The following is a 49,596-nucleotide window of genomic DNA, read 5'->3' on the forward strand; positions in this document are numbered from 1 at the left end:
TGAGGCCGAAGCGGTCGAAGCCGGGGCGGCCCTGGTCGTCCCACCAGCGGTAGGCGGCCTCCACCTCGTCCCAGAGGTTGCGGGGCCCGGACTGGTACACCTCGTACTCGGTGCGGCCGTGCTCGTAGTCTGCTGACGCCCAGGACCGCTTGTCGCGGCTGTAGATCCACAGCGTGTACGCGCCGTTGTCGTAGCGCTCGGCACGCCAGAACGCGCCGGGTACCCCGAGGCCGATGACGAACTGCTGGAACCACTCGCCGGTGTCCCACGGGGACAGCGTGGTGGTGCTCTTCACGCCGTCGGCCGGCCAGGGCACCCCGTGCAGGTACTCCTCGAACAGCGGCCGTTCGGTGCGCTGCTGACGCATCCTCATGAAGGCGGAGCCGCCGGTGAACGTGCCGACCGCGCGGGACCGGTCGTCGTTCACGATCAGGCGGACGATCTGCTCGCCGCCGTACTCGGTGCCGAACGGGGCCACGATCACCGCGCCGGGGGCCGACTGCTCCAGCCACGCCGCAGGGATCTCCAGCACGGAGCACGTGGCGATGATGCGATCGTAGGGAGCGCCCTGCGGCCACCCGGCCCGCCCGTCGCCCTCGACCACGGTCGGCGCGAGTCCGGCCCGGCCCAGGTTCTCCCGCGCCCCCCGGGCGACCTCCGGGTCGTACTCGACGCTCACCACGTTCGTGTCCCCGAGCCGCCGGGCCAGCAGGCCCGCGTTCCAGCCCGTACCCGTGCCGATCTCCAGCACCCGGTCACCCGCGTTCACGTCCAGCGTGCGGAGCATGGAAGCCACCATCGTCGGCATGGAGTTGGACGAACTCGGGGTCGTCCCGAGCCCGTCCCCCTCGTGGTCGCCGTCGTCCCACTGCGTCGTCAGTGGGATGTCCGAGTAGACCGCCCTGCGCCACGCCCCGGGGTCCTTCGACCGGTACACCACGGGGTTTTGTTTCGTGCCGTTCGCGATGCCGGGCCAGATACGGTCCGGGACGAACTGCTCGCGGGGTACGGCCTCGAAGGAGGGGAGCCAGTCCGAAGTGAGTGCGCCGCTGGCCACCAGCGCGGAGGCGAGCCCCTGAGGGCCTGCCTCCCTGTGCGTCTCGCCGGTCACTGGCTACTTACCGCCCGCCGGGTTCTGGCCGTCCGAGGTGTTGCCGCCCTCGTCCGAGCCGCCACCGCCGTGCCCGGAGCCCTTGTTGCTGTCGTCCTGCTGCTTGCCGCCGTTACCGGAACCGGTGCCGCCTCCGCGCTTGCCCATGCCGCTACCTCCGTGCTCGTCGTGTCCGGCGGACGGATGCCCGCCGGGTGGTGGTGCCCGTCCCGGCCGTTCTTCCCCAGGTCGGCCGGGACGGGGGTCTGTGGGTGCTACTTGGGGTTCGACGGCTGTTCGGCCCGGATGTTCTCCCCGTCGGAGTCCGTGATGATCAGGACGAGCGGTACGTCGTCGGGGATGAACAGTTCCCGGCGAACCGCGTCGGCGATGACCTGTTCGAAGTGCCTGTCGATGTCGTCCGCCGCGACGTACGGGTCGGACAGTGCCCCCGCGATTTCCAGCTGATAGCCCTCGGCCGGCACGACGCTCACGTTGACTTCACGCGGCACCGGCGGATCAGACGTGTGTACTCCATAGGGGGTGGATGGTGGTCGGCCACCGCCTGTCCGTCGTCCTCGGCGCTCTCCTGCGGGCGGCTCGACACGGGACCTACGCCGGGCGCTTGTCGAGCGCGGCCCGCAGCGCGGCGCGACGGTGGGGCGTCCGGGCACGGATGATGCAGTCGTTGCAGATCGGGTGACAGGTGCGCTGGGGGTCACCGGGGGCCTGGAGCGAGGTGCCCGCGCAGACCAGCGTCTCCCGGGAGCAGACCCAGCACGTCCCCTCGCGGTAGCCGTCGGGCCGGTCCACGACGCGCCCCTCGCCCGGAGGCCAGGAGGGCGGCAGCGTGTTCAATCCGCGGCCTCCAAGTCCACCAGCAGGACCATCTCCGGGTAGGGATCGCTGGAGCTGTCCCGGTTCACCCAGGCGTGGTTAGCGAGCCTGCTCGGGGTCTCCGCGACGGTGCCCGTCCATCCGTCCTTGCGGTGCCGGACCGGGTCGCCCTGGATCACACCGACTTTCACAGTTGCGCCTCTCCATCGGTGCTCATGCGGCGTTCCTGCGGGCGACGCAGGCGGGGCAGGTGCACCAGGACCACACGGCGGCGATCTGAAGCTCGCCAGCCCCGGACAGGGGGCGGCTGGCGGCGTTGGCCGTCCTGTAGTCGTCCGGCGGGCTCCAGCCGGGGGGAAGTCGGTTCGACTCACTCTTGCTCCGACCCACGTCGACCTCGCGGTACTCACGCTTGGGGTTGCGTCTCGCCATCGGTCTGTCCTCCTTCGCCGTGGCGGTGGGGGTGCGTGATAGACCGTAGGGAGGCAGCTACAGACGGTGCCACTATCTTGCACCGTCTTGCACGGATTCACCCGAGAGCGCGGATGGCCTGCTCAATTAGGGTCCGCGCTTCGCGGCCGTGTACCGCCATGCCCGAGAGAACCCTGAAGGCCTTCGAGTACGCGGCAATCTCGCTCGGCGTCGTGATCTTGACGACTGCGGTCAGCAACTCGGCGTCCACCTGCCGATCATCGAACATGTAGAAGGCTTCGAGCGGCCACATAGCTCGCGGCGCTCGGAAAGGAATCACCCCAAGGCTGACGCGGGGCAGGGCCATGATGTCCAGCAGGTGGCGCAGCTGATCCGCCATGGCTTCCTCGTCGCCCAGGGGGTAGTACAGGACCGTCTCCTCCAGGACGAAGGCGTAGGTGCAGCCCCCCTGATGGAGATAGCGCCCCCGTTGGAGGCGGCTCTCGACGGCGGCCTCAACATCATTCGGCGTGTTCTGGAAGGCCGTGATGGCTCCCATCAGCGCGCGAGCGTATTCACGGCGCTGGACGATCCCCGGCATAACGTTGGAGCAGTACATCCGGATCTGCCGGCTGTTCTCGAACAGGGGCAGGATGGCGTCCTGGGCGTGCTTCATGCCTGTTCGATGCAGGCGCTTCCACTCGACGTACATCTCGTCGGCGGCACGACTCGCGGCAACCAAATCGGCCGCCTCGCCCTCGGCACCACAGGCCACGCACCATCGCTGGATGTCATCTGCGGAGGGCGGCGTTTTGGCCCCTGCGATGCGAGAGACCTTGGACTCGCTGAAGCCCGTCCGTAGGGCCAGATGATGCCCCGTCAGGCCAGCTTCTTGCTGAAGGGCTTTCAACCTCTTGGCGATCGTCTCACGGGCGCCTTGCGCACTGGACGATGGGGACAGGGGCATGATCTGGCGGTCCTGCGTACTAACTCAGACGGCGAACTTCTCGTGCTCCACTCCGCGCTCCCAGACCGCTTCGAAGGCGTTGGCGCACAACTCGACGACCGCCGAGTCCTCGGAGTACTGCGGATCCAACGCCGCCCCGGGACCATCGAACAGGTTGAAGCGAACGGCACGGCCGTCTACAAGCCAGAAGTCGTTGCCCGGCAGGGCGAGATGCGACGCCTCGCTTCGGGGCAGCCATCGCACCTGTTCGCCGATGGCCAGGTTCACGCTCGTAATGTGGTGCTCGTACCGCACGTAGTCCGTCACCGGCACTGAGACGACGCGGGCCCGGCGCACCTGGACACCTCGGGCAACGGTACGGCGGACGAGGTCGCTCCACCCGCTCCAGTACTCCGAGTCGGGGTTAACGTCGACAGCTTCACCGCGGAGCCACTTGGCGAGTTCGGAGGCTTCCTCAGCGACGTTGTACTGGTCACGCAGCTCCAGGTGCACCGCCGTGCTCTTCGCCGAGTCCAGCATCTCCACGAAGCTGGGAACGCTCTGCCTCATCACACGCCCTCCTGAGAATCGGCACCATGCGGGCCGGAATCCGAAACACTCCCTCGTGCGCCGGGATCGTGTTCTCGTGGTCCGGACCGTGGCCGGCCGCGAGCGCGCCAGCGATCGACGCCTCATCGGCCATATAGGTCTGGACCAGTAAGTCCCCGATCCCCTCGTCCACCCAGATGGTCGGGCTGTTCCCCTGGCCGGTCTCCGGGTCGATACCAAAGAACCGTATCGTCATGGCTACCCCTCCTGTCACTTCACTTGCGCGATCTTGCATGGCCGTTAGTGCAGGAACCAGGATCGCGCGCGAGTATGAGGCCGTGTCAGGCGTATCGCTTTCTGACGAACCGCCAGCTCATCCTTGGGGTCCATCATGACGGCGACTGCCCACAGCTCCAAGAGGTAGAGAGCCCCGCCCTTCCTGATGGCGAGGAATGGCGGGGCCCAGCAGTAGCTAGTCACTCAGAGTGTCCGATTGGGGTGCAGCGTAGTGGCTACGACGAAGGGTCTACGACGGGGTGAGGCCTGGTGCCACCCGATACTTCTCGTCTTCCTCCGGCGGCGGGAGCGGGACGGTGATGGACAGCTCGATGGCCGCGACCCGGCGGGTGAGGTAGCCGCGTCGGCCGGCGGCTGCCCCGACCCAGGCTCCGGCGGTGTCCTTGGGCATCCAGACACCCCCGTGCTTCTCCACGGTGCCGATCTGTTCGCCGAGGCCCCGTACGACCCGGTAGTGGCCTCGGCGGCCCTCGTAGTCGAGTTCGAAGCACCGCGGATTCCATCGGCCCTCGGCCAGGACGTTGTCGGGGTGAATGCTCAGGGGTGGTGCCTTCCGTTCGGGTGGGTGGGGGTGGGGCCTGGTGCCATCGGCCGGTGGGGCCGTCGACGGCCGACTGGGTGGGCGAGGCGGGGGTGGGCTCTGGTGTCCGCTCCCCGATCTCGACGCCGTCGGCGAGCAGTTGTCGGACGGCGGCCTCGGCCTGGTGCTCGTAGCGGTGGCGGGAGATGAAGTAGCCGTTCTCCCGGATCTCGTACATCTCCGCCGCGAAGTCAGTGGTGTTGAGGGTGGCGTCCAGGCGGCGGTCATGGCCGGCACCGGTGACGCTCCAGCGGCCGGCACCCACCGCGGATCACGTCAGGTCGATGTCTGCTCCGGTGCGGGCCCGCTGGGCACGCTCGCGCTCGGCCTGCTCGTCGGCGCGGCGCTGGCGTTCGGCGGCGCGCTCGGCCTGGTGCTGCTGCTCTGCCTCCTCGCGACGCCGCAGGAACTCGGCGCGGCTCTGGGCGGCCTGGCGTTCCAGCTCCGCGAGGCGCTGGCGGGCGGCTTCCCGGTGGCGGGCGGCTTCGTGGCCGCCGGGCAGCGGGGGTAGGGCCTGGGGCTCCGCGCGGGCTGGCCAGGGCTCGGCGAGGTCGGTGCGGTGGTGCCGCCAGATGGTGAGCATGGCGCGGCCGTCCGCTGTGGCGACGACGTCGCCGTTCTCCTCCTGCTGGAGAAACCCGGCGGCGATGACCAGCTCGACCACCTTCCGCCGTACCCGGCGGCCCTTGGCGTCGAGCCGGGCCCCGGCGGGGACCTGCCCGACGGCGCGCGCCTGCGCGTCTTCGCCGACCACGGCGGCAACGACGGCTACAGCCTGGAGATCACCCGCGACGGCCAGACCGTCCGCTACGACGCCGGACACTCCGCCCGCGAAGTCCAGGCATTCCTGGCCCTGTTCACCTGACAAGAGAGAACCCCTATGACGACCGTAACTGAGACCGTCCACCCGGACGAGCAGCGCTTCCCCTGCAAGTACGACGGCCCCACCGACTTCGCCCGCCTGCACGTAGACGCCGAAGGCGACATCGGCGTACTTATCCGCGCTGGTGAGGCCATGGCCTCCATCTACCAGAACCCCGAAGTCGCCCAGCAGTTCGGCAACGCCCTGATCCAGGCCGCAGCGCAGTCCCGCACGCTCGCCCAGGAGATCGAGCGCGTCCGCCAGGAGGAAGCCGAGGCCGCCCGACGCCTGGGCGAGATGGAGGCCGCCCGCCAGGCCGAGCAGGACCGCCAGGCCGGACTGCCCTACATGGTGCCCGGCGGCTCGACCTCGCCCACCGCCTTCCCCCAGCCGGTCCTGGCCGACCAGCTGACCGCACCGCAGCCGGTCATCACCGCGATGCCGCCCGCACCGTCCCAGCCGCCCACCTTCGCCGACGTGATGCTCCCCGCGAACGACACCACCGCGGAGCGCGAGCGCGCGTTCCTGCGCGCCTCCGAACTGCTCGGCCCGGACGCAGGCGTCGCCAGCAAGATCGCCATGGCGAATTTCCTGCTCCAGGAGACGAGGCGAGCTGCGCCGTCGAACCGTCATCGCTAACGCGCCTGGGCCGGTGGGAACCCGCAGACCAGGCGCGTGGCGGGTGAGCGGGAAGCGGTTACGAGAGCTCGGTGAAGTGGAAGATGGATGCGTTCGACGCACTCTTGGTCGTCACGAGCCTGCCAGGGAAGGAGATGTCCGGGGTTACCTGCCAGAAGTAGGTTCCCACCAGGACCAGGTTGTTGACATGGCCCTCATCGTCCTGGGTCCAGTAGGAGGCGGGAAGGACGGGACAGAAGCCTTGTTCGCCGTCCACGTCGATGCACTTGCCGCTCTGCACGCTGCGAACGTGTCCGGTGAGGGTGTCGTGGGTCCACGCCTGGGCGGGGTCGGTGCCGCCGGTACTGCAAGCCGCGAAGACAACAGACGAGTCGGCGGGGATGGGGTTGATCTGGAGGCAGTAGGTGGTCCCGCTGATGGTGGTCTCGATCAGGAACCGGGTGCCCGGCGGGGGGAAGGCCGCGTGGGCGGGCAGCGCCGTGGCCAGGGGCAGCGCGAGGGTGGGGGCGGCGAGGGCGGCGATCCGGGCTATGCGCCGGACGGCGAGACGAACGTTCACGTCGAAACTCCTGGATGAGGGTGGGGAGGGGGGATCCACGACCCCTGAACGTGATCGTATGATTACTAAATGTTCTCCACATGTCGCGGGCCGGAGCACGCCCCCGGCATGCTGACGGCACAACCAGCGCACCTACCTGGGTAGGTTCAGGTTCTGAGCCAACAGGCCGCCCGTGCCTACGAGGCCCGCACCCCCACAGGCGAGCGTGTCATCGTCATCGAGACCGAGCACTCCACACCCGGCCGCCAGATCACCCGATCGGTCGTCCCCCTTCCGAAACGCGTGGCACTGGATCTGGCCATGAGCATCGAAGATTGCACTTGGTGACAGCCACGATGGTTGGATAGCGGCATGAGCGAGCCCGACCACCCCCGGGTGATCGCCGAGGTCGCCCTGCGCAGCCTCCAGGCCGACCGCTGCAACGGCGAGTACCTGTTGACCCAGTACCTCAGCAGCCCTGACGCGAGGGCACTGCTGGCCTCACCCGAGGTGCCTGACCACGCGGTAGAGCTGCTGGCCGAGATCGGCCGCACCCGCCGCCTTGCCCTGGCTCTGCTCCGCACCCTGTCCACCTGACCCACGTTAAGGCCCCCGGCCGGCACTGTTCGCACGGTGCTGACCGGGGGCCTTTTCTGCGTTTCAGACGGCAGTCCGTGGGGCGATGTCCGCTCCGAGGCGATAGCGCGCTTCCGGGTTATCCCCTGAACTGCACTGAGGAGATGGTGTCGTTCTGCCTGACATCGATCTTCGAAAAGTCGATCATGTTGGGGTACTCGCGGGTATCGCTCTGGAGGGGGAAGCTCGTACCGCCGTACCTGGTGTCGGTCCAAAGAATGATCCAACTACCCGGCATCTTCTGAACGACTGAGGAGGTCACATCATTGAAGTTGTGATCCTTGAGGTTCGGGATGGACTCGTCGGTGAGCAGAATCCGCCCGTCGCTCCACCCGTTGAAGTCGCTGTGCTCGTACAGCGCCAGGAAACCGTCCGGGCAGGCGTCCACGCCGTGTCCTCTGATCTCGCGAACAGTCATGTCGGTTCCTTCCGTGCCTTCGCTCCCACAGGAGCGGTCGTTGTATGCAGCCAGCCTCATGCCGCGGATGAGCCCAGCCGAAGCCGTTCGATGGACCCGTCCGGGGTTGGCGCCTCGGAGTCCTGCCCCGTGAGCGGACCGCCCAGAGGGTGCCAGCCCCACAACGCAGGACAAACCGGCAAAGTGGCGGCCGTCCGGCGGCGGCCTTGAGAGCACCGACTGTACGTAGATCCATGCGAGCACACTATGGAAGTGGATGACTACTTATAGCGGTCGGGGTGTCGTGGCCCAGGGCCACCCGCCCCGGGCTGCTCGCCCTCGTCCTTCGGCGGCTTCCACCCGCGCGGCTTCTTCCACACGATGTCCAGCCGGTCCGCCGTGAACCTGCCGCCCGAGTGAGGAGCCTTCAGCAGGTACACCCGCTCGATCGCCAACCGGAGCAACTGCCCCCGGTAGTGGTCGTCCGACGACTCCCACAGCTTCGCGGCGCGGACCGGATCGGTGAGCACGGAAATGTCCGCCATCGGCTGGGCGATCGATTCCCAGTCCTTGCGCGCGTTCTCTACGTCCTCCACCGCCGCCCGGCGCTGCTTGACGTACGTGGCCTCTCCGTCCCGGCCTGGGTATGCCCCGGCAGCCTCCAGGCGGTCGATGCGCGCCACCGCCTCCTCCGCGAGCTTGAGCTGCCCCCGGGCGTCGGCCTCCTTCTTGCTCTCCTCCGGCTGGGACAGGTCCACCCACCCTTCCGCGACGGCCAACAGGGTGGGGTCCAGCGGATTCGCCGTCGACAGCTTCTTGCGCCACTCCTCCGCCAGGACCCGCTCCACGGATGTCCGCATACCCGTTACCGGAGCGGGGCAGTCCAGCCCAAGGTTGACCCTGCCGCACCGGAACGACTGGCCGTGGATCGTCGCCATGTGACCCTTCTTCGGGTCCCGGCCTCCGCCATCGCACCACATGAGCCCCGACGCCGGCGAGCGCTTCATGGGCTTCTCCTGCTCTTCCGCAGTCGGCAGGTTCTTCCGGCGCTCCCACCCGGCCGCGATCCGCCGGTGTTTGTCCCACGTCTCCTGCGGAATACCCTCCACCCCCTTGGCGAACACCCGCACCGGTTTCCCCTTGACATCCCGATAGACCTGGGCGACGTGGTTCACCCGAACGATCTGCCATCCGAGGTAAACCGGGTTCCTCAAGATCGTCCCGACCGTATTCGACCGGAACGGGCCGCCCCGAGTCGACCGGAATCCGTCGGCCGTCAGCCCCAGCGCGATCTTCCGGTTGGACAAGCCCTCGGCGGCCTCCCGGTGGATGCGCTCGACGACCGGCCAGAACTTGCCGTGCTTGAGCTTGTGTACGCAAGGGTTTCGCCAAGACGACCTCGGCTGGGTCCGCGCGTTCGCTTCCCCGGCGTAGTCTCCGGCTGCGTCCGTGTGTTTCGTGCAAGTTGAATCGGCTCCTTTCCCTCGCTGCTGACAGGGGATCAGCATGATGAGCTCTCGAGTGTGCGTAACCCCGTCCACGCCTGCTGCTCCGCTCGCGGAGGCAGTGGAGTTGATACGTCAACTCACCGTGGAGGGACATCTTCCGGCCGGCGGCGCGCAGCGGAGATCATGGAGGAGCGAGGGCCTTGGCGGCGGTATCGGTCAGACAGTAGTCGAAGGGCGTCCCCCCGAGACCGAGGCCCCGACCGCCGAGTGGCTGATGACGGCGGCATGCGAACCGGCCAACACCCGCACCGCCACCGAACTCCCGGCCGCCGCGGGCGCCCCGACGGAAGGCGCACGGACAGACGGGTGACCACGGTCAGTGGCCACGCGAGCAACTCCTCGACCTCGGCGCCACCCTGGTCGACCTGCGCGTCACCCTCTGCTACTTCGTCGAACCGAACCCCGGCCGGCGCGGTGTCATGGGCCAGCACACCTACGCCTCCCACAACTTGCGGTTCGCGATCAAGGGACCGCTGGAGAACCCCTGTCGGACTTCGAAGGACGTGTCGCGAGGTCCGTGGCCCTGGGGGCCATTTGGGGACCACGCCTGGTGAGCGCCCGTGGGCGTCCACCGGGCTCCGCTCCCCGCCCTCCCGGGCGGCGGGTTCGCGGCCCTGCACGCCTGCTTCGAGGGGGAGTTGGAGTCCTGGAGTTCCCGCACCCGGGCATCGGCGCGGGGTGCGCCGTTCCGGCCGACCGGGAGACGCTCGCCCGCCTCCACGCCGAGACGGTGCTGCGGCACTCCGGCAACCGGCCCGTCGTCCTGGTCGGTGCTTCCGCCGGGGGCGCCGTCGCGAACGCCGTTGCCCGATGCCTCGAACTCGGGGGATCCGCTCCCCTGGGACAGGTGCTGATCGACGCGTATCCCGTCCACCAGGGCAATTACTTCAAGGACTGGCTGACCGCCCTGGCCGCCCCACCGGCGGCCGTCGAATTCGGGGAGGCTCGCACGGGAACCGCTGAGAACACCGAAGAGATGCACGCGCTCTTCAACAGGGCGGCGAAGGTCTACGGCCAGAGCGGTATGGAGTTCCTTCGGTCCGTCGGGCGTCGCCTCGTCGAGTTCTCGGGGATCTCCGCGGGGGCATCGGTCCTCGACGTCAGGTCCGGCAGGGGCGCATTGCTCTTCCCGGCGCCGGAGGCCGTCGGGGCGGGCGGCGGGGTGGTCGGCATCGACATCTCTCTCTGGGCGTTTGATGTGAACGGATTGCCCCTTATGTGTCGACCCGACGGAGGACCGGGCGGCGTGCGCCGGAAGTCTCGCAAATTCCTTAGCCCCTCCTCTGGTTCGCTGGCCGTGCCGAGAGCGCTCCGCGAGCAGTGGTTGAAGGGGAACGGATGTCCAAGCGTGCACTGATCACCGGGGTGACCGGTCAGGACGGGTCTTACCTGGCCGAGCACCTGATCTCCCTGGAATACGAGGTCTGGGGCCTGACCAGGGGGCAGGCCAACCCGCGGAAGGACCGGGTCAGCCGGCTGATCCCGGACCTACAGTTCGTCGACGGCGACCTGATGGACCAGAGCAGCCTGGTCTCCGCGGTCGACACCATCCAGCCGGACGAGGTGTACAACCTCGGGGCGATCTCCTTCGTGCCGATGTCCTGGCGCCAGCCGGAACTCGTCACCGAGGTCAACGGGACCGGCGTGCTGCGGGTGCTGGAGGCGATCCGGATGGTGAGCGGGATCAACAAGCCGGCCGGTGCCGCGGGCGGTTCCGGGCGGATCCGGTTCTACCAGGCCTCCAGCTCCGAGATGTTCGGCATGGTGGCGGAGACCCCGCAGAGCGAGCGGACCACCTTCCACCCGCGCAGCCCGTACGGCGTGGTGAAGACCTACGGTCACTACATCACCCGCAACTACCGCGAGTCCTACGGGATGTACGGCGTCTCGGGGATCCTGTTCAACCACGAGTCGCCGCGCCGTGGGGCCGAGTTCGTGACCCGGAAGATCTCCCTCGCGGTCGCGCAGATCAAGCTCGGCCTGCAGGACCGGCTGCTGCTCGGCAACCTCGACGCCGTCCGCGACTGGGGTTTCGCCGGGGACTACGTCCGGGCGATGCACCTGATGCTCCAGCAGGACCACCCGGGCGACTACGTCATCGGCACCGGGCGGATGCACTCGGTGCGGGACGCGGCCCGGATCGCCTTCGAGTGCGTCGGGCTCGACTGGGAGCAGTACGTCGAGGTGGACCCGGGGCTCGTGCGGCCCGCCGAGGTGGAGACGCTCTGCGCCGACGCCGGCGACGCGCGGGAGAAGCTGGGCTGGGAGCCGAAGGTCGACTTCCCCGAGCTCATGCGGATGATGGTCGAGTCCGACCTGGAGCAGGCGCGCGTGGCCCGTGACTACGGCGAGGTGCTGGCCGGCGCCCGCTGGTGACACCCGCCGGGTACGGCGAAGGGCGGTGGGGATTCCGCGTCCCCACCGCCCTACCGTCGTCCGACGGCCGGCCCGCTCGGCGGCCGGGAGAGTTCCAGGATCGCCAGTGCGATCCCGGCACCCTGGTCGCCGAGCCGGGAGGCGTAGCGGCGCAGCATCGCGTTCTCCTGCGCGAGGCTGGTGGTCGGCAATCCGGCGGCGCGACGGCTTAGTTGGTGGCCGCGGGCCAGCCGGACGCGGTGGACCAACTGGGCGATCAGCTGCTCGTCGAGCTCGCTGAGCTCGGCCGCGGCCGGGTCCGCGGTGCCCTCGGTGGAGGGCCGCGGCACTCTCGGTTCGTCGCCGTGCGGGAAGGGTTCGGGCATGGCGGTGATCCTCGTCGATGTCGGGGCGCTCGGCCCGGTCGGGCCGCACCCATGGCTCGCGCAACTGACGATCCAGCCGAACGGCCCGGCAATTCCCTAGAGTCCGGAGCCCGTTCGGACGTGACCGACAGACCCTAGGGAAAATCGGCGCGGCCCCGATCGAGACTGGGCGCTGGAGTGCGGGAATGCGAGCGCCGTGCGTGCCGGGCACGCGGGCCGTCCTCACGCGGATCCCTGCCGTTCGCCGGTCTTCCAGATGGGTTGCGTCGATGATGGACAAGGAACAGAAGCTCCGGGACTACCTCAAGCGGGCCAGCGCGGACCTCCAGCGCTCCCGGCAGCGGGTGGACGAGCTGGAGGCGGCCGCCCGGGAGCCGATCGCCATCGTGGGGATGAGCTGCCGCTTCCCCGGCGGGGTCGAGGCTCCCGAGGACCTCTGGGCGATGCTCGTCGCCGGCGAGGACGGCATCACCGGCCTGCCCGCCGACCGCGGCTGGGAGCTGGACCCGGCGGACGGGCCGGTCGACGTCCGGGGCGGGTTCCTGCGGGGCGCCGCCGACTTCGACCCGGGCTTCTTCGGCATCTCGCCGCGCGAGGCGCTGTCCATGGACCCGCAGCAGCGCGTCCTGCTGGAGGCCTCGTGGGAGGCGATCGAGCGCGCGGGCATCGACCCGAGCAGTGTCCGCGGCACCCGTACCGGCGTCTTCGTCGGGGCGATGCCGCAGGACTACCGCACCGGGCCGGACGACGACGTCCAGGGGTTCGTGCTGACGGGCAACGCGACCAGCGTGATCTCCGGCCGCCTCTCCTACGTGCTCGGCGCCGTCGGCCCGGCCGTCACCGTCGACACCGCGTGCTCGTCGTCGCTCGTCGCGCTCCACCTGGCCGCGCAGTCGCTGCGCGCGGGGGAGTGCGGCATGGCGCTCGCCGCGGGCGTCACCGTCATGTCGACCCCCACCACCTTCGTCGAGTTCGCCCGCCAGGGCGGCCTGGCCTCGGACGGCCGCTGCCGCTCCTTCGCCGACTCCGCGGACGGTACCGGCTGGGCCGAGGGCGTCGGCGTGCTCGTCCTGGAGCGGCTGTCGGTGGCCCGGCGCAACGGGCACCGGGTGCTGGCCGTCGTGCGCGGCACCGCCGTCAACCAGGACGGCGCCTCCAACGGGCTCACCGCGCCCAACGGGCCGTCCCAGCAGCGCGTCATCGAGCAGGCGCTGCGCAACGCGCGGCTCTCCGCCGACCAGGTCGACGCGGTCGAGGCGCACGGCACCGGCACCGTCCTCGGCGACCCGGTCGAGGCCCAGGCGCTGCTCGCCACGTACGGGCGCGGGCGCGACCCGCGGCGCCCGCTGCTGCTCGGCTCGGTGAAGTCGAACCTGAGCCACACCCAGGCCGCCGCCGGCATGGCCGGGGTGATCAAGACGGTGCTGGCGCTGCGGCACGAGCTGCTGCCGCGGACCCTGCACGTGGACGAGCCGTCCACGCACGTCGACTGGGAGTCCGGCGCCGTCCGGCTGCTGACCGAGGCGACGCCGTGGCCGCAGGGCGCCGAGCCGCGGCGGGCGGGCGTCTCGTCCTTCGGCCTCAGCGGCACCAACGCGCACGCCATCATCGAGGAGGCCCCGGCGGAGGAGGAGCCCGCGTCCGACGCCGCCGACGCCGGGACGCTGCCCTGGCTGGTCTCCGGCCGCACCCCCGAGGCGCTGCGGGCCCAGGCCGAGCGGCTGGTCGCGTTCCTGGCGACGGACGCCGAGGGCTCCGCCGCCGACCTGGCCCACGCGCTCGCGACCACCCGTGCCGCCCTGGAGCACCGCGCCGTCGTCACCGCGGCCGGACGCGCCGAGGCCGTCGCGGCGCTTGCCGCGCTCGCGGACGGCGAGGGCGACGGCCGGGCAGTCCTGGGCACCACCCAGGGGCGTGGCAAGCTCGCCTTCCTGTTCGCCGGCCAGGGCTCGCAGCGCCTCGGCATGGGCCGCGAACTGAACGCCCGCTTCCCGGTATTCGCCGCCGCGCTGGACGAGGTGCTCGCCGAGCTCGACGGTCGGTCGGGCGCGCCGCTGCGCGACCTGATCTGGGGCGCAGACGAAGAGGCGCTGAACCGCACGGGCCATGCCCAGCCGGCGCTGTTCGCCGTCGAGGTCGCTCTGTACCGGCTGCTGGAGTCCTGGGGCGTGCGCCCGGACTTCCTGGCCGGGCACTCGGTCGGCGAGATCGCCGCCGCACACGTCGCCGGGGTGTTCTCGCTGGCCGACGCGTGCGCCCTGGTCGCCGCCAGGGCCCGCCTGATGCAGGCCCTGCCGGCCGGCGGTGCCATGGTCGCGGTGCAGGCGAGCGAGGACGAGGTCCTCCCGCTGCTCGGCGACGGCGTGTCGCTGGCCGCCGTCAACGGCCCGCAGGCCGTCGTCGTCGCCGGTGAGACCGCCGCGGCCGAGGCCGTCGGCGCGCACTTCGCCGGACTCGGCCGCAAGGTCCGGCGCCTGCGCGTCTCGCACGCCTTCCACTCGCCGCTCATGGACCCGATGCTCGACGAGTTCCGCACCGTCGTCGCCGCGCTGGACCCGCAGGCGCCCGCGATCCCGATCGTCTCCACTCTCACCGGTGCGCTCGCCACCGTCGAGCAGCTCACCTCCGCCGACTACTGGGCCGACCAGGCCCGCCAGGCCGTCCGCTTCGCCGACGTCGCCGGCTGGCTCGGTGGCCACGGCGCCACCCTGTTCCTCGAACTCGGTCCCGACGGCGCCCTCGCCGCGCTCGCCCAGGGCGCCCTCGACGGGCAGGCCCGCGACGACTGCAGCGCCCTCGCCGCGCTGCGCCCCGGCCGCGACGAGACCGAGGCGCTCACCGAGGCCCTCGCCGGACTGCACGTGCGCGGCGTCCCGGTGCGCTGGGACGCCTACTTCGAGGGCACCGGTGCCCGCCGCGCCGACCTGCCCACCTACGCCTTCCAGCACAAGCGCTACTGGCCGAAGAGCGCGCTCTCGCGCACCGGCGACGTCCGCTCCGCCGGGCTCGGCTCGGCCAACCACCCGCTGCTCGCCGCCGCCGTCTCGCTCGCCAACACCGACGGCCTGCTGCTGACCGGCCGGCTCTCGCTGCGCACCCACCCGTGGCTGGCCGACCACGCCGTCGACGGCACCGTCCTGCTGCCCGGTACGGCCTTCCTGGAGCTCGCCGTGCGCGCGGGCGACGAGGTCGGCTGCGAGCGCGTCGAGGAGCTGACGCTCACCGTGCCGCTGCCGCTGCCCGAGCAGGGCGGCGTGCAGGTGCAGGTGTGGGCCGGGCGGGCCGACGCGAGCGGGCGGCGCACCGTCGGCGTCTACGCCCGGCCCGAGGGCGACGAGGACGCCCCGTGGACGCAGCACGCCGACGGCATCCTCGGGGCGGGCGACTCGGCCGGCGAACACCGCTCCTTCGTCGGGGAGTTCACGGAGTGGCCGCCGGCCGGCGCCGAGGTGCTTGACCTGGACGGCCTGGACGAGCGCCTCGCCGGTGCGGGCTTCCGCTACGGCCCGGCGTTCCGCGGGCTGCGCGCGGCCTGGCGGCGCGGCGAGGAGGTGTTCGCCGAGGTCGCGCTGGACGAGGGCGCGAGCGGCGAGGCGGGCGCGTTCGGCATCCACCCGGCGCTGCTGGACGCGGCGCTGCACGCGACGGCGTTCCTCGGGCTCGGAGGGGTGCCGTTCAGCTGGCAGGACGTCAGCCTGTACGCCGCGGGCGCGTCGGTGGTGCGGGTGCGGCTGTCCGCGACCGGGGACGACTCGGTCGCGATCGAGGTCTCCGACGCGGCGGGCGGACCGGTCGTCTCGGTCGGCTCGCTGCTGCTGCGGGCGCTCCCGGCGCAGGCCGGCGCGGGCGCCGGTCCGGTCCGGGACGCGATGTTCGAGCTGCGCTGGGCCCGGCCGCGCGGCGGGGCGAAGGTGCCCGCCTCGGTGGCCGTCCCGGATGCGGACCCGCTCGGCCTCGGCGTGCTGTCGACGGCGGGCGGGGCCCCGGCCGAGGTGATGCTCGTGCCGCTCGCGGGCGACCCGGCCGACCCGGTCGGCTCGGCCCGAGCGCTGACGGCCCTGGCTCTGGCCCGGCTCCAGCAGTGGCTCGCCGAGGACACGAACGGCCGGCTGGTCTTCGTGACCCGCGGCGCCGTCGCCACCACGGCGGACGACGAGCTCACCGATCCTGCCGCGGCCGCCGTGTGGGGCCTGGTGCGTTCCGCGCAGGCCGAGCACCCGGGCCGGTTCGGTCTGGTCGACCTGGACCCGGCCGGCGGCCCGCTGCCCGAGCACGCCCTCGGCGGCGACGAGCCGCAGCTGGCCGTGCGCGACGGCGCCGTGCTCGCGGCCCGGCTGGCCCGCGCGGGCGCGGTGGCCGCGACCGGGGCCACGTGGAGCCCGGACGGCACCGTCCTGATCACCGGCGGCACCGGCGGCCTCGGCGCCGTCCTCGCCCGGCACCTGGTCGCCGAGCACGGCGTGCGCCGCCTGCTGCTCGCGAGCCGGCGCGGCGCGGCGGCCGACGGCGCCGCCGAACTGGCCTCCCGGCTCGGCGAGACGGGTGCCGACGTCGCCATCGAGGCATGCGACCTGACCGACCCCGGAGCCGTCGCGCGCCTGGTCGCCGGTGTCCCGGCCGCACACCCGCTGACCGCCGTGGTGCACGCCGCCGGAGTCCTCGACGACGGCGTCGTCGAGCAGCTCACCCCCGAGCGGCTGGCCGCCGTCCTGCGGCCCAAGGTCGACGCCCTGTGGCACCTCCACGAGGCCACCCGCGGCCTCGACCTCGCCTCGTTCGTCGTCCTCTCGTCCTTCTCCGGCACCGTCGGCGCGGCCGGGCAGGCCAATTACGCTGCGGGCAACGCCTTCGCGGACGCGCTGGTGCGCACCCGCCGCGCCGCCGGACTGCCGGGACTCTCGCTCGGTTGGGGCCCCTGGGCCCCGGTCGGCGGCCCGACCGGCGGCATGGCCGGCGGGCTCACCGACGCCGACCTCGACCGGCTCGCCCGGCTGGGCACCCCGGCGCTCTCCGAGGCGGACGGCACCGCGCTGTTCGACGCCGCCCTCGCCCGCCCCGAGGCCGTCCTGCTGCCCGTCCGCCTCGACCTCCCGGCACTGCGCGCCCGCGGCGAGGTGCCGCCGCTGCTGCGCGGCCTGATCCGCACCCCCGCCCGGCGGGCCGCCGTGACCGCCACCGAGGCGGCCGGCGCCCTCACCCGCCGGCTCGCCGGGCTGGACGGGCGCGCCCGCACCGAGGCCGTCGTCGAGCTGGTCCGCGCCCAGGTGGCCGCCGTCCTGCGGCACGCCGACGCGTCCGACGTCGACCCGCACCGCCCGTTCCAGGACCTCGGCTTCGACTCGCTCACCGCCGTCGAGCTGCGCAACCGCCTGAGCGCCGCCACCGGGCTACGCACCTCGGCGACCGTCGTCTTCGACTACCCGACCGTCACCGCCCTGGCCGGGCACGTGCTGGACGGCCTGACGGGCGCCCAGGCGCCCACCGCCACGGCGCCCGTCCGGGCGGCGGCCGACGACGACCCGATCGTCATCGTCGGCATGAGCTGCCGCTACCCCGGCGACGTCGCCTCCCCCGACGACCTGTGGTGCCTGCTGCGCGAGGGCACCGACGCCATCTCCGGCCTGCCCACGGATCGCGGCTGGGACGTGGAGTCGCTCTACCACCCGGACCCGGACCACCTCGGCACCAGCTACACCCGCTTCGGCGGCTTCCTGCACCGGGCCGCCGACTTCGACCCCGCCTTCTTCGGCATGAGCCCGCGCGAGGCACTCGCCACCGACGCCCAGCAGCGGCTGTTGCTGGAGGCCTGCTGGGAGGCGGTCGAGCGGGCCGGGATCGACCCGGTCGCACTGCGCGGCAGCCGTACCGGCGTGTTCGCCGGCGTGATGTACAACGACTACTCCGCGCTGCTCGCGGGCGGGCGCTTCGAGGGCCACCAGGGCAGCGGCACCTCGCCGAGCATCGCCTCCGGCCGGGTCTCCTACACCCTCGGCCTGGAGGGCCCGGCCGTCACCGTCGACACCGCGTGCTCGTCCTCGCTCGTCGCCATGCACTGGGCGATGCAGGCCCTGCGCGCAGGCGAGTGCACGCTCGCGCTGGCCGGCGGCGTCACGGTGATGTCGACCCCGACCTCGCTGATCGAGTTCTCCCGGCAGCGCGGCCTGGCCCCGGACGGGCGCTGCAAGGCCTTCTCCGACCGGGCCGACGGCGTCGGCTGGTCCGAGGGCGTCGGGGTGATCGCCCTGGAGCGGCTCTCCGACGCGCGCCGCAACGGACACCCGGTGCTGGCCGTCGTGCGCGGTTCCGCCGTCAACCAGGACGGGGCCTCCAACGGGCTCACCGCCCCCAACGGGCCGTCCCAGCAGCGTGTCATCCGCCAGGCCCTGGCCACCGCCGGGCTCGCGACGGCCGACGTGGACGTCGTCGAGGCGCACGGCACCGGCACCTCCCTGGGCGACCCGATCGAGGCCCAGGCGCTGCTGGCCACCTACGGCCAGGACCGTGAACTCCCGCTGCTGCTCGGCTCGGTGAAGTCCAACCTGGGCCACACCCAGGCCGCCGCCGGCGTCGCGGGCGTGATCAAGATGGTGCTGGCGATGCGGCACGGCGTCGTGCCCCGCACCCTGCACGCGGCCGAGCCGTCCTCCCACGTGGACTGGGACGAGGGCGCGGTGGAGCTGGTGACCGAGGAGGCGGACTGGCCGGAGACCGGCCGTCCGCGCCGGGCCGGCGTCTCCTCGTTCGGCTTCAGCGGCACCAACGCCCACGTCATCCTCGAACAGGCGCCCGCCGTCGTCGCGGCGCGGGAGAGCGCCCCGGCCGTCACCGCGCCCGTCCTGCTCTGGCCGCTGGCCGGCCGCAGCCCGGCCGCGCTGCGCGACCAGGCGGCCCGGCTGCGCGCGTTCGCCGCGGCGGACCAGGCCGCGAGCCCGGCCGACCTCGGCCTCTCGCTCGCCACCACCCGCTCCGGATTCGACCACCGCGCCGTCGCCGTCGGCGGCGACCGCGCGGAACTGCTCGCCGCCCTGGCCGCCCTCGCGGCCGGTGACTCCGCCGCCGGGCTGGTCGCGGGCGAGGCCGGTGCCGGCAAGCTCGCCCTGCTGTTCGCCGGCCAAGGCGCCCAGCATCTCGGCACCGGGCGCGAACTCGCCCGTCGCTTCCCGGTGTTCGCCGAGGCGCTGGACGAGGTGTGGCGCGAGTTCGGCCCCCGCCTGGAGCGCCCGCTGCGCGACGTGCTGTGGGGCGAGGACGAGGAACTGCTGAACCGCACCGGCTGGGCGCAGCCCGCGATCTTCGCCGTCGAGGTGGCGCTGTTCCGCCTGCTCGCCTCGCTCGGCGTGCGGGCCGACGTCCTGCTCGGCCACTCCGTCGGCGGTATCGCCGCCGCGCACTGCGCCGGAGTGCTTTCGCTCGCCGACGCGTGCGCGCTCGTGACCGCCCGGGCTCGGCTCATGGACGCGCTGCCCGAGGGCGGGGCCATGGTCTCCGTCGAGGCCGGTGAGGACGAGATGCTGCCGCGGCTGGTGCCCGGTGTGTCCGTCGCGGCCGTCAACGGGCCGCGGGCCGTGGTCGTCTCCGGCCTGGCGGACGAAGTCCTGCGCATCGCCGGGGAGTTCGCGGCCGAGGGCCGGCGGACCAGGCGGCTGCGCGTCTCGCACGCCTTCCACTCGCCACTGATGGAGCCGATGCTGGAGGAGTTCCGGCGCGCCGTGGCGGAGCTGGAGTTCCGCGCACCAGCCATCCCGCTCGTCTCCGACACCACCGGCGAGCTCGCCACCGGGGCCGAGCTGTGCTCGCCCGAGTACTGGGTCGAGCACGTCCGCCGCGCCGTGCGCTTCGCCGACGGGGTCCGCGCCGCCCGCGCGGCCGGCGCCACCACCTTCCTCGAACTCGGCCCGGACGGCGTGCTGTCCGCGCTCACCGAGGACGTCCTCGCCGACACCGCGCCCGGCGACCACGGGGCCGTGACGGCCGTCCCGCTGCTGCGCGCCGGGCGGCCCGAGGAGCGGACCGCCGCCCTAGCCCTGGCCGGGCTCCACGTGCGCGGGCACGCACCGGACTGGGCCGCGCTGTACGCGGGCACCGGTGCCCGCCGCACCGACCTGCCCACCTACGCGTTCCAGCACGAGCGCTACTGGCCGGAAGCCGAGCCCGGCACCGCGGTGCCGGCCGCCGACCCCGCCGACTCCGCCCTGTGGGGCGCCGTCGAGCGTGGCAGCGCCGCCGAACTCGCCGGCCTGCTCGGTCTGCGCGACGAGCAGCACGCCGGCCTCTACGCCCTCCTGCCCGCCCTCGCCGACTGGCGCCGCACCCGGCACGAGAAGGCCCGGCTCGACGCCGCCCGCTACCGCGTCCACTGGCGGCCGGTCCGCCCGGCGGCCGCGCCCGTGCTGGACGGCACCTGGCTGGTCGTCACCACCGACGCCGTCGACGACGCCGACCTGCTCGACGCGCTGCGCGGCCACGGTGCCCGCCTGGAACGGCTGGCACTGGCCGAGAACTGCCGCGACCGCGCCGAACTCGCCCGCCGCATAGCAGAGTTCGGCGAGCTGAGCGGAATCCTGTCGCTCGTCCCGCTGGCTGACCGGCCCACCCCCGGGCCCGGCCTGCCGGAGGGGATCGCGCTCGGCGTCGTCCTCGCCCAGGCCCTCGGCGACCTCCGCTCCGCCGCTCCGCTGTGGACGGTCACCCGCGGCGCCGTCTCCACCGGGCCCGCCGACCCGCTCACCAACCCCGTCCAGGCCGCCACGTGGGGCCTCGGCCGGGTCGCCGCCCTGGAGCGCCCGCAGGCGCCGGGCGGGCTGGTCGACCTGCCGCCGGTGCTGGACGCACCGACCGTGCAGAGCCTCGTCGGCGTCCTCGCGGGCAGCGAACGCGGGGGAGAGGACCAGGTCGCGCTGCGCGGCAGCGCCGTCTACGGCCGCCGCCTGGTGCGGCACGCCGTCGACGAGCTGCCCCGCGCCGAGGAGTTCACCGCCGACGGCACCGTCCTCGTCACCGGCGGCACCGGCGCGCTCGGTGCCGGGGTCGCCCGCTGGCTGGCCCGCAGCGGCGCCCGGCACCTCGTGCTCACCGGCCGCCGCGGCCCGGACGCCCCCGGCACCGCCGAACTCGTCGCCGAGCTCGCCGAGCACGGCGCCACCGCGGCCGTCGTCGCCTGCGACGTCGCCGACCGCGACGCGCTCGCCGCCGTCCTCGCCGCCGTCCCGGCCGAACACCCGCTGACCGGCGTCGTGCACGCGGCCGGCGTCGGCCAGGCCGCCCCGCTCTCGGACACCCCGGTCGCCGAGGTCGCCGCGCTCACCGCCGCCAAGCTCCACGGCGCCGCCCACCTCGACGCCCTCCTCGCCGACCACGACCTGGACTTCTTCGTCCTGTTCTCCTCCGTCGCCGGCATCTGGGGCAGCGCCGGGCAGAGCGCCTACGCCGCCGCCAACGCCTACCTCGACGCCCTGGCCGTGAACCGCCGCGCCCGCGGCCTGACCGCCACCTCGATCGCCTGGGGCCCGTGGGCCGGCGCCGGCATGGCCGCCCATGAGGCCGTCTCCGACGGCCTGCGCCGCCAGGGCCTGCGCTTCCTCGCTCCGGAGACCGCGCTCACCGAGCTGCGCCGCGCGATCGTGCACGAGGACGTCGCCGTGACCGTCGCGGACGTCGACTGGGAACGCTACGCCCCCGTCTTCACCGCCGCCCGGCCGAGCGCCCTGTTCGACGAGCTGCCCGAGGTCCGCGCCCTCGCCCGCGCCGCCGCCGACACCGGGGCCGCCTCCGACCTCGTCCGCCGCCTGCGTGGCTTGTCCGAGGGCGAGCGCGACCGCCTGCTCGTCGACCTGGTGCGCCGCGAGGCCGCCGCCGTCCTCGGCCACGGCTCCGTCGACGGCGTGCCCGGGAAGCGCGCCTTCCGCGACGCCGGCTTCGACTCGCTGACCGCCGTCGAGCTGCGCAAGCGCCTCGCCGCCCTGACCGGTCTGCCGCTGCCCAGCACGATGGCCTTCGACCACCCGACGCCGGTCGCCCTCGCCGCCTTCCTGCGCGGCGAACTGCTCGACGGACCTCAGGACGTGACGGCGCCGCCGGTCGCCGCCGCCGACCCGGACGAGCCGATCGCCATCGTCGGCATGGGCTGCCGCTTCCCCGGCGGCGCCGCAAGCCCCGACCAGCTGTGGCGGCTCGTCGCCGAGGGCACCGACGCCATCTCCGAGTTCCCGGAGAACCGCGGCTGGGACACCGGTATCTACGACCCGGACCCGGACACCCCCGGCCGCACCTACTCCACCCAGGGCGGCTTCCTGCACGAGGCCGGCGAGTTCGACGCCGCGTTCTTCGGCATCTCCCCGCGCGAGGCCCTGGCGATGGACCCGCAGCAGCGCCTGCTGCTGGAGACGACCTGGGAGGCCCTCGAATCCGCGGGCATCGACCCGACCTCCGTCCACGGCAGCGCGACCGGCACCTTCATCGGGTCCACGTACCAGGAGTACGGGCTCGGCATGGACGACAGCTCCGCCGGGCACGCCGTCACCGGCACCAGCCCGAGCGTGCTCTCCGGCCGCCTCGCCTACCTGTTCGGCCTGGAGGGCCCCGCCGTCACCGTTGACACCGCGTGCTCCTCGTCGCTCGTCGCGCTGCACCTGGCCTGCCAGTCGCTGCGCGGTGGCGAGAGCTCCCTCGCGCTCGCCGGCGGCGCCACCGTCATGACCAGTCCGAACGCCTTCATCGCCTTCAGCCGCCAGCGCGCGCTCGCCGCCGACGGCCGCTGCAAGGCCTTCTCCGAGGCCGCCGACGGCATGACCCTCGCCGAGGGCGTCGGCGTCGTCGTCCTGGAGCGGCTCTCCGACGCCGAGCGCAACGGCCACCAGGTGCTCGCCGTCATCCGCGGCTCCGCGATCAACCAGGACGGCGCCTCCAACGGGCTCACCGCGCCCAACGGGCCGTCCCAGCAGCGCGTCATCCGCCAGGCCCTGCACAACGCGGGCCTCACCCCCGACGACGTCGACGCCATCGAGGCGCACGGCACCGGCACGGCCCTCGGCGACCCGATCGAGGCCCAGGCCCTCCAGGCCGCGTACGGGCGCGACCGGGACCCTCAGCGCCCGCTGCTGCTCGGCTCGGTCAAGTCCAACCTCGGCCACACCCAGTCGGCGGCCGGCGTCGCAGGCGTGATCAAGATGGTCCAGGCGCTGCGCCACGGCGTGCTGCCGGCCACCCTGCACGCCGCCGAGCCGTCCTCGCACATCGACTGGACGCCGGGCACCGTCACCCTGCTCAACGAGGCCACGCCGTGGCCGGCCGGCGAGCGGACCCGCCGCTGCGCGGTCTCCTCCTTCGGCATCAGCGGCACCAACGCGCACGTCGTGCTGGAGGAGGCGCCCGCCGCCCTCCCGACCGAGAGCGCCGGGGCGTCCGACGGCGTCGTGCCGTGGGTGCTCTCCGCCCGCACCCCCGCCGCCCTGCGCGCCCAGGCCGCGCGCCTGGCCGACCACCTCGACGTCGAGCCGGACCTGCGCCTCCACGACGTCGCCCACACCCTGCTGACCACCCGCGCCCTCTTCGAGCACCGCGCCGTCGTGCTCGGAGCCGACGCCGCCGAGCTGCGCGGGGGCCTCGCCGCGCTCGCCGCCGGCGCCTCCGCGCCGAACGCCGTCCAGGGCCTCGCCGAGGACGGCGGCCGCACCGTCTTCGTCTTCCCCGGCCAGGGCTCCCAGTGGGCCGGCATGGGCGCCCGGCTGCTGGACGAGTCGCCGGTGTTCGCCGAGCGCATCGCCGAGTGCGCGGCGGCCCTGTCCGCGCACGTCGACTGGTCGCTGCTCGACGTGCTGCGCCAGGCCGAGGGCGCGCCCGCGCTGGACCGCGTCGACGTGGTCCAGCCGGCGACCTTCGCCGTCATGGTGGCCCTCGCCGAACTGTGGCGCGCCCACGGCATCCACCCGGACGCCGTGGTGGGCCACTCCCAGGGCGAGATCGCCGCCGCCGTCGTCGCCGGGGCGCTCTCCCTGGAGGACGGCGCCCGTGTGGCCGCGCTGCGCAGCCGGCTCATCGGCCGCGTCCTGGCGGGCTCCGGCGGGATGGTCTCCGTGCCGCTGTCCGCGGAGGAGGCCGAGGAGCGGCTGCGCTCGCGCGGCGGTGGGCTCGCCGTCGCCGCCGTGAACGGGCCGAGGACCGTCGTCGTCGCCGGTCCGGCCGGTGAACTCGACGAGCTCATGGCCGAGTTCGGGGCTGAGGGCCTGCGGGCCCGGCGGATCAGCGTGGACTACGGCTCGCACTCCGCCCAGGTCGAACTCCTCAGGGACGACCTCCTGGCGGACCTCGCCCCCGTGCGCCCGCGTGCCGCCGAGGTGCCGTTCTTCTCCACCGTCACCGGCGACTGGCTCGACACCACCGCCATGGACGCCGGCTACTGGTACCGCAACCTGCGCAATCCGGTGCGCTTCGACCCGGCCGTGCGGGAGCTGATGGCCCAGGGCCACGGCCTGTTCGTCGAGGTCAGCCCGCACACCGTGCTCACCATGGCGATCGAGGCCACCGCCGAGGACCGCGGCGACCACGCCACCGCCGTCGGCACCCTGCGCCGCGACAAGGGCGGCACCGGCCGTTTCCTCGCCTCGCTCGCCGAGGCGTTCGTCCGCGGCGGACGGGCCGACTGGTCCGCCCGTACGGCCGGCGGGTGCCGCGTGCCGCTGCCCACCTACGCCTTCCAGCGCGAGCACCTCTGGGCCGTCGCGCCGCGCCCCGGCGGGGAGCCGGAGGACGGCGAGTTCTGGAGCGCCGTCGAGGAGGCCGACGTCGAGGCGCTGGCCGCCCGGCTGCGCATCGACAGCGGCGCGCTCGCGCCGGTGCTGCCCGCGCTGTCCGACTGGCACCGCCGCCGTCGGGAGCGCTCGACGCTCGACTCCTGGCGCTACCGGGTGACGTGGAAGCCGCTCTCCGTCGCTCCCGCCAGGCCGGACGGCACCTGGCTGCTCGTCACCGCCACGGAGGGCGAAGGCGAGGACGTCGCGGAGGCGCTGACCGCGCACGGCGCGGCGGTCGAGCGGCTCGTCCTGGACGGCACCTGCACCGACCGCGGGCGACTCGCCGCGCTTCTGGAGCCCGCCGTCGACGGCCTGACGGGCATCGTCTCCCTGCTCGCCACCGCCGAGCGGCCGAGCGAGCGCCACCCCGCCCTGCCCGAGGGCGTCGCGCTCACCCTCGCCCTGATCCAGGCCCTCGGCGACGCCGGGCAGGACGCGCCGCTGTGGTGCCTCACCCGGGGCGCCGTCGCCGCCGGGCGCACCGACCGGGTCGCCAACCCGGTGCAGGCGCAGGTCCACGGCCTCGGCTGGACGGCCGCCCTGGAGCACCCGCGGCGCTTCGGCGGCGTCGTCGACCTGCCCGACGCCCTCGACCGGCGCGGCGGCGAGCGGCTGGCCGCCGTGCTGGCCGCCCGCGACGAGGACCAGGTGGCGATCCGCCCTTCCGGCGCCTACGCCCGCCGCATCGTGCGCGCCGAGGCCGCCACCCACCGGGAGGCCCGGACGCTGCGCGGCACCGTCCTCATCACCGGCGGCACCGGCACCCTCGCCCCGCACCTGGCCCGCCGCCTCGCAGCCGAGGGCGCCGAGCGGATCGTGCTCACCAGCCGCCGCGGCGCCACCGCGCCGGGCGCCGCCGAACTGCTCGCCGAGCTCGCCGCCGCGGGCTGCACGGCCGAGATGGCGGCCTGCGACCTCACCGACCGCGACGCCGTCGCGCGGATGCTCGCCGACCTCGCCGCCGCCGGCCACGAGGTGCGCACCGTCGTGCACACCGCCGCCGTCATCGAGCTGCTGTCGATCGAGGAGAGCACCCACGAGGCCTTCGCCAAGGTCCTGCACGCCAAGACCGCCGGCGCCCGCCACCTCGACGAGCTCCTGCCCGACGACCAGCTCGACGCCTTCGTCCTCTACTCCTCCACCGCCGGCATGTGGGGCAGCGGCCGGCATGCCGCCTACGTCGCGGGCAACGCCTACCTCAACGCGCTCGCCGAGCGCCGCCGCGCCCGTGGCGGCCGGGCGACCGCGATCTCCTGGGGCATCTGGGCCGACGACCTGAAGCTCGGCCGCGTCGACCCCGGCCGGATCCGGCGCAGCGGCCTGGTCTTCATGGACCCCTCGCTCGCCCTGGACGGGCTGCGCCAGGCCCTGGACGCCGACGAGCAGGTGCTCGCGATCGCCGACGTCGACTGGGAGCACTACCACCCGGTCTTCACCTCCGGCCGCCCGACCGCCCTGTTCGAGGACGTCCCCGAGGTGCGCCGGCTCGCCGAGGCCGCCGACCGCCCCTCCGGGGATGGCGGGTTCATCGCCCGGCTGCGCGCCCTACCGGCCGCCGAGCAGGAGCGCCGGCTGCTGGACCTGGTCCGGGCCGAGGCGGCCACCACGCTCGGTCACGCCTCGCCCGACGTGCTGTCCGAGCAGCGGGCATTCCGCGACGTGGGCTTCGACTCGCTGACCGCCGTCGACCTGCGCAACCGGCTGGCCGCCGCGACCGGGCTCACACTGCCCAGCACCCTCGTGTTCGACCACCCGAACCCGCTCGCCCTGGTGCGCTTCCTACGGGAGAAGACCGTCGGCGCCGCCGCCGACGGCCCCGCCGCCACGACGGTGGGCGCCGCACCGGACGAGCCGATCGCGATCATCGGCATGAGCTGCCGCTACCCCGGCGGGATCGCCTCGCCCGAGGACCTGTGGCGGCTCGTCACCTCGGGCGGCGACGCCATCACCGAGTTCCCGGCGGACCGGGGCTGGGACACCGAGGGGCTGTACGACCCGGACCCGGACGCGCCCGGCCGCACGTACTCGGTGCGCGGCGGCTTCCTACAGGACGTCGCCGACTTCGACGCCGCGTTCTTCGGCATCTCCCCGCGCGAGGCCCTCGCCATGGACCCGCAGCAGCGCCTCCTCCTGGAGGCGGCCTGGGAGGCCATGGAGCGCGCCGGCCTCGACCCGTCCGCCCTGCGCGGCAGCCTCACCGGTACCTTCATCGGCGCCAGCTACCAGGACTACAGCCCCGGCGACTCCGCCCAGGACGGCGCCGAGGGGCACCTCGTCACCGGCACCATCCCGAGTGTCCTGTCCGGCCGGCTCTCCTACACCTTCGGCTTCGAGGGCCCGGCCGTCACGCTCGACACCGCGTGCTCGTCCTCGCTCGTCGCCCTGCACCTGGCCTGCCAGTCGCTGCGCAACGGGGAGAGCTCCCTCGCCCTCGCCGGCGGCGTCAGCGTGATGGCCACGCCCAACGCGTTCGTCGGCTTCAGCCGCCAGCGCGCGATGGCCGTCGACGGCCGCTGCAAGGCCTACGCCGAGGCCGCCGACGGCATGAGCCTCGCCGAGGGCGTCGGCCTCGTCCTGGTCGAGCGCCTCTCCGACGCCGAGCGGCTCGGCCACCCGGTGCTCGCCGTCCTGCGCGGCTCCGCCGTCAACCAGGACGGCGCCTCCAACGGCCTCACCGCGCCCAACGGGCCCGCGCAGCAGCGCGTGATCCGTGCCGCGCTCGCCAGCGCACGGCTCGCCCCGGGCGAGGTCGACGCGGTCGAGGGCCACGGCACCGGCACCAGGCTCGGCGACCCGATCGAGGCGCAGGCGCTGCTCGCGACCTACGGCCAGGACCGCGAACTGCCGCTGCTGCTCGGCTCGGTGAAGTCCAACATCGGCCACACCCAGATGGCCTCCGGCGTGGCCGGCGTCATCAAGACCGTGCTCGCGCTGCGCAGCGGTGTGCTCCCGGCCAGCCTGCACATCGACCGGCCGTCCACGCACGTCGACTGGACGGAGGGCGCCATCGAGCTCCTCGCCGAGGCGCGCGACTGGCCCGAGACCGGGCGTCCGCGCCGTGCCGCCGTCTCCTCCTTCGGGCTGAGCGGCACCAACGCGCACGTGATCCTCGAACAGGTACCGGCCACCGCTGTGGCGGCTGTGCCGACGGACGGTGACACCGTGCCCTTCGCCCTGTCCGCCCGTACCGACGAGGCCCTGCGCGCCCAGGCCGAGCGGCTGCTGACCGCGCTCGACGAGCAGCCCGAACTGCCGCTCGCCGACCTGGCGTTCTCCCTCGCCACCACCCGCAGCGCGTTCGACCGCCGCGCCGCCGTCACCACCGGGGACCGCGCCGAGCTGCGGCGCGCCCTCGCCGCCCTGCGCGACGGCCTGCCGGATGCGGCGCTCGTCACCGGCCGGGCGGCCGGCGGCGGCCTGGCGTTCCTGTTCACCGGCCAGGGCAGCCAGTACCCGGCCATGGGCAGGGAGCTGTACGACCGGTACCCGGTGTACGCGGAGGCGCTGGACGCCGTCCTCGCCCGCTTCGACCTCGGCTACGAACGGCCCGTCCGGGACGTCCTGTTCGCGGGGGAGGGTTCGGCGCAGGCTTCGCTGCTGGACGGCACGGGGTATGCGCAGCCGGCGCTGTTCGCGTTGGAGGTGGCGCTGTTCCGGCTGGTGGAGTCGTGGGGTCTGCGGCCCGATTTCGTGGTCGGGCACTCGGTCGGTGAGATCGCGGCGGCGCATGTGGCGGGGGTGTTCTCGCTGGAGGACGCCTGCGCGCTGGTGGCCGCTCGTGCCCGGCTGATGTCCGAACTGCCGGGTGGTGGAGCGATGGTGTCCGTCGAGGCGACGGAGGCGGAGGTGCTGGCGCTGCTGACGGACGGCGTCTCGATCGCCGCCGTCAACGGCCCGCGTGCCGTCGTCCTCTCCGGAGACGCGGACGCCGTCGAACGCATCGCCGAGCAGTTCGCGGCCGACGGGCGGCGCACCAAGCGCCTGCGCGTCTCGCACGCCTTCCACTCCCCGCACATGGAGCCGATGCTCGACGCCTACACCCGCGTCGCCGCCGCGCTCACCTACGACGCCCCGGCGATCCCGCTGATCTCCACCGTCACCGGCGCGCCCGCCACCGCCGACGAGCTCGCCGCGCCCGGGTACTGGGCCCGGCAGGTGCGCGGCACCGTCCGCTTCGCCGACGCCGTCCAGACGCTCGCGGGCCACGGCGCCGCCGCCTTCCTCGAACTCGGCCCGGACGGGGTCCTCACCGCCGCCGCCCGCGACACCCTCGGCGACGGCGCCCGCCTCACCGGCGTGCCCGCGCTGCGCCGCGGCCGGCCCGGTGTCCCGGCCCTCACGGCCGCGCTCGCCCGGCTGGCCGTCGGCGGCCTGCGCCCGGACTGGGCGGCCGTCTTCGCCGGCACCGGCGCCCGCCGCGCGGACCTGCCCACGTACCCGTTCCAGCGGGAGCGCTACTGGCCGGAGGGCCGGTCCGTCCCGTCGGTGGGATCCGACCCCGTGGACGCCGAGTTCTGGGCCGCCGTCGACCGCGGCGACCTCGGGGCGCTCGGCACCGGTCTTGACCTCGACCGCGACACCGTGACCGCCCTCTCCACCTGGCGCCGCGCCCGCCGCGAGCGCTCCGCCGTGGACGCCTGGCGCTACCGCGCCTCCTGGACGCCGCTCGACGGGCCGGGCGCTGCTGAGGCCCGGCCGTCCGGCCGCTGGCTGGTGCTCGCCTCGGACGACGCGCCGTGGGCGGACGGGCTCGTCGACGGGGTGACCCTCAGGGTCTCCGGCGACCGGGCCGCGCTCGCTTCACAGCTCCGTGACGTGACCGCGGAAGACGGCGGGTTCACCGGCGTCCTGTCCCTGCTCGCCTTCGGCGACGACCCGCTCGCCGCCACCGTCACCGCCGTCCAGGCCCTCGGCGACGCCGGCCTCACCGCCCCGCTGTGGTGCCTCACTCGCGGCGCCGCCGCCACCGGCCGCTCCGACCGGCCAGCCGACCCCTGGCAGGCCGCCGTCTGGGGCCTCGGCCGCTCCGCCGCCCTCGAACTGCCCACCCGCTGGGGCGGGCTGATCGACCTGCCGGAGCAGCTCGACGACACCGCGCTGCGCCGCCTGGCCGCCGCGCTCGCCCGCACCGACGGCGAGGACCAGCTCGCCGTCCGCGCCTCCGGCACCTTCGCCCGGCGCCTCGTGCGCCACCCGCTGGGTCACCCGCTGGGCGAGCGCCCGGCCGCCCGGCCGTACACGCCCGCCGGTACCGTGCTCATCACCGGCGGCACCGGCGGCCTCGGCGGGCAGCTCGCCCGTCGCCTCGCCGCCCAGGGCGCCGCGCACCTGCTGCTGCTCAGCCGTCGCGGCGCGGACGCCCCCGGCGCCGGGCAGTTGCGCGCGGACCTCGCCGCCCTCGGCGCCGACGTCACCCTGGCCGCCTGCGACGCCGCCGACCGGGACGCCCTCGCGGCCGTCCTCGCCGCCGTCCCCGCCGACCGGCCGCTCACCGCCGTGTTCCACACCGCCGGCGTCGTCGCCGACGGCACCCTCGACACCCTGACCGCCGAGCACTTCGCCGAAGTGTTCCGCCCCAAGGTCGACGCCGCGCACCACCTCGACGAGCTGACCCGCGACGCCGACCTCGCCGTCTTCGCCCTGTTCACCTCCACCGCCGGCACCATCGGAGCCGCCGGACAGGCCAACTACGCCGCCGCCAACGCCCATCTCGACGCCCTCGCCGAGCAGCGGCGCGCCGACGGCCGCCCGGCCACCGCGATCGCGTGGGGCCCGTGGGCCGGCGACGGCATGGCCGGGGCCGGCGTCGAACAGCGGGTGCGCCGCGGCGGCTACGGCCCGATGGCGCCCGAGCTCGCCCTGACCGCCCTCGGGCACGCCCTCGACCACGACGACACCGCGCTCACCGTCGCCGACATCGACTGGCGGCGTTTCGCCGCGGTCTTCACCCCGCAGCGGCCCGTCCCGCTGATCGCCGCGCTGGCCGGGCCGGCCGACCGTGCGGCCACCGCCGCCCCGGAGTCCGGGCTGCGGCAGCGCCTCGCCGAGCTGTCCGAGCAGGCCAGGGAGCGGTTCGTCCTCGACTTCGTGCGCACGCGCGTCGCGGCCGTCCTCGGCCATGCGGGCGGCGAACGCGTCGGCGCCGACCAGCCCTTCACCGACCTCGGCATGGACTCCCTCACCACCGTCGAACTGCGCAACGCCCTGACCGTCGCCACCGGCCTGAGCCTGCCCGCCACCCTGGTCTACGACCACCCGACCCCGGCCGACCTGGCCGCCCACCTCCTCGCCGAACTCCTCGGCACCCTGCCCGAACCCGGCCGGGCCCCGGTCCTGCGCGACGTCTCGGACGACCCCGTCGTGATCGTCGGGATGGCCTGCCGCTTCCCCGGCGGCATCGAGTCGCCGGAAGACCTCTGGCGGCTGCTCGGCGACGGCGCCGACGCCGTCCGCCCGTTCCCCGTCGACCGCGGCTGGGACCTCGACGCGCTCGGCCGCGGCGGCTCCGCCACCCTCCACGGCGGCTTCCTCGACGGGGTCGGCCGCTTCGACGCCCGCTTCTTCGGCATCTCCCCCCGCGAAGCCCTCGCCATGGACCCCCAGCAGCGCCTCCTCCTGGAGACCTCCTGGGAGGCCCTGGAGCGCTCCGGCATCGCCCCCGACCGCCTGCGCGGCAGCGACACCGGCGTCTTCGTCGGCACCAACGGCCAGGACTACCTGACCGTGCTGCGCCGCGGCACCGCAGACGTCCGCGGCCACGCCGCCACCGGCAACACCGCGAGCGTCCTGTCCGGCCGCCTCTCCTACACGCTCGGGCTGGAGGGCCCGGCCGTCACCGTCGACACCGCGTGCTCCTCCGCCCTCGTCTCGCTCCACCTGGCCGCCCGCGCGCTGCGCGCCGGGGAGTGCTCGCTGGCCCTGGCCGGCGGCGCCTCGGTGATGTCCAGCCCGGACGCCTTCGTCGAGTTCACCGCGCAGGGCGGCCTCGCCGCCGACGGCCGCTGCAAGTCCTTCGCCGACGCCGCCGACGGGACCGCGTGGTCCGAGGGCGCGGGCGTGCTCGTCCTGGAGCGGCTCTCCGACGCCCGCCGGCTCGGGCACCCGGTGCTCGCGGTCGTGCGCGGCAGCGCCGTCAACCAGGACGGCGCCTCGAACGGGCTGACGGCCCCCAGCGGACGGGCCCAGCAGCGGGTGATCGGCGCGGCCCTCGCCGACGCGGGCCTGACCGCCGCCGAGGTCGACGCCGTCGAGGCGCACGGCACCGGCACCGCCCTCGGCGACCCGATCGAGGCACACGCCCTGCTCGCCGCCTACGGGCGGGACCGCGAACTGCCGCTCCTGCTGGGCTCGGTGAAGTCCAACCTCGGCCACACCCAGGCCGCCGCCGGCGCCGCCGGCGTGATCAAGACGGTGCTCGCGATGCAGCGCGGGGAACTGCCGAAGTCGCTGCACGTCGACGCGCCCTCCCGGCATGTCGACTGGACGGCCGGCGCCGTGGAGCTCCTGACGGAGGCCCGCGACTGGCCGGAGACCGGCCGCCCGCGCCGGGCCGGCGTCTCCGCCTTCGGCGTCAGCGGCACCAACGCGCACATCCTGCTGGAGCAGGCGCCTGCGGCTGCGGACCCGGCCGGTCCGGTGCTGCCCGCAGACACCGCGCCGTGGGTGCTCTCCGCCAAGTCGGAAGCCGCGCTGGACGCTTCGCTCGCGCGCCTCGCCGAGGTGGACGGGCCGTCCGCGCTGGACGTCGCCCACTCGCTGGCCGTCGGCCGGGCCTCGCTCGGACACCGGGCGGTGCTGCTGGACGGCGCCGAGGTCGCGCGCGGCGTCGCCGCCGAGCGCTCGACGGCCTTCCTGTTCTCCGGGCAGGGATCGCAACGGATCGGCATGGGAAGGGAGTTGTACGCCCGCTTCGCGGTGTTCGCGGAGGCCTTCGACGGGGTCTGCGCACGGCTGGACCAGCAGCTGGACCGGCCGCTGCGGGACGTGGTGTGGGGCGACGACGCGAAACTGCTGAACCGGACGGAATACGCCCAGGCCGGGCTGTTCGCGGTCGAGGTGGCGTTGTTCCGGCTCGTCGAATCCCTGGGCGTGCGGCCTGAGTTCGTGGCCGGGCACTCGATCGGTGAGATCGCGGCCGCGCACGTGGCCGGGGTGTTCTCGCTGGAGGACGCGTGCACGCTGGTGGCTGCTCGCGGCCGGCTGATGCAGGCGCTCCCGGAGGGCGGCGCGATGCTCGCCGTGGAGGCATCGGAAGACGAAGTCCTGCCGCTGCTCGGCGAGTCCGTCTCGACCGCGGCGGTGAACGGTCCGACATCGGTGGTGGTGTCGGGCACTGCCGACGGCGTCGCCGCGATCGAGGCGCACTTCGTCGACCGGCGGACCACACGCCTGCGGGTCTCGCACGCCTTCCACTCGCCGCTGATGGAGCCGATGCTGGACGACTTCCGGGCCGTCCTCGACGGGCTCGCGTACCAGGCGCCTTCGATCCCGCTGGTCTCCAACCTGACCGGCGCCCTGGCCGAGGACGTCGAGTCGCCCGAGTACTGGGTGCGCCACGTCCGCGAGACCGTCCGCTTCGCCGACGGCGTCCGGGCGCTCGAAGAGGCGGGCGCCACCGCCTTCCTGGAGCTGGGCCCGGACGGCGTCCTCGCCGCGCTCGCCCAGCGGTCCGCCGGCGACCTCGACCGCGTGGTCGAAGCGACCTGCCGCCGCGACCGGCCCGAGGAACGGACCCTGGTCACCGCCCTCGCCCGCCTGCACGTCGCGGGCGTGCCGGTCGACTGGACCGCCCTCCTCGCCGGTACCGGCGCCCGCCACGCCGACCTGCCCACCTACCCGTTCCAGCGCGAGCTGTACTGGCCCGAGCGCGCGCCGGAGGCCGTCGCGGCTGGCGACCCGGCGGACGCCGCGTTCTGGTCCGCCGTCGAGCGCGCCGACACCGCCGCCCTCGGCACGACCCTGGGCCTGGACGACGACACGTCGCTCGGCGCGCTGCTCCCCGCCCTCTCGGCGTGGCGCCGCCGCCGGACCGAGCGGACGGACGCCGACCGGCTGCGCTACCGCGCCGTCTGGAAGCCGTACGCCGCCCCCACCGGCCCGGACGCCCTGCCGGGCACGTGGCTGGTCCTCGTCCCGGCCGGCCGGGACGACGACGCCTGGACGTCCGCGGTGCTCGCGGCCCTCGGCGCGGACGTCGTGCGTGTGGCGGTCGCCGGGGACGGCGCCGCGGACCTGGCCCCGCTCGCCGGGCCGATCACCGGCGTGGTGTCCCTGCTCGCCGCCCCCGACGGCGTGCCCACCGGGCTCGCCCGGCCGGACGCCCTGCTCGCCGCCCTCGTCGAGGCCGGCGTCGAGGCCCCGCTCTGGTGCCTCACCCGGGGCGCCGTCGCCGTCGGCGACACCGAGGCCCCGCAGGACGCCGCGCAGGCGGCCGTCTGGGGCATCGGCCGGGTGGCCGCCCTCGAACACCCGCAGCGCTGGGGCGGGTTGATCGACCTCCCCGAAGCGCCCGACGCCCGCACATCGGCCCGCCTGCGCGCCCTGCTGACGGCCGGGGACGGTGAGGACCAGCTGGCGCTGCGCCCCGCCGGAGCCTTCGCCCGCCGCCTCGTGCGCGCCGCGACGCCCGACACCGCACGCCCGTGGACCCCGCGCGGCTCTGTCCTGGTGGTCGGCGACCCGACAGGCCACGCGACCCCCGCCGCCCGCTGGCTCGCCCGTGCGGGTGCTCAGCAGGTGACGCTGCTCGCCGCTGACGCCGACATCGACGGCGAGGCCGTCGATCGCCTGCGCGCCGAGCTCGCCGAGCACGGCACCGGGCTGACACTCGTCACCGGCACGCCCGGCGACGCGAAGGCCGTCGCCTCCGTCCTCGGGCTGCCCGACCTCTCCGCCGTCCTCTACACGGGCCGGGCCGGCGAGCCCGCCGACCACCTCGCCGGGCTGCTCGCCGACCTCAGGGCGCTCGACGAGGCGCTCGCGGACCGGGAGCTCGACGCCTACGTGCTCTTCGGGTCGATCACCGGCACCTGGGGCGTGAAGGGCCGGACCGACGAGGCCGCCGCCGGTGCCCTCCTCGACGCCGTCGCCCAGGGCCGCCGTGCCGCCGGGCGGGCCGCCACCGCCGTCTCGTGGGGCGCCTGGGCGGGCAGCACGCCCGATTCCCTGGCCGCGCACCTGCGGGCCAACGGGCTGCCGCCGATCGCGCCCGACCGCGCCCTGGCGGCGCTCGCCGCCGCCCCCGACGGCCCGGCCGTCGCCGTCGCCGACGTCGACTGGGAGCGTTTCGCGCCCGCCTTCGCCGAGGCCCGGCCGACGCGGCTCTTCGCCGACCTGCCCGAGGCCCGCGTCGCCGCGCGCCCCGAGGAGGAGACCGGGAGCCGCGCCGACGCGCTGCGCGCCGGTCTGCGCGAGCGGTCGGCGGCCGAACGCACCGAGGTGCTGCTGGCGATCGTCCGGACCGAGTCGGCCGCCGTGCTCGGTCACACCGACGCCGACGACGTACCGTCCGGGCACCCGTTCAAGGACCTCGGCTTCGACTCGCTGACCGCCGTCGACCTGCGCAACCGGCTCAACACCGCGACGGGCCTGCGCCTGCCCGCGACCCTCGTGTTCGACTACCCGAACCCGGCGGCCCTCGCCGTCCACCTCCGCGCCGAACTCTTCGACGAGGCGCGGGAAGTGGAGCGCTCGGCGGTCGCCGCCGACACCGACGACCCGATCGTGATCGTCGGCATGGGCTGCCGCTACCCGGGCGGCGTCCGGTCGCCCGAGGACCTGTGGCGGCTCCTGCGGGAGGGCACCGACGCGATCGGCCCCTTCCCGGCGGACCGAGGCTGGGACCTCGACCGGCTCGCCCACGGCGACTGTGACGGGCGCGGGCGCAGCGTCACCCAGCAGGGCGGGTTCCTGTACGACGCGGCCGAGTTCGACGCCGCCTTCTTCGGGGTCTCCCCGCGCGAGGCGATGGTCGTCGACCCGCAGCAGCGGCTCGTCCTGGAGACCGCGTGGGAGGCGCTGGAGCGCGCCGGGATCGACCCGGCGGGCCTGCGCGGCGGCGACACCGGCGTCTTCGTCGGCGGCGGCAGCGGCGACTACCGGCCGACCATCGGCCAGCTCGGGCACGTCGAGACCGCGCAGTCCGCGAGCCTGCTCTCCGGCCGGCTCTCCTACACCCTCGGGCTGGAGGGGCCCTCGGTCAGCGTGGACACCGCCTGCTCGTCCTCGCTGGTGGCGCTGCACCTGGCCGCCCAGGCCCTGCGGTCCGGCGAGTGCTCGCTGGCCCTGGCGGGCGGTGTGACGGTGATGTCGAGCCCGGTCGGTTTCGTGGAGTTCGGCGAGATGGGGGCGCTGTCCCGGGACGGGCGCTGCCGCACCTTCTCCGACGCCGCCGAGGGCACCGCGTGGTCCGAGGGCGTCGGCGTCCTGGTGGTCGAGCGGCTCTCCGACGCCGAGCGCCGCGGCCACCGCGTGCTGGCCGTCCTGCGCGGCTCCGCGATCAACCAGGACGGCGCGTCGAACGGCATCACCGCGCCCAACGGCCCGTCCCAGCAGCGCGTCATCCGGCGCGCCCTGGCCAACGCGGGCCTGGCGCCCGCTGAGGTCGACGCCGTCGAGGCGCACGGCACCGGCACCAGGCTCGGCGACCCGATCGAGGCCCAGGCGCTCCTCGCCACCTACGGCCAGGACCGCGAACGGCCCGTCCTGATCGGCGCGCTGAAGTCGAACCTGGGCCACACCCAGGCCGCCTCCGGCGTGGCCGGGGTCATCAAGATGGTGCTGGCCATGCGGCACGGCCTGCTGCCGCGCACGCTGCACGTCGGCACGCCGTCCTCGCACGTCGACTGGACGGCCGGCGCCGCCGAGCTCCTCACCGAGGAGACCGCGTGGCCGGCCACCGGCCACCCGCGACGGGCGGGCGTCTCCGCCTTCGGCGCGAGCGGCACCAACGCCCACGTCATCGTCGAGGCGCCGCCCGCGGCCGAGCCGGCCGAGGAGCACCCGGACGACCGGCCGCTGCCCGTCCCGCTCTCCGCCGCGACGCCCGCCGCGCTGCGCGAGCAGGCCCACCTGCTGCTCGGCCACCTCGCCGCGCACCCGGAGCTGACGGTCCGCGACCTCGGCCACTCGCTCGCCACCACCCGCACGCTGCTCGACCACCGGGCCGCCGTGCTCGCCGCCGACCGCGCCGAGCTGACGCAGGGCCTGCACGCCCTCGTCGACGGCCGGGCCGTCCCGCAGCTCCTCCAGGGCTCGCCCCTGGGTGGGAGGACCGCCTTCCTCTTCCCCGGCCAGGGCTCGCAGCGCCCCGGCGCCGGGCGGGAGCTGTACGCCTCCCACCCGGTGTTCGCCGACGCGCTGGACGCCGTCCTCGCGGGCTTCGAGGGGCGGCTGGCCGGGCCGCTGCGCCCGGTGATGTTCGCGGGGGAGGGTTCGGCGCAGGCTTCGCTGCTGGACGGCACGGGGTATGCGCAGCCGGCGCTGTTCGCGTTGGAGGTGGCGCTGTTCCGGCTGGTGGAGTCGTGGGGTCTGCGGCCCGATTTCGTGGTCGGGCACTCGGTCGGTGAGATCGCGGCGGCGCATGTGGCGGGGGTGTTCTCGCTGGAGGACGCCTGCGCGCTGGTGGCCGCTCGTGCCCGGCTGATGTCCGAACTGCCGGGTGGTGGAGCGATGGTGTCCGTCGAGGCGACGGAGGCGGAGGTGCTGGCGCTGCTGACGGACGGCGTCTCGATCGCCGCCGTCAACGGCCCGCGCGCCGTCGTCCTCTCCGGAGACGCGGACGCCGTCGAACGCATCGCCGCCGGATTCGCCGCCGACGGACGCAGGACTAGGCGTTTGCGGGTGAGCCATGCGTTTCACTCCGTACACATGGACGCCATGCTCGACGACTTCGAGCGGACCGCCCGGGGCATCGCCCACGCCGCCCCGCGCATCCCGCTCGTGTCCAACCTGACCGGCGACGTCGTCACCGGCGACACCGGTGCGGAGTACGGGGCGCAGTACTGGGTGCGCCACGTCCGCGAGGCCGTCCGCTTCGCCGACGGCGTCGCCGCCCTCACCGCCCGCGGCGTGCGCCGCCACCTCGAACTCGGCCCGGACGGCGTGTTGTCCGCCCTCGTCCAGGCCAACACCGGGGAGGACGCCGACCCGGCCCGCCCGGTGGTCACCGCCACCGCGCTGCGCCACGGCCGCGACGAACGCACGACCCTGCTCGCCGCCGTCGCCCGGCTGCACACCGACGGGCTCGCGCCGGACTGGTCCGCCGTCTTCGCCGGCACCGGCGCCCGCCGGGTCGACCTGCCCACCTACCCGTTCCAGCGGCAGCGCTACTGGCCGGAGCAGTCGGTGACCCCGGTGGCCTCCCCGGACGGCGGGTTCTGGACGGCGCTGCGCACCGCGTCCTTCGACGCGCTCGCCGACACCCTGGACGTCGACGGCGACGCCCTCGCCCAGGTGCTCCCGGCGCTGCGCGACTGGCACGACCGGCGCGAGGAGCAGGCCGCGGTGGACGCCCGCCGCCGGCGGATCGGCTGGAAGCCGCTCGACCGGCCCTGCGCCGCGGCCCCGGCCGGCACCTGGCTCGCCGTCGTACCGGCCGGCCACGGTGACACGGCCTGGACGGACGCCGTCCTCGCCGCACTCGGCGCGGACGCCGTCCGGCTCACCGTCGAGGCTGACACCGACCGGGCCGGCCTCGCCAAGCAGCTCGCCGAACTCCCCTGCGCGGCCGAGGAGATCACCGGATCGGTGTCGCTCCTCGCACTCGACGAGTCCGCAGACGGCAGCGCCCCCGCCGGGCTCGCCCGCACCGCCGCCCTGGTGCAGGCCCTCGGCGACGCCCGGATCGGCGCACCCCTGTGGTGCCTCACCCGGGACGCCGTCGCGGCCGCCCCCGGCGACCGCGTCACCGGCCTGGCCCAGGCGGCCGTCTGGGGCCTCGGCCGGGTCGCGGCCCTCGAACTCCCGCAACGCTGGGGAGGCCTGATCGACCTGCCCGCCAGCCTCGACCGGCGCACCGCCGCCCTGCTGGCCGCCGTCCTCGCCGACCCGGACGGGGAGGACCAGCTGGCCGTCCGGCCCACCGGGGTCCTCGGCCGGCGCCTGGCCGCCACGCCCGGCGGCTCGACGGCCGGTGGTGCTCCGGCCGGTGACCAGGCGCACTGGGACCCGACCGGCACCGTCCTGATCACCGGCGGCACCGGCGCGCTCGGCGGCGAGGTCGCCCGCGGCCTCGCCGCCGCCGGCGCGCGGCACCTCGTGCTGCTGAGCCGTCGAGGCCTGGACGCTCCCGGGGCAGCCGAGCTCCGCGAGGAACTCGCCGCCACCGGCACCGCCGTCACCGTCGCGGCCTGCGACGCGGCCGATCGGGAGGCGCTCGCCGCCGTCCTGGCCGCCGTGCCCGCCGAACACCCGCTGACCGCCGTCGTCCACGCCGCCGGCGTGCTCGACGACGGCGTCATCGACGGCCTCACCCCCGACCGCTTCGAGGACGTCTACCGCGCCAAGGCCACCTCGGCCCTCCTGCTCGACGAGCTGACCAGGGACCGCGACCTCGCCGTCTTCGCCCTGTTCTCCTCCGCCTCCGCGGCCGTCGGCAACCCCGGCCAGGGCAACTACGCGGCCGCCAACGCCGTCCTCGACGCCCTCGCCGAGCGCCGCCGCGCCGACGGACTCGCCGCCACGTCCCTCTCGTGGGGCGCCTGGGCCGGTGGCGGCATGGCCGCCGACGCCCGGGCCGGCGAGGCCGCCCGCCGCACCGGCATCCGGCCGCTTGACCCGGCCGTCGCGGTCGCCGCGCTGCGCCGCGCCGTCCTCGACACCGTGCCGACCACCCTGGTCGCCGACGTCGACCCGGAGCGCTTCGTCCGGGCCTTCACCGCCGTCCGCCCGAGCCGGCTGCTCGCCGAACTCCCCGGCTACGCCGACCCGCGGGGCCCCGGCGGCGACCCGGCCGACGGCCGCGAGCTGCGCGCCGAACTGGCCGCGCTCAGCCCGGCCCGCCGCTCCGCCGCCCTCCTCGGGCTGGTGCGCGGCCGCGCGGCCGAGGTGCTCGGGCTGCCCGGCATCGAGGCCGTCGGCCCCGAGAAGGCCTTCCGCGACCTCGGGTTCGACTCGCTCGGCGCGATCGAGCTGCGCAACCGGCTCGGCGCCGCCACCGGCCTCGACCTGTCCCCGACGCTGGTCTTCGACCACCCGAGCCCGACCGAGCTCGCCGAGCACCTGCTCGGCCGGCTGTTCGAGGGCGACGGCGGGGCCGGAACGGACGGCGCGGACCCCGAGCGCGCCCGCCTGCGGGCGCTCGTCGAGTCCGTCCCGCTGGACCGCCTGCGGCGCAGCGGCGTCCTGGACGCGCTGCTGAGGCTCGCCGACGGCGGGCCCGCCCAGGAGGCCGAGGACACCGACGCGATCGACGCGATGGACCTGGACGACCTGGTACAGGCCGCCCTGCGCAACGACCCCGACCACGCCCAGGACTGACGGAGCAGAGATGACCACGCCCCACGACAAGGTAGTCGCCGCTCTCCGGTCCTCCATGAAGGAGGCCGAACGGCTGCGCAGCCAGAACCGGCAGCTCCTGGCCGCGGCCGCCGAACCCGTCGCCGTCATCGGCATGGGCTGCCGCTACCCCGGCGGCGTCGCCTCGCCCGAGGACCTCTGGGACCTCGTGGCGGGCGGCACCGACGCCACCGGCGGGTACCCGGCCGACCGCGGCTGGGACCTCGGCGCCCTGGCGGACGCCGGCGTCGACGAGCGCGGCACCCGCGTCTCGCGGCGTGGCGGCTTCCTCGACTCGGTGTCCGGCTTCGACGCCGAATTCTTCGGCATCTCGCCGCGCGAGGCCGTCTCCACCGACCCCCAGCAGCGCCTGCTGCTGGAGACGTCGTGGGAGGCGTTCGAGCGGGCGGGCCTGGACCCGACGGCGCTGCGCGGCAGCCGCACCGGTGTCTTCCTCGGCACCAACGGCCAGGACTACGCGTACCTGCTGGTGCGCTCCCTAGCCGACGCGACCGGCGACATCGGCACCGGCATCGCCGCCTCGGCCCTCTCCGGCCGGGTGTCGTACACCCTCGGGCTGGAAGGCCCGGCGGTGACGGTCGACACCGCGTGCTCGTCCTCGCTGGTCGCCCTGCACTGGGCGGTCCAGGCGCTGCGGGCCGGCGAGTGCACGCTCGCCGTCGCGGGCGGCGTCAACGTGATGGCGACGCCCGGCTCGCTGATGGAGTTCTCCCGGCAGGGCGGGCTCGCCTCGGACGGGCGCTGCAAGGCGTTCGCCGACGGTGCCGACGGGACGGGCTGGGCCGAGGGCGTCGGCGTGCTGGTGCTGGAGCGCCTCTCGGACGCCCGCCGCAACGGGCACCGCGTCCTCGCGGTCGTCCGGGGCTCGGCGGTGAACCAGGACGGCGCGTCCAACGGCTTCACCGCGCCCAACGGCCCCTCGCAGCAGCGGGTGATCCGCCAGGCGCTCGCCAAAGCCGGGCTGACGGCCGCCGACGTCGACGCCGTCGAGGGCCATGGCACGGGCACGCCGCTGGGCGACCCGATCGAGGCCCAGGCGCTCCTCGCCGCCTACGGGCAGGGGCGGGAGGACGGCCGGCCGCTCTGGCTGGGCTCGGTCAAGTCCAACTTCGGCCACGCCCAGGCGGCGGCCGGCGTCGCGGGCGTCATCAAGATGGTGGAGGCGATGCGGGCGGGCGTGCTGCCGAAGACGCTGCACGCGGACACGCCGTCCTCGCGTGTGGACTGGTCGGCGGGCGCGGTGCGGCTGCTGACGGAGGCGCGCGAGTGGCCGGGGGGCGAGCGGCCCCGCCGGGCGGGTGTGTCGTCGTTCGGGATCAGCGGGACGAACGCGCATGTGATCGTCGAGGAGGCTCCGGCGGAGGATGTTTCCGGGGCGGATCTCTCGGTCGTGCCCGGTGTGGTGCCGTGGGTGGTCTCGGCGAAGTCGGGGGCGGCGCTGGACGTGCAGGTGGAGCGGCTCGCCGGGGTCGGGGGCTCGGTGGTGGACGTAGGGCTGTCGCTGGCGGGGCGCTCGCGGTTCGGGCATCGGGCGGTGCTGGTGGACGGGGCCGAGGTTGCGCGCGGGGTGGCGGGGGAGTGGTCGACGGCGTTCCTGTTCTCGGGGCAGGGGTCGCAGCGGCTGGGGATGGGGCGGGAGTTGTATGCCCGGTTCCCGGTGTTCGCCGAGGCGTTCGATGCGGTGTGTGTGGAGTTCGATCCGGGCTTGCGTGGTGTGGTGTGGGGTTCGGATGCGGAGCTGCTGAACCAGACCGCGAATGCCCAGTGCGGACTGTTCGCGGTCGAGGTGGCGCTGTTCCGGCTGCTCGAATCGCTGGGTGTGGGGCCGGAGTTCGTGGCCGGGCACTCGGTCGGTGAGATCGCGGCGGCGCATGTGGCCGGGGTGTTCTCGCTGGAGGACGCGTGCAAGCTGGTGAGCGCTCGTGGCCGTCTGATGCAGGCACTCCCGTCGGGTGGCGCGATGCTGGCGGTGCAGGCGTCGGAGGACGAAGTCCTGCCGCTGCTCACGGGTTTCGTGTCGATCGCGGCCGTCAACGGTCCGGCCTCCGTCGTCGTCTCGGGCGCGGGGGAGGCCGTCGCGGAGATCGAGGCGCACTTCGCCGACCGGCGGACCACGCGCCTTCGGGTGTCCCACGCGTTCCATTCGCCGTTGATGGACCCGATGTTGGAGGACTTCCGCGAGGTCCTCAACGGGCTGAGCTTCAGCGCGCCTTCGATCCCGCTGGTCTCCAACCTCACCGGCGCCCTCGGCGAGGACGTCACCAGCCCCGACTACTGGGTGCGCCACGTCCGCGAGGCCGTCCGCTTCGCCGACGGCGTCCGCACCCTGCGCGAGTCCGGCGCTACCGCTTTCGTCGAGCTGGGCCCGGACGGCGTCCTCGCCGCCCTCGCCCAGCAGGACGGGGACGCTCCCGCGCTCCCGCTGCTGCGTCGCGACCGGTCCGAGGAGCACACCCTCGTCACCGCGCTGGCCCGCCTGCATGTCGCGGGTGTCCCGGTCGACTGGGCGCGGCTCTTCGAGGGCACCGGCGCCCGCCGCGTCGACCTGCCCACCTACGCCTTCCAACACGAGCACTACTGGCCCGCCCTGGGCAGCGGCGTCGGCGACGTCGCCTCCGCCGGTCTGCTGGCGGCGGACCACCCGCTGCTCGGGGCGGCCGTGCCGCTCGCGGGTACGGACGACGTCGTTTTCACCGGCCGGCTCTCGCCCGGCATGGCGGCGGCGTGGGACGGCGAAGCGGACGTCTTCCCGGCGGCCGGGTTCCTGGAGCTGGCGATCCGGGTCGGCGACCACGTCGGCTGCGACCGGGTCGAGCGGCTCGCCGTCACCCGACCGCTCGCCCTGGGCGTCACGGGTGGCGGCACGATGGTCCAGGTCCGGGCAGGCGCGCCGGACGAGTCGGGTGCGCGGACGGTGACGTTCTTCTCGCGCCCCGACGGTGGGCTCGACGAGGCCTGGACCGAGCACGCCACCGGGGTGCTGGCCACGGGAGCGTGCGCCGCCGACTTCGACGCGGCGGTCTGGCCGCCGACCGGCGCGGTCGCGGACGGCGCCGGCGTCTGGCGGCGCGGCGAGGAGACCTTCGTCGAGGCCGAGCTCCCGGCCGAATTGGCAGGCTCGGCGGCCGGGTTCGGTCTGCACCCGGCGTTGCTGGCCGCCGTCCTGCGGGCGGACGACCGAGGGCTCGTGCCGGTGGCGTGGTCCGGGGTGTCGCTGCACGCCACGGGTGCCACGGTGGTGCGGGCCCGGCTGGCGCGGACGGGCGCGGACACGCTGTCGCTGGTCCTCGCCGACGCGGCGGGCGAGCTCGTGCTGTCGGCGGAGTCCGTGGAGGTGGGCGAGCCGGCCGCTGCTATCCATAGGGCGAACGGGTCGCTGCTGCGCCTGGAGTGGGTCGCGGCTGCGCCCGCCCGGCCGGTGAGCGTCCGGTCCGTGACGCTGGGTGTGGAGGTCGCGGAACTGTCGGAGCTCGGCGACGAGGTGCCCGGCGCTGTGGTGGTCCCGGTGGCGGGTGGTTCGACGCCGGAGGCCGTGCACGAGGTGACGGCGTGGGTGCTGGGCCTGGTGCAGGAGTGGCTGGCCGAGCCGCGCTTCGCGCACGCGCGCCTCGTCTTCGTCACGCGGGGTGCCGTGGCGGGTGGCGAGGTGTCCGACCTCGTCGGCGCTGCCGTGTGGGGTCTGGTGCGGGTGGCGGAGTCGGAGAACCCGGGCCGGTTCGTGCTCGTGGACGCGGACGGCGAGTTGCCGCTGGACGCAGTGCTGGCGACCGGCGAGTCGCAGGTGCTGGTCCGCGAGGACGCCGTGCGCGTCGGTCGACTGACCCGCGCTGCGGGCGGCGGGTCATCTGCGGGCTGGGGTGGTGGCACGGTCGTCGTCACGGGCGGCACCGGCGGCCTCGGCCGGCTCGTCGCGCGCCACCTGGTGGCGGAACACGGCGTCCGGGACCTGCTGTTGCTGAGCCGCCGCGGTGGCGCCGGCGCGTGGCTGGAGGAACTGCGCGAGCTGGGCGCCGACGTCGAGGTGGTGGCCTGTGACGCCGCCGACCGGGAGGCCCTCATGGAGACGCTGCACGGCCGGACGGTCACGGGCGTCGTGCACGCGGCCGGTGTGCTGGACGACGGCGTCGTGAGCACCCTGACGCCCGAGCGTCTCTCCGCCGTACTGCGCCCCAAGGTGGACGCGGCGTGGAACCTGCACGAGCTGACCAAGGACCAGGACCTCAAGGCCTTCGTCCTCTTCTCGTCGATATCCGGTGTGTTGGGCAGCGCCGGTCAGGGCAACTACGCGGCGGCCAACGTCTATCTCGACGCGCTGGCGCACTGGCGCCGCCACCAGGGCCTGCCAGCCCAGTCGCTGGGCTGGGGTGCGTGGGTGCCGACGGCCGGTATGACGGGGACGCTCTCCGAGGCCGACCTGCACCGGATCCGCTCCGCTGGCGTCCCGCCCCTGACCGAGGAGGACGGTCTCGCCCTGCTCGACGCCGCCATGGCTGTTGACGAGCCCTACCTGGTCGCGACGGGCCGCATGGCCGCCGGCGCCCGCCCACGCGGCGAGGTGCCGACGATGTTCCGCGCCCTCCTGTCCCCCGGGCGCCGTACCGCCGTGAGCACCACGGGCACGGGGGCCGCGCTCGCCGCCCGTCTCCTCGAACTGCGCGAGGGCGACCGCCTGCGTCACCTCGTCGACCTCGTCCGTGCGGAGGCGGCCGGCGTCCTCGGCCACGCCTCGGGCCAAGCGGTCGACCCCGGAAGGGAGTTCCGGGACCTCGGGTTCGACTCCCTCATCGCGATCGAGCTGCGCAACCGCCTCGCCGACGTCACCGGGCTCCGGCTCCCGGCCACCCTGGTCTTCGACTACCCGACCCCGCACGTCCTCGCCGCGCACCTCCTCGGGGAACTCCTCGGCGAAGAGGACGACTTGGTGGCCCCGGCGGCCGCCACCCGCGCCGACGCCGGGGAGCCGGTCGCGATCGTCGGCATGGCCTGCCGCCTGCCCGGCGGAGTGCGGACCCCCGAGGACCTGTGGCGGCTCCTAAGCGAAGGCCGCGACGGCATCACCGACTTCCCGACCGACCGGGGCTGGGACCTCGCAGCGCTCTTCGGCACCGGCCACGGCGTGAGCGCCACCCGCCAGGGCGGCTTCCTCGCCGGCCTGGGCGACTTCGACGCGGCTTTCTTCGGCATCTCGCCGCGTGAGGCCCTCGCGATGGACCCGCAGCAGCGGCTCCTGCTGGAGACGTCCTGGGAGGCCTTCGAGCGGGCGGGCATCGACCCGACCGCGTTGCGCGGCAGCCGGACGGGCGTCTTCGTCGGCACGACGGGCCAGGACTACGCCCCGCTGGTGATGAACTCCCGGGAGGAGGTGGAGGGCCACGCGAGCACCGGGCTGGCCAACAGCGTGATCTCGGGCCGGGTGTCGTACTGCTTCGGCCTGGAGGGCCCGGCGCTCACGATCGACACCGCCTGCTCCTCCTCGCTCGTGGCGATGCACCTGGCCGCGCAGTCCCTCGACAGCGGCGAGTGCACGCTGGCGCTGGCCGGCGGTGTGACCGTGCTGTCCACGCCGATGAGCTTCCTCGGCTTCACCCGCCAGGGCGGACTGGCCACGGACGGGCGCTGCAAGGCGTTCGCGGACGGTGCCGACGGGACGGGCTGGTCGGAGGGCGCCGGTGTGCTGGTGCTGGAGCGGCTCTCGGACGCCCGCCGCAACGGGCACCCGGTGCTGGCCGTCGTGCGCGGCAGCGCCGTCAACCAGGACGGCGCGTCGAACGGCCTGACGGCCCCCAACGGCCCGTCCCAGCAGCGCGTGATCCGCCAGGCACTGGCCAACGCGGGGCTGTCGGCCGACGAGGTGGACGCCGTCGAGGCGCACGGCACGGGCACGCCCCTCGGCGACCCGATCGAGGCCCAGGCGCTCCTCGCCACCTACGGGCAGGACCGCGAACTCCCGCTGTTCCTCGGCTCGGTGAAGTCCAACCTCGGGCACACCCAGGCGGCGGCCGGGGTCGCGGGCGTCATCAAGATGGTGGAGGCGATGCGGGCGGGAGTGCTGCCGAGGACGCTGCACGTCGACGCGCCGTCCTCGCACGTCGACTGGTCGGCGGGCGCGGTGGAGCTCCTGACGGAGGCGCGTGCGTGGCCGGAGGCCGGACACCCGCGACGGGCCGGGGTCTCGTCGTTCGGGATCAGCGGGACGAACGCCCACGTGATCGTCGAGCAGGCGCCCGTGGTGGACCAGGCCGAGGAGCCGGGCATCGCGCCGGGCGCCGTGCCGTGGGTGGTCTCGGGAGCGTCGGAGGCCGCGCTGGACGCGCAACTGGCCGGGCTCGCCGACCTGAGCGGCTCGCCGGCGGACGTCGGGCTGTCGCTGGCGGGGCGGTCGCGGTTCGGGCACCGGGCGGTGCTGCTGGACGGCGCCGAGGTGGCGCGCGGTGCGGCGGGGGAGCGCAGGCTCGCGCTGCTGTTCTCCGGGCAGGGCTCGCAGCGGCTGGGGATGGGGCGGGAGTTGTATGCCCGGTTCCCGGTTTTCGCGGAGGCGTTCGACGCGGTGTGTGCGGCGATGGACATGCCTTTGCGCGAGGTGGTGTGGGGCGAGGACGAGGAGCTGCTGAACCAGACCGCGTACGCCCAGGCCGGGCTGTTCGCGGTCGAGGTGGCGCTGTTCCGTCTCGTCGAATCGCTGGGCGTGCGGGCCGAGTTCGTCGCGGGCCACTCGATCGGCGAGATCGCGGCGGCGTACGTCGCCGGGGTGTTCTCGCTGGAGGACGCGTGCGCCCTGGTCGCGGCCCGGGGCCGTCTCATGCAGGCGTTGTCTTCGGGTGGTGCGATGCTGGCGGTGCAGGCTACGGAGGACGAAGTCCTGCCGTTGCTGGACGGCGCCGTCTCCATCGCTGCCGTCAACGGACCGACGTCCGTCGTGGTCTCGGGCAGCGAGGAGGCCGTCGAGGCGATTCACCAGTACTTCGCCGACCGCAGGACCACGCGGCTGAAGGTCTCGCACGCCTTCCACTCGCCGCTGATGGACCCGATGCTGGACGACTTCCGGGCCGTCCTCGACGGGCTCGCGTACCAGGTCCCTTCGATCCCGCTGGTTTCCGACCTCACCGGTGAGGTCGGCGGCGAGGAGTTCACCACCCCCGACTACTGGGTGCGCCACGTCCGCGACGCCGTCCGCTTCGCCGACGGGATCCGCGCCCTCGACGCGGCCGGCGCGACGGACTACCTGGAGCTCGGTCCCGGCGGCGTGCTCACCGCCCTCGCCGAGCAGAACCTCGACGCGGGGGCCGACCGCGTCGCGGCCCCCGCGCTGCGCCCCGACCGGCCGGAGGAAAACGTCCTGCTGACGGCGCTCGCCCGCCTCCACGTCGCGGGCGTGCCCGTCGACTGGGCCCGGGTCTTCGACGGCACCGGCGCCCGGCGCGTCGACCTGCCGACGTACGCCTTCCAGCAGGAGCGCTACTGGCCCGCCCAGGCCGCGCACACGGGCGACGTGACCGGCGCGGGCCTGCGGCCGGCCGAGCACCCGCTGCTGGGCGCGGTGGTCTCCCCGGCCGACTCGGGCAGCGTGCTGCTGACCGGCCGACTGTCGCTGAAGGAGCAGCCGTGGCTGGGCGACCACCGGGTGGGCGGCGTGGCCGTCTTCCCGGCGACCGGGTTCCTGGAGCTGGCCGTCCGGGCCGCCGACCAGGTGGCCTGTGACCGGGTCGAGCGGCTGACGCTCGCCGAACCGCTCCCGCTGCCCGAGAACGGCGCCGTCGTCGTCCAACTGGTGGCCGGTGCCCCGGACGAGGCCGGGACGCGTCCGCTGAGCTGCTACACGCGGCCGGAGGACGCGGTGGACGGTCCGTGGACCTGCCGCGCCACCGGCACGCTGGCCGTCGGCGAGGCGGAGGGCGGCTTCGACGCCTCCGCGTGGCCCCCTGCGGACGCGGTCGCCGTGGACCTGGAGGACTGCTACGACCCGCTGGACCATGGCTCGGCGTTCCGCACGTTGCAGGCGGTGTGGCAGCGGGGCGACGAGGTGTTCGCCGAGGCCGTGCTGCCGGGCCGGGCCGAGGACGCGGCGCCGTACGGGCTGCACCCGGCGCTGCTGGAGGCGGCCGTCCAGATCGCCGCTCTGACGGAGGCGGACGGTGGCGAGCGGCTGGTGCCCACGGACTGGCGCGACGTGGCGCTGCACGCGACCGGCGCGGCCGTCGTGCGGCTGAGGGTCGCGAGGGCGGGCGCGGACGCGGTGTCCGTCGAGGTCGCGGACGCGGCGGGCGGGCCCGTGCTGTCGGCGGGGTCGCTGACGCTGGGCGAGCCGGCCGCCGTGGCCGAGCGGAGCGGACCGGCCGGGGCTCTGCTGCGGCTCGACTGGGTGGACGTCCCGGCGCGGGCTACCAGGCCCGTGCAGGCCGTCACCTTGGGCGAGGACGTGCCGTCACTCGCCGACGTGACCGGCGAGGTGCCGGAGGTCGTGCTCGTGCCGGTGGCGGGTGGTTCGACGCCGGAGGCCGTGCACGAGGTGACGGCGTGGGCGCTGGGCCTGGTGCAGGAGTGGCTGGCCGAGCCTCGGTTCGCGGACGCGCGCCTCGTCTTCGTCACGCGGGGTGCCGTGGCGGGTGGCGAGGTGTCCGACCTCGTCGGCGCTGCCGTGTGGGGCCTGGTGCGGGTGGCGGAGTCGGAGAACCCGGGCCGGTTCGTCCTGCTCGACGTCGAGCGCGCGTCGGACGTGAAGACGGCGCTGCCTGTCCTCTCCACCCGACTGGACGGTGGAGAATCCCAGTTCACCACCCGTGCCGGGGCCGTGCGGGTGGGCCGGCTCGCCCGAGTGGCCCCCGGCGGGCGCTCGAAGGGTTGGGGCTCGGGAACCGTGGTGGTCACGGGTGGTACCGGTGGTCTGGGTCGTCTCGTCGCCCGGCACCTGGTGGTCGGGCATGGTGTGCGTGACCTGCTGTTGCTGAGCCGGCGCGGGGGCGCGTCCGAGTTGGTGGACGAGTTGGCGGGGCTGGGCGCGCGTGTCGAGGTGGTGGCCTGTGACGTGGCCGACCGTGAGGCGCTGGCGCGGGCTCTGGACGGCCGGACGGTCACGGGTGTCGTGCACGCGGCCGGTGTGCTGGACGACGGCGTCGTGAGCACCCTGACGCCCGAGCGTCTCTCCGCCGTACTGCGCCCCAAGGTGGACGCGGCGTGGAACCTGCACGAGCTGACCAAGGACCAGGATCTCAAGGCCTTCGTCCTGTTCTCCTCCATCTCGGGCGTGATGGGTACGGCGGGTCA

22 protein-coding genes and 1 pseudogene are annotated in these 49,596 nt (G+C 74.5%); 9 read left to right on the plus strand and 14 right to left on the minus strand.

All coding sequences use genetic code 11. The features are described 5' to 3' along the window. The 10 genes from AB0O19_RS35550 to AB0O19_RS35595 all read right to left on the minus strand — a co-directional run. On the minus strand, nucleotides 1-1,111 hold a 1,111-nt coding region (locus AB0O19_RS35550; RefSeq protein ID WP_363625572.1), incomplete at its 3' end, for a methyltransferase domain-containing protein. 3 nt (nucleotides 1,112-1,114) lie between these two features. Further along, the gene (locus AB0O19_RS35555; RefSeq protein WP_363625574.1) at nucleotides 1,115-1,258 is read right to left on the minus strand and encodes a hypothetical protein; all 144 of its coding nucleotides are present in this window, start codon (nucleotides 1,256-1,258) and stop codon (nucleotides 1,115-1,117) included. A 107-nt stretch (nucleotides 1,259-1,365) separates the two neighbouring features. Beyond that, a complete protein-coding gene (locus AB0O19_RS35560; protein ID WP_363625576.1) occupies nucleotides 1,366-1,584 on the minus strand; it encodes a hypothetical protein in 219 nt (72 codons plus the stop codon). Between the two features lie 118 nt (nucleotides 1,585-1,702). Further along, complete coding sequence (locus tag AB0O19_RS35565) at nucleotides 1,703-1,903, minus strand: hypothetical protein (RefSeq protein WP_363625578.1); 201 nt, start codon at nucleotides 1,901-1,903, stop codon at nucleotides 1,703-1,705. 41 nt (nucleotides 1,904-1,944) lie between these two features. Beyond that, complete coding sequence (locus AB0O19_RS35570; RefSeq protein ID WP_363582707.1) at nucleotides 1,945-2,118, minus strand: hypothetical protein; 174 nt, start codon at nucleotides 2,116-2,118, stop codon at nucleotides 1,945-1,947. 22 nt (nucleotides 2,119-2,140) lie between these two features. After that, nucleotides 2,141-2,359: a hypothetical protein gene (locus AB0O19_RS35575; RefSeq protein WP_363625580.1), complete on the minus strand. Its 219-nt coding sequence runs from the start codon at nucleotides 2,357-2,359 to the stop codon at nucleotides 2,141-2,143. 97 nt (nucleotides 2,360-2,456) lie between these two features. Continuing rightward, nucleotides 2,457-3,305, minus strand: coding sequence for a helix-turn-helix transcriptional regulator (locus AB0O19_RS35580; protein ID WP_363625582.1), 849 nt, complete (start codon nucleotides 3,303-3,305; stop codon nucleotides 2,457-2,459). A gap of 24 nt (nucleotides 3,306-3,329) precedes the next feature. Next, nucleotides 3,330-3,854 carry a DUF6879 family protein gene (locus AB0O19_RS35585; protein WP_363625584.1) on the minus strand — a complete coding sequence of 175 codons (525 nt, stop codon included), beginning with the start codon at nucleotides 3,852-3,854 and terminating at the stop codon, nucleotides 3,330-3,332. Further along, a complete protein-coding gene (locus AB0O19_RS35590) occupies nucleotides 3,778-4,089 on the minus strand; it encodes a hypothetical protein (protein ID WP_363625586.1) in 312 nt (103 codons plus the stop codon). Before AB0O19_RS35590 ends, AB0O19_RS35585 begins: the two co-directional genes overlap by 77 nt. A gap of 270 nt (nucleotides 4,090-4,359) precedes the next feature. Further along, entirely contained in the window at nucleotides 4,360-4,521 is a 162-nt protein-coding gene (locus AB0O19_RS35595; RefSeq protein WP_363625588.1) for a hypothetical protein, read from the minus strand. A 415-nt stretch (nucleotides 4,522-4,936) separates the two neighbouring features. Here AB0O19_RS35595 and AB0O19_RS35600 point away from each other — a divergent pair, with 415 nt between their 5' ends. Genes AB0O19_RS35600 through AB0O19_RS35610 form a run of 3 tightly spaced genes read left to right on the plus strand, consistent with a single transcriptional unit; the run spans nucleotide 4,937 to nucleotide 6,211 of the window. Beyond that, nucleotides 4,937-5,221, plus strand: a complete 285-nt coding sequence (locus tag AB0O19_RS35600; protein WP_363625590.1) for a hypothetical protein — start codon at nucleotides 4,937-4,939, stop codon at nucleotides 5,219-5,221. A 48-nt stretch (nucleotides 5,222-5,269) separates the two neighbouring features. Then, nucleotides 5,270-5,575 carry a hypothetical protein gene (locus AB0O19_RS35605; protein WP_363625591.1) on the plus strand — a complete coding sequence of 102 codons (306 nt, stop codon included), beginning with the start codon at nucleotides 5,270-5,272 and terminating at the stop codon, nucleotides 5,573-5,575. Nucleotides 5,576-5,590: 15 nt separating this feature from the next. Further along, a complete protein-coding gene (locus AB0O19_RS35610) occupies nucleotides 5,591-6,211 on the plus strand; it encodes a hypothetical protein (RefSeq protein WP_363625593.1) in 621 nt (206 codons plus the stop codon). A 58-nt stretch (nucleotides 6,212-6,269) separates the two neighbouring features. Here the strand turns inward: AB0O19_RS35610 and AB0O19_RS35615 are convergent, their stop codons facing one another. Next, entirely contained in the window at nucleotides 6,270-6,770 is a 501-nt protein-coding gene (locus AB0O19_RS35615) for a hypothetical protein (protein WP_363625595.1), read from the minus strand. A gap of 351 nt (nucleotides 6,771-7,121) precedes the next feature. Here AB0O19_RS35615 and AB0O19_RS35620 point away from each other — a divergent pair, with 351 nt between their 5' ends. Beyond that, nucleotides 7,122-7,346 (plus strand): hypothetical protein, encoded by a 225-nt coding sequence (locus AB0O19_RS35620; RefSeq protein WP_363625597.1) that lies wholly within the window; start codon nucleotides 7,122-7,124, stop codon nucleotides 7,344-7,346. A 118-nt stretch (nucleotides 7,347-7,464) separates the two neighbouring features. Here the strand turns inward: AB0O19_RS35620 and AB0O19_RS35625 are convergent, their stop codons facing one another. Continuing rightward, on the minus strand, nucleotides 7,465-7,803 hold the full coding sequence (locus tag AB0O19_RS35625) for a peptidase inhibitor family I36 protein (RefSeq protein WP_363625599.1): 339 nt from the start codon (nucleotides 7,801-7,803) through the stop codon (nucleotides 7,465-7,467). 260 nt (nucleotides 7,804-8,063) lie between these two features. Continuing rightward, on the minus strand, nucleotides 8,064-9,323 hold the full coding sequence (locus tag AB0O19_RS35630) for a recombinase family protein (RefSeq protein ID WP_363625601.1): 1,260 nt from the start codon (nucleotides 9,321-9,323) through the stop codon (nucleotides 8,064-8,066). A gap of 517 nt (nucleotides 9,324-9,840) precedes the next feature. On the opposite strand from AB0O19_RS35630, the pseudogene AB0O19_RS35635 reads away from it, so the two are divergent. The 3 genes and pseudogenes from AB0O19_RS35635 to AB0O19_RS35645 all read left to right on the plus strand — a co-directional run. Beyond that, a pseudogene (locus AB0O19_RS35635) lies at nucleotides 9,841-10,113 on the plus strand (hypothetical protein); the annotation flags it as partial. 24 nt (nucleotides 10,114-10,137) lie between these two features. Next, nucleotides 10,138-10,647, plus strand: a complete 510-nt coding sequence (locus AB0O19_RS35640) for a hypothetical protein (protein ID WP_363625611.1) — start codon at nucleotides 10,138-10,140, stop codon at nucleotides 10,645-10,647. Next, a complete protein-coding gene (locus tag AB0O19_RS35645; protein ID WP_363625603.1) occupies nucleotides 10,629-11,666 on the plus strand; it encodes a GDP-mannose 4,6-dehydratase in 1,038 nt (345 codons plus the stop codon). Before AB0O19_RS35640 ends, AB0O19_RS35645 begins: the two co-directional genes overlap by 19 nt. A gap of 50 nt (nucleotides 11,667-11,716) precedes the next feature. Here the strand turns inward: AB0O19_RS35645 and AB0O19_RS35650 are convergent, their stop codons facing one another. Then, the gene (locus AB0O19_RS35650; RefSeq protein ID WP_363625605.1) at nucleotides 11,717-12,031 is read right to left on the minus strand and encodes a hypothetical protein; all 315 of its coding nucleotides are present in this window, start codon (nucleotides 12,029-12,031) and stop codon (nucleotides 11,717-11,719) included. Between the two features lie 272 nt (nucleotides 12,032-12,303). Here AB0O19_RS35650 and AB0O19_RS35655 point away from each other — a divergent pair, with 272 nt between their 5' ends. Both AB0O19_RS35655 and AB0O19_RS35660 read left to right on the plus strand, forming a co-directional pair. Then, complete coding sequence (locus tag AB0O19_RS35655) at nucleotides 12,304-40,296, plus strand: type I polyketide synthase (protein ID WP_363625609.1); 27,993 nt, start codon at nucleotides 12,304-12,306, stop codon at nucleotides 40,294-40,296. Nucleotides 40,297-40,306: 10 nt separating this feature from the next. Then, the coding region (locus AB0O19_RS35660) for an SDR family NAD(P)-dependent oxidoreductase (RefSeq protein WP_363625607.1) at nucleotides 40,307-49,596 on the plus strand (9,290 nt) is incomplete at its 3' end.

It is taken from the genome of Kitasatospora sp. NPDC091276 (assembly GCF_040684355.1).
Taxonomy (GTDB): Bacteria; Actinomycetota; Actinomycetes; order Streptomycetales; family Streptomycetaceae; genus Kitasatospora.

Bases quoted from the DNA above. Each gene is read 5' to 3' on its own strand.
- AB0O19_RS35655 (WP_363625609.1), top strand. From the start codon at position 12,304: ATGGACAAGGAACAGAAGCTCCGGGACTACCTCAAGCGGGCCAGCGCG.
- AB0O19_RS35585 (WP_363625584.1), bottom strand. From the start codon at position 3,854: ATGAGGCAGAGCGTTCCCAGCTTCGTGGAGATGCTGGACTCGGCGAAG.
- AB0O19_RS35555 (WP_363625574.1), bottom strand. From the start codon at position 1,258: ATGGGCAAGCGCGGAGGCGGCACCGGTTCCGGTAACGGCGGCAAGCAG.
- AB0O19_RS35625 (WP_363625599.1), bottom strand. From the start codon at position 7,803: ATGACTGTTCGCGAGATCAGAGGACACGGCGTGGACGCCTGCCCGGAC.
- AB0O19_RS35590 (WP_363625586.1), bottom strand. From the start codon at position 4,089: ATGACGATACGGTTCTTTGGTATCGACCCGGAGACCGGCCAGGGGAAC.
- AB0O19_RS35580 (WP_363625582.1), bottom strand. From the start codon at position 3,305: ATGCCCCTGTCCCCATCGTCCAGTGCGCAAGGCGCCCGTGAGACGATC.
- AB0O19_RS35620 (WP_363625597.1), top strand. From the start codon at position 7,122: ATGAGCGAGCCCGACCACCCCCGGGTGATCGCCGAGGTCGCCCTGCGC.
- AB0O19_RS35650 (WP_363625605.1), bottom strand. From the start codon at position 12,031: ATGCCCGAACCCTTCCCGCACGGCGACGAACCGAGAGTGCCGCGGCCC.
- AB0O19_RS35645 (WP_363625603.1), top strand. From the start codon at position 10,629: ATGTCCAAGCGTGCACTGATCACCGGGGTGACCGGTCAGGACGGGTCT.
- AB0O19_RS35575 (WP_363625580.1), bottom strand. From the start codon at position 2,359: ATGGCGAGACGCAACCCCAAGCGTGAGTACCGCGAGGTCGACGTGGGT.
- AB0O19_RS35610 (WP_363625593.1), top strand. From the start codon at position 5,591: ATGACGACCGTAACTGAGACCGTCCACCCGGACGAGCAGCGCTTCCCC.
- AB0O19_RS35595 (WP_363625588.1), bottom strand. From the start codon at position 4,521: ATGCCCAAGGACACCGCCGGAGCCTGGGTCGGGGCAGCCGCCGGCCGA.
- AB0O19_RS35600 (WP_363625590.1), top strand. From the start codon at position 4,937: ATGGCCGGCACCGGTGACGCTCCAGCGGCCGGCACCCACCGCGGATCA.